This is a genomic window from Tardiphaga robiniae, from assembly GCF_013359755.1.
GTDB classification, from domain to species: domain Bacteria; phylum Pseudomonadota; class Alphaproteobacteria; order Rhizobiales; family Xanthobacteraceae; genus Tardiphaga; species Tardiphaga robiniae.
Genome location: NZ_JABMCJ010000091.1, coordinates 111,355 through 168,292, shown reverse-complemented (window position 1 = coordinate 168,292; position 56,938 = coordinate 111,355). Strand labels below are relative to the sequence as shown.

Here is a 56,938-nt window from a genome sequence, read left to right as displayed (position 1 = left end):
CGGGCTCTATCACGCGGAGGCGTGCCTCTACCTCGCCGTCGCGGGTTTCGCCTGGCAGGCCGTGGTGATCCTGACTTCGCCCGCAGTGACGCTGGAACGGCAGCCGGACATGGTCGGCGATGTGACCGGATGCGTTCCGACGAAAGTCTAACAGGCTTGGTGTAGTTCATCTGTAGTTCGCACTCGCTCATGATCTCCCCGCACCGCAGCACGGATAGTTAGTGTAGTTACGCCGCGTCGAAGCGTCGCAGCAAAGCGAACTTTCTTGCCAAAGCTGCAAGCAAGCCTTTGTCTTGTCACCAATCAACAAGGTCAGTCCGCAAAAGGACGACCATTCGGGGAGAACACAATGGCTTCATCCAAGGACAGGACTCCGTCTCGGCGCCGTTTTCTGAAGGTCGCCACCGCCGGTGCCGCTGCAAGCGTCGTCGCACCGGCAATCGCCCAGGCGCAGGGCCCGATCAGCATGCGCTGGCAGAGCACCTGGCCGGCCAAGGACATCTTCCACGAATACGCGCTCGACTACGCCAAGAAGGTCAACGACATGACCGGTGGCGACCTGAAGATCGAGGTGCTTCCGGCTGGCGCCGTAGTCCCGGCCTTCGGCCTGCTCGATGCGGTCTCCAAAGGCACGCTCGACGGCGGCCACGGCGTGATGGTCTATCACTACGGCAAGCAAACCGCGCTGGCGCTGTGGGGCTCTGGCCCGGCCTATGCGATGGATGCCAACATGCTGCTGGCCTGGCACAAATTTGGCGGCGGCAAGGAGCTTCTGGCAAAGCTCTATGCATCGATCAATGCCAATGTTGTGTCACTTCCCTACGGGCCGATGCCGACCCAGCCACTCGGCTGGTTCAAAAAGCCGGTGACCAAGGCCGATGATCTCAAGGGTGTGAAATTCCGCACCGTCGGCATCTCCATCGACGTGTTTACCGGCCTTGGTGCAGCAGTGAACGCATTGCCCGGCGGCGAAATCGTCTCGGCGATGGATCGCGGCCTGCTCGATGCGGCCGAGTTCAACAACGCTTCGTCGGACCGCATCCTTGGATTCCCCGACGTATCCAAGACCTGCATGCTGCAGAGCTATCACCAGAATGCCGAACAGTTCGAAATCCTGTTCAACAAGACCAAATATGACGCCCTGCCCGAGAAGCTGCGGGCGATCATCGCGGGCGCCGCCGATGCGGCCGGGCAGGAAATGTCCTGGAAGGCCATCGACCGCTATTCGCAGGATTATGCGGAGATGCAGAGCAAGGACAAGGTCAAGTTCTACAAGACGCCGGACTCGATTCTGCAGAAGCAGCTCGAAGTCTATGACGAGGTCGTCGCCAAGAAATCGGCCGAGAATCCCCTGTTCAAGGAAATCTCCGAGTCCCAGCAGGCCTTCGCCAAGCGCGCCACACAGTGGGAGCAGGATACGGTCGTGAATCGCCGCATGGCCTATAACCATTACTTCGGCCCGAACGCGAAGAAGAAGACCTGACGCCATCAGGCGCACGTATCCCGCATCATCCGGGACTTTCTCCCGGATGATGCTTTGTTGTTGCCTGATATCGCCGATCTTCACCTGCCCACATGTCCTGTAGACTGGCCTCCATGAAATGACCGCCGAGCGTTTCCTGCAATCCATCGACGGTATCAGTACATTCGCCGGCAAGGCCGCGGCCTGGCTCATTTTGGGATTGATGGGCCTCGTCTGCGCCGAAGTGTTCAAGCGCTATATGCTGAACATGCCGACGGCATGGATCTTCGACGCGTCGAACATGCTCTATGGCACGCTATTCATGCTGTGCGGCGCCTATACGCTGGCGCAGAATGGCCATGTCCGTGGCGACTTCCTATACAGCTCGATGCGGCCGCGCACGCAGGCCTCGCTCGATCTCGTTCTCTACATCGTGTTCTTCCTGCCCGGCATCGCCGCGCTGGTCTATGCCGGCTGGGACTATGCGGGCGACAGCTGGCGCATCCGCGAGCATTCCAACGTCACGGCGGACGGACCGCCCGTCTATCATTTCAAGGCGATGATCCCGCTCGCCGGCGCGTTGCTTTTGTTGCAGGGCATGGCTGAAATCATCCGCGCCGCGATTTGCCTGAAGACAGGGGTGTGGCCGAGCCGGCTCAAGGACGTGTCCGAAATCGATGTCGTCGAGGAGCAGCTCGCGCATAGCGAACACGTCGATGATGACGTGCGTAGGAATGCCATCGCGCAGGCGCAAGAGATCGAGGAAAGCGCACGCCAGCGCGGCATGGGCGGGGAGACGCAAAAATGAGCGATCCTGCACTCGGCCTCCTGATGCTCGGCCTCATCGTTGTCGTGATCATGCTGGGCTTCCCCACGGCCTTCACGCTGATGGGTCTCGGCATGTTCTTCGGCTTCTTCGCCTATTACCGCGCAGGCGAATCCTGGGCCGACAACCACATCTTCGATCTGATGGTCCAGCGCACCTATGGCGCCATGACCAACGACGTCCTGATCTCCATCCCGCTCTTCGTGTTGATGGGCTATGTGATGGAACGCGGCGCGCTGGTCGACAAGATGTTCTATTCGATCCAGCTCGCGTTCCGCCGCGTCCCGGCCTCGCTGGCGGTGGCGACACTGATCGTCTGCACTTTCTGGGGCATAGCATCCGGTCTGGTCGGCGCCGTCGTCGTACTGATGGGCGTCATCGCCTTCAATCCGATGCTGAAGGCCGGCTATGACGTCAAGCTGGCGTCCGGCGTGATCACGGCCGGCGGCACGCTGGGCATCCTGATCCCGCCCTCGGTGATGATCATCGTCTATGCCGCCGTCGCCGGACAGTCTGTCGTGAAGCTCTATGCCGCTGCGATGTTTCCGGGCTTCTTTCTGGCCTTCCTCTATCTCGTCTACATCATCGGCTGGGCGCTCATTAACCCGAAGATCGCGCCGAAGCTGCCCGAGAGCGAAACACGCGTGCCTGTCCGGCCGTGGATCGCCGATCTGCAGCAAGCATATTCGCACAAGATGCTGCCGGCTTTGCTGACGGCAGCCGTGGCACCGTCGCGCGCGATGGCGCTAACCATGGACGGCGCACGGATCACCTATGCGACGATCCTGAAGAATCTCGGTTTTGCATTGGTGCCACTGATCCTGGCGCTGACCACGCTATGGGCCGCGTGGTGGTATGTCGTCATCCATCCGCAGCCCGACGCCCCCGCACCCGCCGCGATCACCGAGCGGGTTCAGTCCGGCGACGCCAGCACCGCCACACCTGAAGAAGAAAAACTGGAGGAGCTCGGCGCCGCCCAGTCCGGCTCGGCAAAAGAGAGTGAACCGGAAGTACTCCAGCAGATGGGCAATGCCGATCTGCAAAACAGTCCGACGAATGCGCCGGTCGATGCCGGACCGCCGCCGGAATTCTATACCTACTTCGCCTTCACGGCGGCCATCATCGCACTGATGCTGTTCTATTATTACTGGACCATGGGCGCCGCCCAGTTCGAGGTGCTGCGGCTGCTGACATCGTCCGTGATGCCGCTCGGCATCCTGACTGCCATCGTGCTGGCCGTGATCCTGCTCGGCATCACGACGGCAACGGAGTCCGCCGCCGTCGGCGCCGCCGGCGCGTTCCTGCTCGCCTTTCAGGCGCGCACGCTGGACTGGAAGCGCACCAAGGAGGCCGTGTTCCTGACCGCCAAGACCACATCCATGGTGTGCTGGCTGTTCGTCGGCTCGGCGCTCTTTTCCGCGGTGTTCGCCATTCTCGGCGGACAGGCGCTGCTGGAGAGTTGGGTCCTGTCGCTGAACCTGACGCCGGTCCAGTTCATGATCCTGTCACAGGCGATCATCTTCATCCTCGGCTGGCCGCTGGAATGGACCGAGATCATCGTGATCTTCGTGCCGATCTTTCTGCCGATGCTGAAGCATTTCGGCATCGACCCGATCCTGTGGGGCGTGCTCGTCTTCGTAAACCTGCAGGCCGCCTTCCTGTCGCCCCCGGTCGCGATGTCCGCCTTCTATCTGAAAGGCGTCGCGCCATCGCATGTGACGCTGAACCAGATCTTCTCCGGCATGATGCCCTATATGCTCATCGTCATCATCTGCATGGTGCTGATGTATATCTGGCCCGGCCTGACGCTGTGGCTGCCGAATTACCTCTACGGCAACTGATCCATCAGCCTCGACCACCGCCGGGAACGCGACGGTGGCACTCACGTCCTCCCGGAATACCGCATGACTGCCCTGCTCTTTGCAGCTCGCTTTATATGATGTACATCATTTATAAATGAGGATCATCATATGACCGACCGCACGGCAGACGCCATGGCAGACACTCCGCCGCAGGAAGCATCCTCCACCGCACTGCAGATCGCGGTCCTCGCGGGGCTGGCCTCGATGGGTACCCTGGCGACCAACATTCTGCTGCCATCGCTGCCACAGATGGCGGTATCGTTGCAGGTAACGACGCCCGCGGTTACGGCATCGATCACCGTGTTTTTGCTGGTCTTCGCGCTTGGCCAATTGCTGGTCGGGCCGATCTCCGACCGTTACGGGCGTCGCATGCCGGTGCTGGCCGGTTTCGCTGTCTTCATCATCGGCAGTATCTGGTGTGGCGTCTCGACTGATCTTCCTTCGCTACTGGTTGGCCGCGCGATCCAGGCCGCCGGTGCCTGTTCGACCTCGGTTCTCTCGCGCGCCATCGCCCGCGACCTGTTCAGCGGCGCCGCGCTGGCACGCGCACTCACCTTGGTGATGATCGCGCAGGCCGCAGCCCCTGGTTTCTCCCCGCTGCTTGGTGGCGGACTCGATTATTTTTTCGGATGGCGTTCAGAATTTGTTTTCGTCGGCGCCTTCGCTGTGTTGTCGGCTCTCAGCTATGTCCTGGTGCTCGGCGAAACCCACAACACGACGCGCATCCCGCTCAATCCGCTCGCCGTCAGTACAACCTATCTCAAGCTTTCGGTGAACCGCCACTTCCTGATCCCGGCCGCCACGGTGGGCCTGATCATGGGTGGACTGTTCTCGATCTTCTCCGCAACACCTCGCATTCTCATAGAGGGCTACGGCTTCACACCGATTGCGCTCGGGCTGTTCTTTGCGGGCACCGTACTGGTTGTGTTCGGCTCCGGCATGCTGGCCGCGCGCCTCGCCCCCCGCTTCGGACTGGATCGGGCCATTCGCTACGGCTTGCTGATCGCGTTCATCGGCGGCATCGCGGTGTTCGCGACCGCCTACTTCCACGGCAACGTCGTCACCTTCATCGCCGCGACCTGTGTGTTCCTGCTGGGCATGGGCGTGGTCAATCCGCTCGGCACGGCGCAGGCGCTGTCGCCGTTCGGCACCCATGCCGGCGCCGCCTCGGCACTGCTCGGCTTCTGGCAGATGATGGGGGCCGCGATCGGCGTATCCCTGTCGGCCACGATCGTGCCGCAGGCCGCATTGGCGCTCGGCATCGTTCTCGGTGCAGCCTGCCTGATCGCTATCGTACTCTACGCCATGCGCCAGCCAACCACTGCGGTCAGCTAACGCGCCAGATGGCGCTCATAGCCGCCGCGCACGACCTCGTCGCTGTCGATCTCGGGATCCAGCGTGTAGAGATCCTGCGCGCGGCCGATACCGCGCAAGGCGTAGCGGCCCGTGGAGACCAGATATTTGCGGCCAGCTGCGTCAAGCCCGGCCTGGAACGCGGACGAGGTCAGCAGCGGCCGATCGACCGACGAGCACATGGAAGCGATGCGGCTCACCTCATTGACCGAGGGACCAACCACGGTGAAATCGAGCCGCTCGTCGCTGCCGATATTGCCGTAGAATACCTCACCCTCATGCAGACCGACATAGGCCGTCGTGACCGGCCGGTTCGCCGCTAGTCGTTTCGCATTCAGCTTGGCGATATTCTTGCGGAACTGATGTTCGGCGCGCAAGGCGTTGCGCTTCGCCTTCACCATGTCGTCGCCGGTGAACATCGCCAGAATACCGTCGCCGATAAGTTTGAGCACGTCGCCGCCGACATCATGGATCGCGGCGATCGAGGCTTCGGCATAGTCATTCAAGAACGGGATGATCTCGTCCGGTCCGATCGCCTCGCTGATCCCCGTGGAATTGCGCAGGTCAGAAAACCACAGCACCGCATTGATACGCTCAGTGACGCCTCGCGCGATCTTGCCGCGGAGAACCTGTTCGGCGGCATCGCGGCCGAGATAGACGCGGCCAAGCGTGCGCGCGATCTCCATCTGGGCTCCCGACTTGATGGCGAGACCGAGCATCGGCACCAGTTCGCGCAGCGCCGACATCTGGCGTTCGTCGAACCCGTCTTCATGGCGCGTAGCCCAATACGAATAGAGGCAATCCATCTGTCCCATCGAGCCAGCCTCGCCGAATTTGTGCAGGAACACGGCGCCGTGGCGGTGACCACCTTCCTGCAAGCTGCTGACCATCGAGAAGCGGTCGGCGATCCCGGGCGCGTGCAGATCGAGCCGCAATTCGTCGTGCCCCTCTTCCAGCATGTGGAAGAACACCGATCGTCGCCAGTTCGCGGCGGCCTCGCCAATCTCGGTCGAGCCGTATTCGAACACGTCGCTCTCGTTGCTGGCCGTGTCGTTCCAGCGGAAGCCACGGCCCTCGAAGATCGGATGCAGCGTGTCAATGAAGACGAGGCCACGGGATACATCGATGCCGCCCGCACGGCAGCGCTCGCAGAAGCCGCGGATCAGGTCGTTTTCCGGAAGGCCGGTCAGACCCTCGCCGACCAGCCAGCTCATCAGTTCAATGCGTGCGGCAGTTTCCATGAGACACTTGTAGGATGGGTTGAGCCTTTGCGAAACCCATCCTGCGGCGCTTTAACCATGCGCGCCTTGCTTCTTGGCGTGAACCTCGACGGAGCCGGGGAACAGGCGCCGGATCAGGATGTAGAAGACCGGCGTGAAAACGAGGCCGAAGATCGTGACGCCGATCATGCCGAAGAATACCGCGACACCGACGGCCTGACGCATCTCCGAGCCGGAGCCCGACGAGATCACCAGCGGCAGCACGCCGAGAATGAAGGCGAAAGACGTCATCAGGATCGGGCGGATACGCAAACGGCAGGCCTCGATCACGGCTTCGAGCTGGTCGCGGCCTTCCTGCTCGATGTCGCGGGCAAACTCGACGATCAGGATCGCATTCTTTGCCGCCAAGCCGACCAGCACGACGAAACCGATCTGGGTGAGGATGTTGATGTCCTGCCCCATGATGCGTACGCCGATGGTGGCCGCGAGCAGGCACATCGGCACGATCAGGATGATCGTGAACGGCAATGTCCAGCTGCCATATTGCGCGGCCAGCACCAGGAACACGAACAGCACGCAGATCGGGAAAATATAGAGACCCGCATTCGCGCCGGTGGACTGCTGATAGGACAGATCGGTCCATTCGAAGGCAAAGCCGCTCGGCAGCGTGTCGTCCGCGAGCTTCTTCATGGTCGTGAGCGCCGTCGCCGAACTGGTGCCCGGCAGCGTGTCACCTTGCAACTCGGACGACGGATAGAGATTATAGCGCGCGACGCGGTCCGGACCTGCCGTGTCGCTGAAATTCACGACACTGCCCAGCATCACCATGTTGCCCGCGCTGTTGCGGGTCTGCAGCCGCGCCAGATCCGCCGTTTCCTTGCGGAACGGATAATCCGCCTGCGCGGTGACATGATATGTACGGCCGAGAATGTTGAAATCGTTGACATAGGTTGAGCCGAAATAGGTCTCGATCGCCTCGGTCACGTTCTGCATGGGCACGCCGAGCATCTGCGCCTTCTGGCGGTCGATATCGACGAACACCTGCGGCGTATTGGCGGAGAATGGCGAGAACACCGACGTCAGGCCCGGCGCCCGGCGCGCGGCATTGACGAGTTCATCGGTCGCCGCGGCCAGCAGCTGCGGCCCCCTGCCCTGACGATCCTCGATCCGCATGGCGAAACCACCGCCGGTGCCGATACCCGGCACCGCGGGTGGCGGCAGCACGATGATGAAAGCGCCTTCGATCACCGAGAGGCGCTTGCGCAACTCAGCCGTGATGGCTCCCGCGCTCAGCCCCTTCTTGGCGCGCTCCTCGGGATTCTCGAACACGGGGAACATGGCGGCCGCATTGCCGGCCTGAGTGAAGGTCGCGCCGGACAGGCCGGCCAGCGCCGGCATGCGCGCGACACCGGGCGTATCCAGCACGATGCCTTCGATCTGCTTGACGATCGCCGTCGTGCGCGCCAGTGATGAGGCACCGGGCAATTGCGCAACCACGATGACATAGCCACGGTCCTGCGCCGGAATGAAGCCTTGCGGTGTGGCGTAGAGCAGCCAGCCAGCGGAGCCGATCAGGGCGACATACAAGATCAGCATCAGCGCTGAATGCTTGATAACGAAGCCTGCGAGGCCGCCATAGGCATGCGACAGGCGGTCGAAACCGCGATTGAACACGCCGGTGAACGCCGCCCATCCCCGTGCCAGAAAATTCCAGCTCGCCGGCGGTTTCTTCTCGTGATGGGGTTGCAGGATCAGCGACGCCAGTGCCGGCGACAGCGTCAGCGAACAGAAGCATGAGATCGCCGTTGCGACCGCGATCGTGATGGCGAATTGCTGGAAGAACTGCCCGGAGATGCCGCCGAGAAATGCCGTGGGCACGAAGACCGCACACAGCACCAGCGCGATCGAGATCAGCGCGCCGCCGACCTCGTCCATGGTCAGCAGTGCCGCGTCGCGCCGGCTCATGCCGTCGCCGAGATGGCGCTCGACATTCTCCACCACCACGATGGCGTCGTCGACGACAATGCCGACCGCGAGCACAAGCCCGAACAGAGTAAGGTTGTTGATCGAGAAGCCCAGCGCGGCCATCACGGCGAATGTGCCGACCAGCGACACCGGAATGGCGATGATGGGAATGATCGCCGGTCGCCAGCCTTGCAGGAACACCAGCACGACGATGACCACCAGCACCATAGCTTCATAGATAGTCTTGATCAGCTCCGAAACCGACTGGGCGATGAATTCGGTCGGGTTGTAGCCGATATTGTAGTCCAGCCCCTTCGGGAAATCGGCCTTGAGCTTCTTCATCTCCTCTTCGATGTTTTTCGCGGTCGCCAGCGCGTTGGAACCCGGACGCTGATAGACCAGCATGGCCACCGCTTCCTTGCGCAGCAGGAAGCCGTTGGTGGTCGACGACAGCGCGCCTATCTCGACGCGCGCGACATCGCGGAGACGCACCAGACGGCCATCGTCGCCCGCTTTCAGCACGATGTCCTCGAACTGCCTCGGCTCCTTCAGACGACCGGTGAAGGTCAGGTTAGGCTGAAACGCGCGATCTGCAATCGGCGGCTCGGCGACCTGGCCGCCCGCAATCTGCAAATTCTGCGCGCGGATGGCAGTCAGCACGTCGCCTGCGGTCATGCCCAGCGTGGCAATCTTGTCAGGATCCAGCCACAGCCGCATCGAATAATCGCGCGCGCCGAAGATGGTAATGTCGCCGATGCCATCGAGGCGCAGGAGCGGATCGCGGACCTGACGCAGCGCGTAATTCGAAATGTAGAGCTGGTCGTAAGTGTCGTTAGGCGACAGCATGAACACGACCATCATCAGGTCGGGACTGTTCTTGCGGGTGACGACGCCGTTGCGCTGGACCTCCTCCGGCAGCCGCGGCTGCGCGATGGCCACGCGGTTCTGCACCAGCACCTGGGCTTTATCCAGATCGGTGCCGAGCTTGAAAGTCACGGTGATGTTGAGCTGGCCGTTCGAGGTGGCCTGGCTGTAGATATACAGCATGTCCTCGACGCCGTTGATCTCCTGCTCGATCGGCGTCGCGACGGTATCCGACACAGTCTGTGCCGATGCCCCGGGATATTGCGTGGTCACGACCACGGTCGGCGGCGCCACCTGCGGATATTCCGCAACCGGCAAGGTCGTGTAAGCAAGCGCGCCGACGATCAGCAGCACAATGGAGAGCACCATCGCCAGGATGGGCCGGTTGACGGAGAGGCTGCCCAGATTCATGGCTTTGTGCCAGCTGCTGGTGCGGGCGTCGCGGCAGCCATCTTCGGCGCCACCTTGGCGCCCACACGGGCGCGCTGAATCCCGTCGACGATTACCCGATCGTCGGGTTTGAGCCCTTCCCTGATCACCCGCAATCCGCCATCCAGCGGCCCGAGTGTCACGGGCCGCGCCTCCACCGTGTCATCGGCTTTCACCACCATCACGATCTTGCGTGACTGGTCGTTGGCAACCGCAGCATCAGGAATCAACAGCGCTTCATATTCGCCGCTGGCAATGACCCGGACCCGGGCGAACTGGCCAGGCAGGATGGAGAGGTCCTTGTTATCGACAATGGCGCGGCCGCGCAGCGTGCCGGTGCCGACATCGAGCCGATTGTCGAGGAAATCCATCTTGCCTTCATGCGACGGCTTGGTTTCGCCGACCAGCGTGATCTGCACGGGATTGGGCGTATCGCGCGAGCTCGGCCGCTTGCCCTCAAACCACAGCTTGCTGTTGCGGACGTAAGTGGCTTCATCGGTGTCGAAATAGACGTAGATGGGGCTCAGCGACACGATCGAGGTCAGCAGCGTCGCGCCACTCTCGCTGCCTTGCACCAGGTTGCCGACTGTCACGAGATGACGGCTGACGCGGCCGGCGATCGGCGCGACTACCTTGGTATATTCGACATTGAGTTGCGCTTGCTTCAGCGCACCTTCGGCCTGCAGCGTCGCGGCCTGCGCGGCCGCTATTGCCTGGCTGCGTTGATCGACGATATTCTCGGAGATCGCCTGGGTCTTGATCAGCGTGGTGGCCCGCTCCAGCTCCTTCTCCGCCAGCACGACCTTGGCCTTGGCATCGTCGAGCTGGCCCTGGGCCTGCTCCGCTGCAGCCTGATACTGGCGCGGATCGATTTCGTACAGCAGATCGCCGGCCTTGACGACGGCACCATCCGTGAAAGCAACCTTGGTAACGAAGCCGGTTACGCGTGCACGGATCTGCACCTGTTCGATCGCATCGAAGCGACCGGTGAATTCATCCCAGTCGGTCGTGACCTTCTTGGTGGGATTGGCGACTGTGACGGGTGGCGGCGGAGGTGCAGCGGCCTCTTCCTTCTTGCCGCAGCCAGCGAGCAGGAGAAAAGCCACAACAGGCGTCACGACCGACAAACACGACGCAAAGACATTTCCAACGTCATATGATCGCGACAAACTGATTGAATGTTTCAAAACCAGACCCCCGCCACGACACGCGATATGGCGGTCATCATGCGCTATATCAATTCGACATCAAGCGAAATAATTGATGCCCGAATAGGCTGCTATCCTGCGGCCATTGTCTTGCCACATCCACGCGACGCCTCGCGTCATACCGACGTTATAATAACGTCCTGCTGCGGGACGTGCGCCTGCGCAAGGCGTCGGTTCGGGGGAGCGACCTATGGGCGCACCGAGGAATTCAACCCGCCCGGCGGAGTGTCGCAACGCCACTTGCCACCATGGCGCGAGATAAGCGGATCGACTATAATACCTGCCCATCATCCAAAAGGATTGAGCGTGTTATCTCTCGAACTCGGGATCGTTGCGGTCCTGATCGTCGTCAACGGCCTGCTCGCAATGTCTGAGCTGGCGATCGTATCCTCCCGCCCTGCCCGCCTCGCCGCCTTGGTTGAAAAAGGTGTGACAGGCTCTCGCCGCGCTCTGGCGCTGGCCTCCGATCCCGGCAAGTTCCTCTCCACCGTGCAGATCGGCATCACGCTGATCGGCGTATTGTCGGGCGCCTTCTCCGGTGCGACGCTGGGCCAGCGCCTCACGATATTGTTGCTTGACCTTGGCGTATCGAAAGGCCTCGCCGATACGCTCGGCGTCGGCATCGTCGTATCGGTCATTACTTACGCTTCGCTGATCATCGGCGAACTCGTGCCGAAGCAGATCGCGTTGCGCGATCCCGAGGCCGTAGCCGTGCGCGTTGCGCCCGCCATGGTGCTGCTCGCAAAAATCTCGCTGCCGCTGGTGTGGCTGCTCGATCGTTCCGGCAAGGCGATCCTGTTTCTACTTGGGCAGCGCGGTGAAGCCGAGGAGAAGGTCAGCGAAGACGAAATCCGCACGCTCGTGACCGAAGCGGAAACCGCCGGCGTGCTTGAGCCCGGCGAAAAGGAAATGATCGCAGGCGTGATGCGCCTCGGCGACCTGCCCGTCGGCGCCGTGATGACACCGCGCCATGAAGTGGCGATGATCGATCTTGCCGATCCCATCGAGACCATCCAGGCCGAACTCGCGGGCAGCTCGCATTCGCGCTTTGCGGTGTTCGATGGCGACGGCGATTCCGCCATCGGCATCGTTCAGGCCAAGGATCTGCTCGATGTGTATTTGAGCGGCAAGACGCCGGACATCCGCGCGCTGGTGCGCGAGGCTCCGGTCATTCCCGACACGGTCGATGCGCGCGACGTGGTGGCGATCCTGCGTGACTCGCCATTCCATATCGGCCTCGTGCATGATGAATACGGCGTGTTCCAGGGGGTGGTGACATCAGCGGATATTCTGGAGTCGATCGTCGGCGCCTTTCACACCGAGGAAGGCCCGGCCGAGGTCGCCTTCCACAAACGCGAGGACGGCTCCTACCTCATCTCCGGCTGGATGCCCGCGGTGGAGTTCGCCGCCCTGCTCGGCATCGACTTACCCGCGCAGTCGCGCCCCTATCAGACCTTTGCAGGATTTCTGTTGCAGGAGTTCGGCAAGATTCCCGAGGTCGGCGACGAGATCGTCTCGCATGCCTGGCGGTTCGAGGTCATGGACCTCGACGGCCGCCGCATCGACAAGGTGCTGGCGAGCCGCGTCAAGGAAGAAGCGCTGGGGTAAATTGATCGCAGCGCTTCGCGTATCGGGTATCAGCCCGTGAACAGTGGCCGCAGCGAGCGGATATCCTTGACCTTCTCCAGATTGTTGATCTGATCGATCAGCTTCTTCGCCTTTTCGGCCCCGAGAACCGGCGCGATCAAGTCACGGGTCTTCGCACTGACGGCGTCGGTGCTCAGCGGATTTTCCTTCGTCCCGGGCGGGAACTTGGTGAAGTGCTCCACCTTCTTGCCATCCATCATCTCCACCTCGACGATAGCGCCGCGCGGCGCGGCCGGATCCATCAGGGCCTTATCACCGACCACGGTTACCTTGGCGCGCTGCTCAAGGATCTTGGAATCCCTCATCAGCGCCTGGTCATGGCTGTCGACGAACGACACGGCACCCTTGACGAGCGCGACCGCCACCAGATGCGGGCAGTTGACGTCGGGCATCGCGCTGGTGCCGACGATCCCCGTCGCATCGGTCGGAATCTTGACGAGGATGCTCTTCACATTGCCCGGCGTCAGGCCGTTCTGCTTGCGTAGGGTCAGGATGGCGTCGAGCGGCGACTGGATCGGATAGCCGACGGAGAATGTCTTGATCGCCGTTTCAGTGACGTAGAAGCGGCTGCCGAGACCGGCGAGCATCTCTTCCGGCTTCGGATCCGTGGACAGCGCAATGAACAGGTTATGCGTGCCATCGAGGACGTCATGAACGCCGGTCAAATCGGCCTGAACCATGGTCACGGCGGTCAGGCCGTTGCGGGCGCCCATGCCCGCGAAGTCGAAAGCCTTCTCGACGTGATCCTCGTCCTTCACCCAGCTCCACAGACCAGCCACCTGCTGCGAGGAATAGGAGATCGCATAACGCATACCCTTCTCGTCCAGCCGAGCCAGCGACGCCGCTGCACCCAGAGAACCGAAGGTGGAGCTGGTCCCCTCCGCACTGCGGTGCGAACCACGGACGAGATCCGGTCCAAGCGCCATCAGCAGCCGGCAAGTGAGATCATATCCGAGCGTCACGGCCCGAATGAATTCGATGCCCGACCGGCCACCTTCCTTTTCCGCCATCGCCAGCGCGGACGGCACCACAGCGCTTCCCGGATGCGCCTTGGTGACCGGCTCGAAATCATCGGTCTCGTCCGCATGCGCGCACATGGCATTGGCCAGCGCGGCGTTGACGGCGGTAGTGCGGAAACTGGATCCGATCACCGACGCCTGCTGTTCGCCGCCGAGCCCGCGAACATATTTCAGGGCCATCTCGCCCGGATGCATCCGCGCACCGGAGACCATCGCGCCGAACGTATCGAGAATGCGGTGTTTGCATTCCGTCATCACCACATCAGGAAGCGCCTTGTCGCGCGTCGAAACCATGTAGCGCGCAAGACGCCCGGTGACATCCGCATCCGCTGCTGCAGCCTTGCGAATGATGGACGGCGAAAGCGTTAATGCGGCGAGAGCACTGGCAGACTGGAGAACGCGACGGCGTGAAGGCGTACGACGCTGGGACATGTCATCCTTTAAGGAGTGTTGGCCGCAAGGCTCGCTGGAGGGATGCGACGAGGTTTCTGCTCACAATACTGACGGCGTGACGATTGACGTATGTTCAGGCCACCTCGCGAAGGCCTCAATGCTTCATCGCGGGCAACGGCTGTCAGGCAGTGGATCGCGCGCCTGCCCTTGCAATATCTCCGGCGCTCGCCGAGCCCTCCACCTTCCAGCACAGCTCCATGACCTTTGCCGCCTGCTTGTGCGGCAGGATTCCTTCAGCGAGATCCTTGAATTTGCGTTCGAGATCGGCATCGCTCATGGGCTTCTCGAGGCTGCCGATGGCGTGCTCGATCCGCTTCTTGAGCACGCGCCCGTCATTCAACTCGACGGACATCTCGACCTGTTCCGGCTTGATCGATTGATCGACAGTCGGAACGACTTTGCCGCGCAATTCGATCGTCTTCGCGTCGCGCACCGCCCCATCGCTGAACTGCTTCTCGCCGCCGGCGCCTTCGATAAAGGCGATGGCAACCGCATGGTAGACGCTGAATTTTCCTTCGAGCCCCTCCCTGGGGGTCTTCTTGCCGGTCAATTCGAGCACCAGCGGATGAACCCTCACGTCGACCTGCTTGATCATATCCGGCGTCAGCTTGTTCTCATTCCTGAGCTGGATCGCCGCGTCGATCAGCGGATGCAGGACGATGCCGCAGGCAAACGGCTTGTAGGTGTTGAGCGCTGACTCGTAACGCTTGCCGAGCCCCTCGGTGATCTCGGCATAGTCCTGCTTGGTGCTGATGGCATTGGCCCAGCCGCGCTTGGCCTCGATCATGCCATCGGAGCTGGTGTAATTCTTTGACGCAAGGATAGCGGCAAAGATGCCGTTGCTGGCAGCACGGCCAGGATTGAAGCTCTTGTTCATCGAACCAAAGGACTCCCGCAGGCCGACAGGCTGCGAGGCCGCGAGCCCCAGCGCCCAGATCATCTGCTGTTCGTTAAGACCTAGCAGCTTGCCAGCCGCGGCGGCCGAGCCAAATACGCCGGCGGTGCCGGTGATGTGCCAGCCGACGTCATAGTGGTTCGGATAAACGGCATTGCCGATCCGGCATTCGGTCTCGATACCGAGCACCAGCGCATTGAGGAAATCCTTGCCGGACACCGGCTTCATTTCCGCAATCGCCAGAATCGCAGATGCGACTGGACCAGCCGGATGAATGATCGTCTTCAGATGGGTGTCGTCATAATCGAAGATGTGACTCGAGACACCATTGATGAAAGCGGCGTTCATGATGTCGAAGCGTTCGTTGCGCCCGAACAGCGAGGCCTTCGCCGGACCGGAGAATGGCGCCAGCGCCGACGCCGCGATGTCCACCGTCTGATGATGCGAACCGCCTATGGCGACACCGACCCAGTTCAACAGCGTGCGCACGCCTTCCTTACGGACACTTGCCGGAAGGTCATCGTATTTGGCGTTGACGATGTAGTGGGCGAGAATCTGCGTCACATGCGGCGGAGCAACCGATGCGGCTTTCTTCGGCGCTTCACTGGCAGCTGGCTCCGCAGCCAAGGCACCACGCCCCGCTGCAGCCAGAGCCGGGAGCGCAGCAGCTGCCTGCAAGACGGTCCTGCGATTGGTGTACGCCATGGGATTTCCTCCGAACTATCATTCTTCGCGCGATCGACGCGCCGCTTCATCGGGCTGCGGCGATACGCCTGTTACAATTCGATAGCAAGCAGTTCGAACTCAGGCGACCTTACGGATTTGCAATATATGCACGAGATAGCGCTATTATCCCGAATTTCTCATTTGTTTCATAAATTCACCCCCACTAGCTTTAATGCGTTCTGTTTCCGTTGCACGTCATGCGCGCTCTGGATTTCAACAAATAACTTTCAGGGTGAAAACGCTGCAGAGATTCATCGTCCGGCCATGAGCGCCGCTCGCATTCCCGCAGAGACATATATCGTTTCGACAGCCAACAAATTTGCAGGTGCCGCTCTACGGCGACACATGCATCGATGATTCACGTCTGGCGCATGCGCAGCGCATGCAGACGCAAGGAGACTAAATGCACCGACGTGACGTTCTGGCCGCGATGGCATCACTTGGCCTCACAAATGTGATTGGAAGCCGAATAGCGCAGGCTGCCGACGAACCCGCAATCCCCGCCATTGCAGGCCCCGATCTCAATACAATTCCTCCAAAATTCCGCGCGCCCGCCGGAAGCGTCGATACGCATACACACATCTTTGGCCCTGCCGCGGTGTATCCGTTCTCGCCCAAGCGCCCCTACTCGCCGCCTGACGCTCCGCTTGAGATGTTTCGCAAGCTGCATGAAGCGATCGGCGTCGAACGCGCCGTCATCGTCAATGCGACCGTCCATGGGTTTGACAACCGCGTGGTGATCGACGCGATCGCGCAGAGCGGCGGCAAGTACAGGGGCGTCGCCAATGTGAACAACAGCATGTCGGAAGCCGATCTCATGGCGCTCGACACAGGCGGCATCCGCGCCTGCCGCTTCGCCTTCCTCAAACGACTTGGCGGCGTCGGCGACATGAAGGTCTTCCGTACTTTGGTCGACCGCGTCGCCGCCATCGGCTGGCATGTGGACATTTATCTCGAAGCCGGCACAGTCCGTGAGTTCGTGCCGATCCTGAAAGCGCTCCCGGTGACCTACGTGATCGATCACATGGGGACGATCAGCGCCGCCAAGGGCCTCGACGATCCCGAATTCAAGGCACTGCTCGATCTGCAGGCCAGCGACGATAAGTGCTGGATGAAAATTACAGGTCTCGAACGCGCCTCGGCTGGCGCAGCGCCATTCCACGACTCCGTGCCGTTCGCGAAGCAGTTGATCGACAATGCGCCGGACCGCGTGTTGTGGGGCACCGACTGGCCGCATCCGAATGTCAAGATCATGCCCAATGACGGCACGCTCGTGGATCTGATCCCGCTTTACGCGCCGGATCCTGCGGTTCAACGCAAACTGCTGGTGACCAACCCAGAGAAGCTGTTCAAGTTCGCGCCGGTGACGTAATTGCCGCGGCCCGTCTGGCGCCGAGATCTGCAGCCCTCATGGTGAGGGGCGCGCCCTTTGCGCTCGTCTCGAACCATGGACTCGTTGACGCCAACCTTGCCGCCGTCCTTCGAAACGCCGCGCAAGAGCGCGGTTCCTCAGGATGGGGCCGTCGTTTGATCGGCGAGTTGGATCCCTAGAGCAGCTCCAGCACCACATCTGCCGGCCGGCACAATCGCGTGCCCTTCGGCGTCTCGACGATGGGTCGGTTCATCAGGATCGGATGCGCGATGATCGCGTCGATCAGTGCGTCATCGCCGAGCGTGGGATCAACAAGCCCAAGCTCGCCATAGACACTTTCCTTCTCACGTAACAGCGCCCGAACGCCTCCGCCCATGGCGCCGATGAGCGCAACCAGCCGGGCGGGATCCGGCGGCATCTTGAGATAGTCGATCACCACCGGCTCGATCCCACTCTGACGGATCATCGCGAGCGTATTGCGCGATGTCCCGCAGGAGGGATTGTGGAAGATGGTGACCGTCATAACGCGCGAGATTACTCGATCACCCGGCCGAACTTGTTCGACTTCGGCAGACCGGTCGCGAGACGGCCGGCGTCCGCGCGATTGCCGCGCCAGTCGGCCAGTTCCTTCCAGGTCAGGCGATGCTCGCGGTCGGACGAGTCCTTCCAGGTCAGGCCTTCCTTGGCCACGAAAGTGGTGACATCCGACAGGCCTGCGCTGGTGTATTTTTGCAGCCGCACACCGCGGCCACGCGCCATTTCGGGCACCTGGTCGAGCGGGAAGATCACCATCTTGTGGTTGGTGCCGATGACAGCGACCTGATCGCTGCCTTCGCCGACCACCGTCAGCGCCCGCGCCTCGTTCGGCATCTCGACATTCAGCACCTGCTTGCCCTTGCGGGTGGTGCCGACGCAGTCGTCCTCATTGACGAGGAAGCCCTGACCGTCATGGCTGGCAATCAGGAACTTGCGGCCGCCCTTGTGCACGAACATCGAGACGATGGCGGCATCGCCCTCCATGTCGATGAACAGGCGGATCGGCTCGCCATGGCCGCGACCGCCCGGCAGCTTCGAGACGTCGAGCGAGTAGAATCGGCCATTGGTGGCCAGCAGCATCAGCTTTGAAGTCGTCTCGGCAAAGAACGCCTTGTCGAGCTTGTCGTCGGTCTTGAAGGTCAGGTTGGAGAGATCCGCAACCTGGCCCTTCAGCGTGCGGACCCAGCCCTTCTCGGAAATCACGACCGTGACGGGCTCGCGCTCGACCAGCGACTCTTCGAGGGCTGCGAGATCGTGCTCCGGCGCATCGGCGAACACCGTGCGGCGTTTGCCGAGCGGCGTCTTCGGCCCGAAGATGTCGCGCACCTTGCGGACCTGCTCGCCGACCTTGGCCCACTGCTCGGTTTCGGACTTCAGGATCGCGTTGATGCCCTTGAGCTCCGCGCGGAGCTCCTTGTCTTCTTTCCTGATCTCGAATTCTTCGAGCTTGCGCAAAGAGCGCAGCCGCATGTTCAGGATCGACTCGGCCTGCAATTCGGTGAGGCTGAACGCCTTCATCAACGCCGGCTTCGGCTCATCCTCAGTGCGGATGATCCGGATGACTTCATCGATATTGAGATAGGCGATCAGGTAACCGCCGAGCACTTCCAGCCGATGTTCGATCTGGTTCTTGCGGAAGTTGGAGCGACGCAGCAGCACGTCGCGCAGATGGTCGAGCCATTCGCGCAGGCACTCGGCGAGGCCGAGCACCTTGGGGATGCGGCCCTTGACCAGCACGTTGAGATTCAGCGGAATCTTGCTTTCGAGCTCGGTGAGCTTGAACAGCGACTCCATCACCAGGCCGGCATCTACATTGCGTGTCTTCGGTTCGATGACGACGCGGATGTCTTCGGCGGACTCGTCGCGGATGTCACCGATCAGCGGCAGCTTCTTGTCGTTGAGCAGCTCGGCGATCTTCTCGATCAGCCGCGACTTCTGCACCAACCATGGAATCTCGGTGACCACGACATTCCAGGCACCCCGGACGCCCTCTTCTACATGCCACTTGGCGCGGGTGCGGAACGAACCGCGCCCGGTCATATAGGCTTCGGCGATGCTTTCCTTGGAATCGACGATGATGCCGCCGGTCGGGAAGTCCGGACCTTTCACCCAGCGCATCAGCGATTTCGATTTGGCGTCGGGCTTGTCGATCAGATGCAGCGCGGCGTCGCAGAGTTCGGCGACGTTGTGCGGCGGGATCGAGGTGGCCATGCCGACCGCGATGCCCTGCGCGCCATTGGCCAACAGGTTCGGGAAACCGCCCGGCAGCACGGCCGGCTCCTTGGTCTGGCCGTCGTAATTCGGGCGCAGCTCGACCGCGTCTTCGTCGATGCCTTCGAGCAGCAGCCGCGCGACATCGGTCATGCGGGCTTCGGTATAACGATAGGCTGCCGCGCTATCGCCGTCGATATTGCCGAAATTGCCTTGGCCGTCGACCAGCGGGTAGCGCGACGAGAAATCCTGCGCGAGGCGCACCAGCGCGTCATAGATCGACTGGTCGCCATGCGGATGGAACGAGCCCATCACGTCGCCGACGATCTTGGCGGATTTCTTGAACGGCGTACCCGGGTCGAGCCGCAGCAGGCGCATGCCATAGAGGATGCGGCGGTGAACCGGCTTCAAGCCGTCCCGCGCATCCGGCAGCGCCCGATGCATGATCGTTGACAGCGCATAAGCGAGATAGCGCTCCTCGAGCGCGTCCCGCAGTTGCACTTCGTGAATTTCAGCCGGCTCCGGCGGAATCAGTCTTTTTCCCATGGCGAGGGGTTAGCGCCTCCCGGCGAATCGGGCAAGAAATGAATCACGCGCCACCGATCAAGTTCCATCGATATCGGGGCGCCCTCGCCTCAGGAGAGGACGCCCACGTCATTTCGTCAGCCATTAGGCTTGGATAGATGGCGTCCAGGCTCAGCCTGGACGCCATCTTCCGGCGGCTATTTGGATTTCTGGATGGAGGTCACGACGATCTGACCATCGACGCGACCGGCATCGAACTTCACCTTGTCGCCCACCTTGACCGATTTCAGCATCGCCGGGTCTTTCACGCGAAAGACCATGGTCATGCCCTCGTCCATATCGAGGCTCTTGATCGGACCGTGCTTCAGAGTGATCTTGCCTGCCGCTTCATCGATCTTCTTCACTTCTCCGCGCACCGCAGCGTCCTGCGCATAACCCGCGACGCAGAACATTGAGAGCGCAACAAACGCGACAAGCGCGACAAATCCATTGGTCTTCATAGTGCAGTCCTTTGCGTGAGATTGAAGCTGTTTGCATCGGGCTATTTCACGATGACCTTGCCGGTCATCCCCAATTCGCGATGCGTCGGGATCAGGCATGAATATTCGAACGTCCCTGCCTTCGAGAACTTCCACAGGATTTCCCCGGACTTCTTGGCAGCGAGACGCAGGCCGTTGGGCTCGTCATGCTCCATGTCGGGATTTTTCTTCATCGCTTCGCCGTGCTTCAGATTCTCTGCCGTGGTCGCCAGCAGGAATTCATGTGCTTCTGTCCCCGCGTTACGGATGACGAAGCGAATCTGCTCGCCGCGCTTGACCTCAATGACCGCAGGCGAATAATCCATCTCGTTCATGCTGACGACGATCTCCCGCGCCGGCTTCTTGGGATCGCCGGGTTCGCCGGCCGAATATCCTCCGTGCTTGTCGTGGGCCACAGCAGCGGCCGCGTAAGCCATCGCGGCCAGCATGACGCCGCGACCAATGTACTTTCGAGTCTTGTTCATTTCAGTTTTCCATGTTGCTTGTTGTCTGTGATGACGATGTGCAGTCCTGGCCCTACATCCCCTTCATTTTCATGCCCTTCTTCATGTCCATCGGCTTCGATCCCTGGCCTTTGATGGTGTTGCCCTTCACGCCCGTCTGTCGTGGAGCTGCGCTTTGCGGCGCCTCGATCTCATAGGCCACCGTGCCCTTCGGGAAATCGTAAGGACCGGGATCGCGGTAATCGCCGCGCGCGAGCCCTTCCCGCACCTTCATGATGCTGAACATGCCGCCCATCTCGATCGGACCGAACTGTCCTGATCCCGTCATCATCGGCAGCGTGTTGTCGGGCATCGGCATCTCCATCTCGCCCATGGCGCCGCCAGTGGATCCCATCACCATCGCATCCGGCGCGAGCTTGCCGACTGCCTTCGCCAGATCTTTTTTGGAGACGCCGATCAGGTTTCTGACGTCGTGACCCATCGCATTCATGGTGTGATGCGACTTGTGGCAGTGGAATGCCCAATCGCCGGGATTGTCGGCGACAAAATCGAATGCGCGGATCGCCCCCACCGGCACGTCAGTGGTGACTTCCGGCCATTGCGCGCTGTCAGGCACCCATCCGCCATCGGTACAACTAACCGCAAACTTGTGCCCATGCAGATGGATCGGATGGTTGGTCATCGTGAGATTGCCGACCCGTATCCGCACGCGATCGCCGAGACGCACCGGCAACGGATCGATGCCGGGAAAGACGCGACTGTTCCACGCCCACATATTGAAGTCGGTCATCTCGTTGACCTTCGGCAGATAGGTGCCGGGATCGATGAGATAGCTGCTCATGATGAAGACGAAATCGCGATCGACGGGCCGGAAGCTGTTGTCGCGGGGATGCACGACCATCATCCCCATCATGCCCATCGCCATCTGGACCATCTCGTCCGAATGCGGGTGATACATGAACGTGCCGCTGTGCTTCATCTCGAATTCGTAGACGAAGGTCTTGCCGGGCTTGATATGCGGCTGGCTCAGGCCGCCGACGCCGTCCATGCCACTTGGCAGGATCACACCGTGCCAATGCACGGTGGTGTGCTCCGGCAGTTTGTTGGTAACGAAGATGCGAACCTTGTCGCCTTCGACAGTTTCGATCGTCGGCCCCGGCGACTGTCCGTTGTAGCCCCAGAGATACGCTTTCATACCGTCGGCGAATTCGCGCTCGACGGGCTCGGCGACCAGATGGAACTCTTTCCAGTCGCCATTCATGCGCCACGGCAACGTCCAGCCGTTGAGCGTAACCACCGGATTGTAATCGGGTCCACTCGACGGATGCAGCGGCGGCTGCATCGTTACCTCGTCCATCATAGGCGCTTCGGGAATATTCGCCGCCTGCACGCGGCCGGTGACCGCAGCAGCGCTAGCGAGCGCTGTGGCGGTGCCGAGAAAATTTCGTCGGGACAACATGGTTTTCTCCATCTCAGTGCCCTCCTCCGCTCGTCGCCTGAGCGGCCGTCGCAGATTTCGTTTCAGATTGAGAATCGCCGCGACCACCGCCATTGATTGCGGTCTGCAGTTCAGACTGCGCGAGCCAGAAATTGCGCTTGGCTTCAATGGCTGCGCGCAAAGCTGCGATGCGTTGGCGGGCCTCGGTCAACAGCGCGAATACATCGACCTGCATACTGCTGAAGCGCAATTGCATCTCTTCGGAGATGATCTTGCGTAGCGGCAACACCTCACGCTGGTAGTGACCGGCGATATCGTAGGTCGAGCGATAGACCCTGAAAGCATCGCGCGCTTCCGAGCGGATGTTCACGGCCTTCTCGGTCAACAGGTTGAAGGCCTGATTATAGGTCTCCGCCGCCAGTCGAACGCGCACTTCACCACCGTCAAAGATCGGAATCTGAAACTGCACGTCGAAGCCGCGTTCGCGGAACGGTACCCCCTCCGGATCACGCGTCTTGCGGTCGATGCCTGCGACGTCGAGCAATGTCACGAACCGGCTTGCTTCGGTTAGATTGAGCGACCGGGCGAGTGCGGCGAGTTCAATGCGGGCGATCTGCAGGTCAATTCGGTGCGCAACGGCATCGACCTCGATGCGCGGCAACGACAGCGGCTGGCGCGGCAGTATTGGAAGTTTTTGCGGCAGCCCGATGCCGATGTCGGTGTCCCAGAGTCCGAGCAGACGGATCAAACGCTCGCGCGAACTCGTGGCCTCCTGGCGGAGCGTTGCGAGATCGGCGGTCGTCTCCGCGTAGAATACCTGCTCGCGGGCTTGGTCGAGCTTGTTCAGCGATCCGGTCTGGCCCAGCTTCTGCGCGAGTTGCGCCGTAGCTTCCGCCGTCGACTTGGCGTCCGTCAGCAGGCCGACAAGTTCGTTGGCAGCGACGGCGCGGTAGTAGGCGCGTCTGACGTCAGCGGCCAGCCGCAGCGTCTCCTCCGCGGCGCGCAATTGCGCCTTCTGGAATCGTTGACGGGCGATCTCCGAGCGGAACGGCAGTGTCGCCAGCGCGAGAATATCGCCGACGACCTGTCGCTCGATTTCCAACGCGCCATTGCCGGAAATGCGCGAGATCGAGAGTGTCGGATTGGGCGGCAGGCTGTCGCCGACCAGGTCAGTCTCAGCCAGCGCCAGTTCGTTATAGGCGGCCTGCAGCCCGCGATTGCCGAGCAACGCGATCTGGACCCCGCTGTCGACTGTCAGTGGCCGCCGCAGCAGGGCTTTGATGGTCGCATCGGCACGTTGTGCGTCATCCGGCGTCCGGATCGCAATCACGTCCTTGTTGATGGTCTCGCTTGCGACCCCGGCGACGACGCCCATACCGCGATCCGGCGAGAACGATGCACATCCCACCAGCAACAGCGTCGATAGCAGCGCAATGCCGGCTGCAGACCTTGAACCGAACTGGCGCGCATGCGTGCGTGACTTGTGATGCCTGTTGAACATGACGTGCCCCTACCGGCCAGATTTCGGCACAGGAGCGACGCGGTCGTTCTGCTCCCGCCATGACGACGGGGCAACCGGCCGAAGGCTGCTGTAAGGAGCCACCGTGGAACGATAGCCGACACCAGCAACCTTGATGCCGGGATCTGCCGGGTCGGCGCCAACCAACGGTGCGGTCACTGGCATGCAGCCACCGAGCGACATACCGGCAGCGGTCATCGCTGCGAGGATTCCAAATCTGATATCGAATAGCTTCCCGGCCACCGAACAAACGGCGGCGAGCTTCGCCCCAAGCTGCGCAAGCATGTTATTTTCCTGAAATGACGATGGATCACAGGTGCGCGTGCCCTTAGCGGGCACGGCACCGCGTCGATACGATCAGATCAGGAAATGGGAGGGCGGTAGAGCCGGGCAGGCGCACTGTCGGTGACCGCGCGATAGCCTTCGGTGACACGAAGGACCGTCGGCACCGAAGGGGTCACGATGTCAGTCAGCGGTGCCGGCAGTGCGGAAATACACATCAGGCCGCAGCATGGACCGTTCGGTGAATGCGGCACTTTGTGCGAACCGGAGGCATCGTCGATCGCCGTCAATGCGTGGTCGCCATCAGCATGTGCGGCTGCAGAGTGTGCAGCAGATGAGTGCGCGACAGAGTGATCGTGCGCGTGACCATCCCCATGCATGTGCGCCGACGCGCTGCTGTTAACATGAACCATGCCGGTCATATGGCTTTCGCCGGTCAGGCACGGCGCGACCGGGTGCTGTCCCGGCAAGGCAAAGGAGATCGTCGGCGCCAGCACGCACAACAGATAGGCCAGGGCGACAAACCACCCTGCTCTCAGCCGCTGCACTCTGGTCAGACGAACCAGCATCTGGACGCTATATCTTCCTATCAACCCGTCAACACGCGGAACATAGACGCGAATCCGGCATTCGCCAATGTCGAACTTGCCTCAGGACGATGAGATTCGCGCGAGGTGCCGCGTCACCGCGTTGATGAACCCTTCGCGGGCGTCGGAATGGCCCTGCCCGCGCGGCTCCAGCACGTTGCGGAGTAGAAAGCGGCCGGTCAGGTCGAAGCCGTCCTGCAGGTCGCGGTCGGAGATGCTGTTTTGGCCGTCTTCACTCTCGCGCAGGAATGACGGCAGCCGCATCAGCCGGTCGCGATACGGTTCACCCGCGGTCCGGGACACTGCGTTGCCAGATTTGGGTGACACGTAAATCAGGTCAGAGGTCACGCCGGTGGCGGCGCAATTCTCCAGATCGAGGCCGAAGCCGAGTTCGGTCAGCATCGCCAGCTCAAACCGGATCACATGGAGCGCGGCTTCGCCGACATCATCGAAGTCATCCAGGATGCGCTCCAGCGTCTCGTAGATGTCTTCATGCGGATCGCGCTCCGGCAGCAACCGCGCCAGCGAGGCGAGATGGGTGATGCCGTAGACCGCATGGGACGAACCCAGCAGCGTCGCGGCACGCATCAACGTGCCTTCCATCAGGTAATAGCCGAGCTGTTCGTCCAGCCGCGCACGCCATATCGCCTGCACGCTATTGCCGGGTTGCAGCAGCGGTCGCATCTTTGACCCCGCACCACCGCGCACCAGGCCGAGATGACGACCATGGCTACGCGTCAGCAATTCGACGATGGCACTGGATTCGCCATGCCGCCGCACGCCCAGGATGATGCCTTCATCGGTCCATTCCATGGGGGCAGTTTACAGGAATTCGGCAGCCGCCGCAGCAAATGCGATCAGGCCTTGAACCACGTTTTCGCATCGCCGGTGAAAGCGCAATACAGCCCGAGCCCGGTCAGGATGCATGACACGATCTCGATCGCACTGTCGAACTGCAGTCCGTACAGGCCAAGCACCTGAAACAGCGACAATACCGAGAACGCCAGCGACACAGTCAGAACCCAGCGCGGCCAGCCCTTGCGGCGATAGGCGGCGAGCCACACCAGCCAGACGAAGAACAACAGCATGCAAGCGGCGACCAGATTCGCCGCCATGATGGTGCTCTCGGACATCGCAAGGTCAGGCGTGCGGTCCTGGAACGCGATCGACAGCGCGTCGAGGATCAGCGACATGTAGAGCAGGACTTCGAAATAGAAGACGTTCTTCGGAAGGTTGGCGGGAGCGGTCATCGTGTCGGCTGCACTTCCATCATCGCTCCTCGATCACTCGTGAGGAAATTCGAGGCCCATTTCGCGATAACGATTGGGATCGTCGCCCCAGTTTTCCCGCACCTTCACGAACAGGAACAGATGCACGGGCGCGCCCACGATCTCGGTCAGCTCCCTGCGCGAGTCCGCACCGATCTGCTTGATCGTCGCGCCGCCCTTGCCGAGCACGATCTTGCGCTGGCTTTCGCGCTCGACGAAAATCGTCTGCTCGATCCGCACCGACTTGTCCTTGCGCTCAGTCCAACTATCGGTCTCCACCGTCGACTGGTACGGCAGTTCCTGATGCAACTGGCGAAAGATCTTCTCGCGGGTGATTTCCGCCGCGAGATGCCGCATCGGCGCATCCGACATCTGGTCTTCGGGATAATGATACGGGCCGGCGGGAACGTCGGCTGCCAACCTGCGGCGCAGGTCGTCGACGCCGTCACCGGTCATCGCCGAGATCATGAAGGTCTCTTCGAACTTCAGCCGCTCATTGGCCATCTGCGCCAGCTTCAGCAGCTTTTCCTTGGAGACGATATCGACCTTGTTGATGACGAGGATCTTCGGGTGATTGACGCTCGCAAGCTGCGCGAAGATCGCCTCGGCCTCTTCGTTGATGCCCGCTTTGGCATCGAGCAGCACGCAAACGACGTCGGCATCATGCGCACCGCTCCATGCCGTCTTGACCATCGCCCGGTCGAGGCGCCGCTTCGGCAGGAAGATGCCGGGCGTATCGACCAGAATGATCTGGGCGTGGTTCTCGATCACGATGCCGCGGATCAGTGCGCGGGTGGTCTGCACCTTGCGCGAGACGATGGTGACTTTGGAGCCGACCAGCGCATTGACCAGCGTCGACTTGCCGACATTGGGCGCACCGATCAGCGCGACAAAGCCGCAGCGGGTCTCGGTAGGTGTCCCTGCGGACTCATGGTCTGGTTCAGCATCGTTCACGACATCATCCTTCATTGCCGCCACTGCTGACGCCTTCACGCGCAATCATCGCCTGCGCCGCGGCCTTCTCGGCGGCGCGCTTGCTGCCGCCCTCGCCTTCGGCCGGCGCAAACCCCTTCACATCCACCTCGATCTTGAAATGTGGATCGTGGTGCGGACCGGAGCGTTCGACCTCCCGATAGGCCGGTGTCGGCAGACCGCGGCCCTGGGCCCATTCCTGCAGCACCGTCTTCGGATCGCGCAGCGGGCGCACTGGCTTGCGCATGCGCTCGGTCCAGTTGCGCTGCACGAAGCTTTCCGCAGCCGGATAGCCGCCATCGAGGAAGATCGCGCCGATCACGGCTTCGCAGATATCGCCGAGGACCGACTTGCGCAACCGCTGACCGGCGCCGGCGCCGACCGTGCCGAGCTTAATACCCTCGAGGAGACCCAACAGCCGTGCGACGTCGGCGCATGCTTCCTTGCGGACGAGGTCGGCGAGCCGCTTCGACAACTCGCCTTCATCCGCATTCGGGAAAGCGCGAAACAACATGTCGGAGACCACGAGGCCGAGTACGTGGTCGCCGAGAAACTCGAGACGCTGGTAGCTCTCGGTCCGGCTGCGCTGCGACTTCAGGGCCGACACATGGGTGAAGGCTGTCGCCAGCAGCAGAGGATCCTTGAAGCTGTGGCCGATGCGCGTTTCGATCTCGGCTGCGGCGACCTTCGCCGCTGCGCGTGCCTTCTTCTTGCGGGCAGCAGCCGTCTCCGGCGTAGCCTCGGTCGTCGAGCTGACTTCGTCGGTTTTCGGCGCGGTCTCGATGGGATTGTTGGAGTCGTCGGTCATCGCACGATAGAGAAAATTCGATTCCAGCGTACGGCGGTCGGCCAGCGCCAGATCTGCCAAGCATGTTCGCCTTCGGCGATCGAGAAGAAGATCATTTGCGCGCGACCGACGAGATTCTCGAACGGCACATAGCCGACGGCCGACAGCACCCGGCTGTCCGTCGAATTGTCGCGGTTGTCGCCCATCATGAAGAAGTTGCCGGGCGGCACGGTGTAGACATTGGTGTTGTCGTAGAAGCCGTTGTCGACGCAATCGAGCGTCTCATAGGTGACGTTATTGGGCAGCGTTTCCTTCCAGCGCTTGACGCGCGCCGTGGCGTCGGAACCGCACGGATCTTCGCCGACGAAGTCGCTCATACGCTCGCGCTGCACGGGCTTCTCGTTGATGTAGAGCAGCCCCTCTTTCATCTGGACGCGGTCACCGGGCAGACCAATCACGCGCTTGATATAGTCGGTAGAGTCGTCCTTCGGCAGACGGAACACCACGACGTCACCACGCGACGGCTCGGAGCCGAAGACGCGGCCGGAGAAGATATTCGGCGACAGCGGGATCGAATAGTGGCTGTAGCCGTAGGAATATTTCGAGACGAAGAGGTAATCGCCGACCAGAAGCGTGGCCTTCATCGAGCCCGACGGGATATTGAAGGGCTGGAACAGGAAGGTCCGGATCACCAGCGCGATCAGCAGTGCGTTGATGACAACACGGATGGTCTCGCCGACGCCGCTTTCAGTCTTGGTCCCGGATGTCACACTCATCGCTTTCCCGATTCCCGCAGCGTCGCCGCGCGGCTGGCAGCGCATTTTGGGGCAAGGCGGCGTCGCGCCTCGCACGAAAAATGCATTAGATTCATATAATTACGGCAAAGTCCTGCAAATGCCATGAGCGGCGTCAGCGAGAATTGGCGTCGGTTCGGTGTCCTCGCAGGTTTAAACGGTTGTTGGTAACGGTGCAATGAACCGCCCCGAAAAGCCGCTATTTCCCGCCAGTTTGACGTGCCGGCTTGTGATCGCACCGCTTCAGGTGCGGCTCCCGGCCAGCCCTCAGGGCTTGGGCGACGGGACGGCCGAAATTATGACGAAAGCCTGCGCCAGCGGCCAATCGTCCGTGATCGACAGATCGATCTGGGCATCATGCCCCGGCGGTATCAGGGCCTGCAGCCGCACCAGCGCACCGCCGGTGAGCTTCATGGAGGGTTTCCCCCCGGGTAGGTTGACGACGCCCATATCCCGCCACCAGACCCCCTGGCGGATGCCGGTGCCCAGCGCCTTGGACATGGCCTCCTTGGCAGCGAAACGCTTGGCATATGTCGCCACCACCATCCTCTCGCTCTTCACGCGGCGCTGTGCCCGCGCCCGTTCGGCCTCGGTGAAGATGCGATCGAGAAAGCGGTCGCCATGGCGTTCGATCACCTTGGCGACGCGCGTAATGTCGATCAGATCGGAACCGATGCCGATGATCATGAGGCGCTCTTGAACTGTATCCGCCCGCGATCCATCGCCGCGCGCATCAGACGCACCGTATCGGACAGACCGATGAACAGTGCCTCGCCTATCATATAGTAGCCGATGTTCAGCTCCATGATTTCGGGCAGCGCCGAGATCGTCTCGGCGGTGGCATAGTCGAGACCATGGCCGGCATGCACTTCCAGGCCTGCGGATTTCGCCAGCCTGGCGCCGGCGGCAATGCGCTGCCACTCGTTGGCGGCCTTCGCGGTATCGCCATCGGTGATCGCGTCGCACCAGGCGCCCGTGTGGAGTTCGATCACGGGGGCCTTTAGTTTAGCGGCCATTTCGATCTGCTTGGGATCAGCCGCGATGAACAGCGACACCCGCACGCCGGCTTCGGTGAAGCGCGCGATTGATGGCTCCAACGATTCACGCTGGCCGACCACGTCGAGGCCGCCCTCGGTGGTCAATTCTTCGCGCCGCTCCGGCACCAGGCAGACAGCATGCGGCTTCACCGCCAGCGCGATCCGCACCATGTCCGGCGTCGCCGCCATTTCGAAATTCAGCGGCTTGGAGATCTCCGCCTTCAGTCGCTCCATATCGGCATCGCGGATATGGCGACGATCCTCGCGCAAATGCGCGGTGATGCCGTCGGCCCCTGCCGAAATGGCTTCCAGCGCAGCGCGGACCGGATCCGGGTGCTTGCCGCCCCGCGCGTTGCGCAGGGTCGCGACGTGATCGATGTTGACGCCGAGGCGTAGCGAGGATGAGGACATGACGGAATTCCAGAAAACCTTAAGGGAAGACGCTACCCATTGACCCGCTCGACCTTGGCGACAACAGCCTTGGCGCGCAACTGATTGATGATCGCGCTGAGATGCTTGAGGTCGTAGACCCCGAGATCGATGGTCTGTTCGGTGAAATCGGGCGAGCGTCGATGCATGCTGATATTGTCGATATTGCCGTCATGGTCGGCAATCACCTGGGCGATCTGCGCCAGACTGCCGGGCTCGTTGACATTCTGCAAAAAGAGTCTGGCCGGGAAACGCTGCGGCGAGGATTCATCGATATCCCAGCGCACGTCGACCCAGCGCTCCGGCTCTTCCTCGAAATCCTTCAGCGCCGGTGACTGGATCGGATAGATCGTGATGCCCTCGCCCGGCGTGACGATGCCGACGATACGGTCGCCCGGCACGGCGCCACCGTTCGGAGCGAATTTAATTGGCAGATCGGAATCGACGCCACCGATCGAGATGATCGAGGTGAAGCGTGCCGCGCCATCCGGCGTTCTGACCTTGTCCGCCGTCGACTTCTTGTTGTTGGCCGAAAAGCGGCCGATGCGCTCTTCCTTGTAGTCGGGATACATCGCACGCGCGACGTCGGCGGCGCGCAATTCGCCGCGGCCGACCGAGGCCATCACATCGTCGATAGACGTGCGCGCCAGACGCGGCAGCGCGCCCTTCAACTGGTCGTCCGAATATTCCATCTTGGCGCGCACGAACAGGCGCTCGACGATCCGGCGGCCAAGGCTGGCATATTGATCACGGACCGCTGTTCGCGTCGCACGGCGAATGGCGGCGCGCGCTTTGCCAGTGACCGCCAGGCCTTCCCATGCGGATGGCGGCGCCTGCTGTGCGGCCGAGGTCAGCACTTCGACTTCGTCGCCGTTCTGCAGTTCGGACGACAGCGGCGCGAATTTTCCGTTGATCTTGCAGCCAACTGCACTGTTACCGACGTCGGTATGCACGGCATAGGCGAAGTCGACCACATTGGCATTGCGCGGCAGCGCGATGAGCTTGCCCTTTGGCGTGAAGCAGAACACCTGGTCGTGGAACAGTTCGAGCTTGGTATGCTCCAGGAATTCTTCCGGATTGGTGCTCTCCGAGAGAATGCCGATGGTATGGCGCAGCCACGAGAACGCGTTGGATTCGCGCTTGAGCATTTCGGTCGGCGAGCCGATGCCATCCTTGTAGAACGCATGCGCGGCGATGCCGTATTCGGCGATGCTGTTCATGTCCTCGGTGCGGATCTGCAGTTCGACGCGCTGGTTGCCGGGGCCGATCACCGTGGTGTGGATCGAGCGATAGTCGTTCTGCTTCGGCGTCGAGATGTAGTCCTTGAAGCGGCCGGGCACCACTGGCCAGGTCGTGTGCACCACGCCGAGCGCCCGGTAGCACGCCTCCATGTCCTGCAGCACGACGCGGAAGCCGTAAATGTCCGACAGCTGTTCGAAGCCCACCGACTTGCGCTTCATCTTGGTCCAGATCGAAAACGGCTTCTTGCGTCGGCCGGTGACCCGCGCCGTGATGCCGTTCTTCTCCAGCTTCGTGGAGAGATGACTCTCGATCATGTCGATGAGGTTGCGATTGCGTTCGGTCAGTGAGTCCAGACGCTGCATCACCACCAGATAGGCGTCGGGATCGAGCACCTTGAACGACAGTTCCTCAAGCTCCTCGCGCATCGCCTGCATACCCATGCGTCCAGCGAGCGGCGCATAGATGTCAAGGGTCTCCTCGGCGATGCGACGGCGCGAGGCCGGCGGCATGAACTCCATCGTCCGCATATTGTGCAGACGGTCGGCGAGCTTGATCAGCAGGACCCGGACGTCGTCGGCGATCGCCAGCAGCAGCTTGCGCAGGTTCTCGGCCTGTTTGGCTTCGCGCGACACCAGTTCGAGCCGCTTCAGCTTGGTCAGGCCCTCGACCAGCGCGCCGATTTCGGCGCCGAACAGCTTGTCGATTTCGGTCCGGGTGGCCTCGGTGTCCTCGATGGTGTCATGCAGCAGCGCCGCCACGATGGTGGCGTCGTCGAGCTTGAGGTCGGTGAGGATCGCTGCCACTTCCAGCGGGTGGGAGAAATACGGGTCGCCCGAGGCCCGCGTCTGCTCGCCATGGGCGACCATGGCATAGACATAGGCGCGGTTGAGCAGATCCTCATCGGTGTTCGAGTTATAGGCCCGGACGCGGTCCACCAGATCGTATTGCCGCATCATCCGGACACGGGACGTCCGCGGCACCTTGGCCGGAATTGGCGTCTCTGCAGACAGCGCTTCAGGCGAAACTGGCGAGACCGCGGCGACCGTGTCGTTCGCAGCCTGCATCTGCCGTTTATTACGGCGCGAAGTCGCCATCCTAGCCTCGTTCGATCCGGTCAGCAGCGACCTGGATTCTTCGTCTCAAGTTTGCCCCGAAACGGACTGCAAAAGCAAAGGCCCGGACGCATGTCCGGGCCTTTGTGATGACTGATAATCAAAACGGTTAAGCAAAAGACCGTGTGTATCGCTTTACTCGTCTTCTTCGGGCTGCTCTTCCGGCGGAGCGAGGCCTTCGAGACCCTTGAGGAGCTCTTCTTCGGTCATGCGCTCGACAGCCACTTCGGTATCGTCGGCATCGACGCTGGCGCCGGCGGAGCCGATCAGCGGAATCGTATCCGGTTCTGGCTCGTCCACTTCCACGAACTTCTGCAGCGAATGGACCAGTTCCTCACGGAGATCTTCCGGGGAAATGGTCTGATCAGCGATTTCGCGCAGCGAAACAACGGGATTCTTGTCGTTGTCGCGATCAATCGTAAGTTGTGAACCGGACGAGATCATTCGTGCCCGGTGTGCTGCCAGCAACACCAGGTCGAACCGGTTGTCGACCTTATCGATGCAATCTTCGACGGTTACGCGCGCCATAAAATGTCGCTCCGTTTGTTGTGGGACCGAATATGATGATTAAGTCCCGTAGGTATAGGGGCTTTGCGGCATTCGCAAGGACCAATTTGGAATTGCGTCCTTCTTGGCTTGGTTTTCTGCCGCACTATGGTACCCTCAAAAAGACCGCAGAAGCGGTGACACCATCTGGCCAGAAGCGGATATCTCGACACCAAAAGGCTTCATTGCAAGGGAAGATGGATCGGCATATTCGGGCAGTTCCAGACCAGCTGATTGCGTGGCGTCAATAAGGCCGATCCGACGAAGAGCGGACGACAAATGTGATTCAAATGCGCAACGACGAAGTCGCGCCAAAAACGCTAACAACAACAAACCACATGAGAAAACTTGATGTCCCTCACATCTAACAAGATCGCACTCTTCATCGACGGCGCCAATCTGTACGCCACCGCCAAGACCCTCGGTTTCGATATCGACTACAAGCGCCTCCTCAAGGAATTTCAGAGCCGCGGGACCCTCGTCCGGGCCTTTTATTACACCGCCATCATCGAGGATCAGGAATACTCGTCGATTCGGCCGCTGATCGATTGGCTCGATTACAACGGCTATACGGTGGTAACCAAGGCCACCAAGGAATTCATCGATGCGTCCGGCCGACGCAAGGTGAAGGGCAATATGGACATCGAGCTCGCCGTCGATGCCATGGAACTGGCCGAACATGTCGACCAGATCGTGCTGTTCTCGGGCGATGGCGACTTCCGCTCCCTGGTCGAAGCCGTGCAGCGTCGCGGTGTCCGCGTCACCGTGGTGTCCACCATCTCGAGCCAGCCCCCCATGATCGCCGACGAGTTGCGCCGGCAGGCAGACGTGTTTACCGATCTCATGGAGCTGCAGAGCAAGCTCGGCCGCGATCCGGCAGAGCGCCCTGCTCCGCGCGAACCGCGTCACCAGACGCCGCAATTCCTGCAGCGCGCGACCACGATGGCGCCACGAGGCGATGAAGATTTCGAAGACTAAGACGCAACTCAGCAGACAACAGCCGGCGGTGGTCGCAACCGCGATTTCCGCTGGCACTTCCACCGATCCCGGGCGCGATTGCCCCCTGTGCCCCCGCCTCGTCGAGTACCGGCTGGAGGTGCGCGAGCGTGACCCCGACGGCTACAACGGCCCCGTGCCGTCCTTCGGCACCTCGGATGCAGCACTGCTGATCGTGGGCCTCGCCCCCGGCGTGCGGGGCGCTAATCGTACCGGGCGTCCCTTTACCGGCGATTATGCCGGCGACCTGCTCTACGAGACTTTGCTGGATTTCGGCTTTGCCTCCGGCACCTATGAAGCACGTCCTGATGACGGGCTGACGCTGCAGGATTGCCGGATCACCAATGCCGTGCGCTGCGTACCGCCGCAGAACAAGCCGCTGCCCATCGAGATCACCACCTGCCGGCCGTTTCTGATTGCCACGATGGACACCATGCCGCGATTGCGCGCCATCGTGCTGCTGGGCCGCGTCGCCCACGACACGATGCTGAGGACGCTCGGCATTCGCGCCGTGACAGCGCCCTTTGCGCACGGCGCCGTCCACGATGTCGGCCGCTTCAAGCTCTACGACAGCTATCACTGCTCGCGCTACAACACGAACACGCGCGTGCTGACGCCCGAGATGTTTCGTGCGGTGTTTGCGCGGGTGAAAGCGGATCTGAGTGATGCCTAACCTGTAGCCCGGACGAGCGAAGCGCTATCCGGGCTACGACCGCGACAACGCGATCAAACCGGGTTCGCCTTCATCCATTCCAGCACATCGCCCGCGTTCCGGTCCGGTGGAAACACCGGATAGAACACATGGGTGATCTTGCCGTCGTCGATGATCATGGCCAGGCGCTTGATCATCGTTTGATCGGCAACATCCATAGTCGGCAGGCTGAGCGCATCGCTCAGCTCAAGGTGCTCATCCGACAGTACTGGAAACGGCAGATGCAGCCGCCCGGCCATTTCGGTCTGATATTCGTTGCTCTGCGTCGACAGGCCAAACACATGTTTAGCGCCAGCGGCCTTCAGCTCCGCGAACAGATCGCGGAAGGAACAGGTCTGCGGTGTGCAGCCACGCGCGCCGGGGATCATGTCCCAGTCATCGACCAGCCCGATCTTGCCGGGCTCTCCGGTGCGCGGATAGCCGAACACCACGGTGCGGCCCGTGAGTTCGGACAGCGTAACTGCGGTATCGTTGGTGGCGCGCAGGCTAACCGGTGGGAAGGTCATGCCGGTCAGATGATTGGCGGCACCGTCGTCTTCCGGTGCCGGAATCTTGCTCCAGTCGACTTCGAGCAGGTTGCCTTGCGTCATCTCATCCTCTTGTTTGCGGGGATGGGCGACGCCCAGCCTCAGCCTCTCGCGCGGAGCAAACGCCCCTTCTCGCGACCCCAGTCGCGGTCCTTCTCGCTCGCGCGTTTGTCGTGGAGCTGCTTGCCCTTGGCCAGCGCAAGCTGCAGCTTAACCCGGCCGCGTTCGTTGAAGTACATCTTCAACGGCACAAGGGTCATGCCCTGGCGTTCTACCGCACCCATCAGCTTGTTGATCTGCTTGCGATGCAGCAGCAGCTTGCGCGGCCGCTTCGGCTCGTGGTTGAAACGGTTGGCCTGCAGATATTCAGGGATGTTGCAGTTGATCAGCCAGATCTCGCCGTCCTTCGGATCGGCGTAGGATTCCGCAATGGTGCTCTTGCCGTTACGGATCGACTTCACCTCGGTCCCGGTCAAGGCGATACCCGCCTCGACCGTGTCCTCGACGGCGTAGTTGAACCGCGCCTTGCGGTTCTCGGCGATCACCTTGATCGGGCGTTCGTTCTTTTCGGCCATCGTCCAATACTTTCAGCGTGCTGACCGAATATAGGTGCCGCGAATGCCCGACCCAAGCCTTGGGCTCAGGCCTTCTTGAGCAGATCGCGGATCTCGGTCAGCAGTTCTTCTTCACGGGTCGGCTTCGGCGGTTCAGCCGGCTTGGCGGCATCGTTGCGCTTCAGCTGGTTCATGAAGCGGATGACCAAGAACAGGACAAAGGCGACAATGATGAAGTTCAGCGTCAAGGTCAGGAAGCTGCCCCAGGCCAGCACGGCGCCCTGCTTCTTGGCGTCGGCCAGATTGGTTGCCGTAACGGATTTCGAGAGACCCGTGAAGTAATTCGAGAAATCGAGACCGCCGGTGATGGCACCGATGATCGGCATGATGACGTCGGCCACCATCGACGAGACGATGGCACCGAAGGCCGCGCCGATGATCACGCCGACCGCGAGATCGACCACATTGCCCTTCATCGCGAAATCGCGAAATTCCTTCAGCATCTGCAATTCCTTTTTGTTTTCAACGAACGATAAGTACGCGCTTACAAATAGGGAGAGATGACGCAGCCAAAATCACTCAACATCCGGTTGATGCAGATGCCTAGTTGATGAGGCCGGCGAAGACCATGGCGTCGCGGATCACCTTGCCGGTCGGCGGCGTCACCGTCATCAGCGGCAGACGTACCTCTTCCTTGAGGCGGCCCAGCAAAGCGAGGCCGTGCTTGGCGCCGGCAAGGCCCGGCTCCTTGAAGATCGTGTCATGCAGCGGCGTCAGGCGATCCTGGACCTTGAGCGCCCCGGCATAGTCGCCCTTGAGTACCAGCGACATCAGTTCGGCACACAGCTTCGGCGCAACATTCGCCGTCACCGAAATGCAGCCATGGCCACCCGCCGCCATATAGGCCAGCGCGGTCATGTCTTCGCCGGACATCTGGATGAAATCCGGTCCCATCGCGTGACGCTGCTTGGACACACGCGCGAGATCGGCAGTGGCATCCTTCACGCCGGCGATGTTCTTCAGCTCATACAGGCGCGCCATGGTGTCCACGGACATATCGACCACCGAACGGGGCGGAATATTGTAGATGATGATCGGAATGCCGATCGCGTCATTCACCGCCTTGAAGTGCTGATACATGCCCTCTTGCGTGGGCTTGTTGTAATACGGCGTCACCACCAGCACTGCATCGGCGCCGGCCTTCTCGGCGTGCTTCGCCAGTGCCACCGCTTCCTTGGTGGAATTGGACCCGGCGCCAGCGATCACCGGCACGCGGCCCTTGGCTTCGTCGATGCACCATTCGACGACCTTGTAATGCTCTTCGTGGCTCAGCGTCGGGCTCTCGCCCGTGGTGCCAACCGGAACGAGGCCGTTACTGCCCTCGGCGATCTGCCAGCTGACGAGCGCACGAAAGCCTGCCTCGTCCAGCGCGCCATCTTTGAACGGCGTGACCAGCGCGGTGTAAGACCCCCGGAAATTCGTCTTGGTGGCTGCCATGGTCTGCTCCGAACGCGATGCGGCTTTAGCCGTCTGCTTGAACCGATTGATTGAACAGCAAGTCTTATCGAGTCTGTGGCTGCGGCGAAAGACCGCCCGAAGCGGTTTCAGAGCGGTTTACCGGCTGTTTGGCCGTGATTTCGCCGCCGTGGCCGGGCAGAGAGGAGCAAGCGGTTACAGAAATTGACGATTTGGTCACCGTTTCAATCAAATACATCATGGGAATGCGTGCGATTGTCTGATTCGCCGCGAGGGAACGCCGTGAAGCACCTGCTCCTCACCACGACTGCGCGGCGGACGGCCTTGAGCTCCGGTCTGGCGCTGGCGGTCGGAGTATCGGTGCTGGCCGTCGAGGCTTGGGCGGCCACCAAGGTTCCATTGCCGAAGGCGCGCCCCATTGCGCGTAGCGCTGCACAGGCCCCCACGGCCGTAGCGGCCCCGGCGAAGCCGCTCGCGCCAGATGCTGCGAGCCCGGCTCCCGTAATCCAGCCCGCCACACGCCAGCATGCGGCGATTCCTCCTGCTGCCAAGAAGCCGATCGCCCGCGCCGCGGTGGCGGCAACAACATCCACCCCACAGGCGGATGCCGAAACGCTCGAAAACGTCATCGAGCTGATCCGCAAGCGCAAGGGTTCGGAAGCCGCGCAGGTCGTGCAAACGATTGGCGATCCAGTCGCGCGCAAGCTCGGTGAATGGATCTATCTGCGCAGCGATGACAATGGCGCTTCGGTCGAGCGCTACCGCGCTTTCGTCGCCGCCAATCCGAGCTGGCCATCGCAGACCTTCCTGCGACGCCGCATCGAAGCGGCGCTGTGGGACGACAAGCGCGACGACTCCGCGATCCAGTCTTATTTCGAGAGCGAGAAGCCGATTTCCGCCAAGGGCAAATTCGCGCTCGCCAAGTCGCTGCTCGCGCACGGCGACCGTGCCGGCGCGGAGCGGCTGATCCGTGATGCATGGCGCAGCGATCCGTTATCGGGCGATACCGAGAACATGGCCATCGACATGTTCGGTCCGCTGATCACACCCGGCGATCACAAGGCGCGCATGGACATGCTGCTCTATGGCAGCGATTCAGATGCCGCGCTGCGCTCTGCCAAGCGCCTCGGCGGCGCGCAGATGGCGCTCGCGCGGGCCCGCATCGGCGTCACTAAGAAGGCATCGAACGCCAACGCGCTGCTCGCTGCAGTGCCGTCCGAGCTGCATAGCGACCCCGGCTACATCTTCAGCCACATTCAGCAGCTGCGCCGCGAGGAGAAATTCGGCGAAGCAGCGCGGCTGATGATTGCAGCGCCGCGCGAACCGCAGCGCCTGCACAATCTCGACGAATGGTGGATCGAGCGACGTCTCACGGCGCGCAAGTTACTCGACGTCGGCGAACATCGCTCGGCCTATCTTGTGGCACGCGATGCTGCCCTGCCGGCGCGCGACATCTACAAGACCGAGCAGGAGTTCACTGCCGGCTGGATCGCGCTGCGCTTCCTGAAAGATCCCGCAACCGCCGCACAGCACTTCGCACGGATCGGCATCGGCAGCGTCAATCCGACAGCGCTCGCCCGCGCCGGATACTGGCAGGGCCGTGCCGCGGAAGCCGCCGGCCGCAGCCAGGAAGCCCGGGCCGCCTATACGCGCGCAGCAGAGCAATCCACTAGCTATTACGGCCAGCTCGCGCGCGCGAAGCTTGGCCTGCAGCAGCTCGACATCAGCGGTGCATTGACCGCCCGCGCGCGTGGACTCGATCGACTGGAAATCGTCCGCGCGGTGCAACTGCTCTACGCCCTGGACGAGCGCGAAGTCGCCATCCCGATCTTCGCCGACGTCGGCGAGAACGGCGATCCGGAAGCTGTGCTCGGCCTTGCCGAGCTCGCGCAACAGAACAAGGATGCCCGCGGTACGTTGCTGGTCGGCAAGGCGGCCCTCAATCGCGGCCTGCCCTTCGATCATTATGCCTATCCGACGACGGGCATTCCGAGCTATCGCCCGATCGGGCCCGAGGTCGAGTCTGCCGTGGTCTATGCGATCGCACGGCAGGAAAGCGCCTTCAATCCGGCCGTCGTGTCGCCGGCCCAGGCCTATGGCCTGATGCAGGTGACGCCGAGCGCGGCGCAATACGTCACCAAGCGACACGGCGGCACCTATGACCTCGCGCGCCTCAAGGGCGATTCGGTTTACAACGCCACGCTGGGCGCCGCCGAACTCGGTGGCCTGCTCGAGGACTATCGCGGCTCCTACATCATGACCTTCGCCGGTTACAACGCGGGCCGCGGTAGCGTGCGCAAATGGATCGAACGCTACGGCGATCCACGTGACCCCAAGGTCGATCCGGTCGACTGGGTCGAGTCGATTCCATTCTCGGAAACGCGCAACTACGTCCAGCGCATCATGGAGAACCTGCAGGTCTACCGCGCCCGCTTCGGCGGTGGCTCACGGCTGCAGATCGAGGCCGACCTGCATCGCGGTGCCAGCAGCAGCGTCGAATAGCGTCAATCAGGACAGCGCAAATACGTCGGATGAGGTAGACCGCAGACGCGTAAGCGTCGAAGCGAAACCCATCCGACACCTCGGCATAGCGATCAATCACGCAAGCAAAAACCCCCGGCAGTCTCCTGCCGGGGGTCTTTGTTTCAGATAGCGATTGCCGTGAGGCAGTCGATATTAGAACGAGCGCAGGATCTGCACCGAACCGTTGTAGAGGTTCTGGTTGCTCGTGTTCAGGAGCGTGCCGGCCGGCTTGCCGGACATGCTCGTCACGGCGTAGGTGCCGTTCAGGTTCTGCTCGAGGCGGCTGTAGGTGAATTCAGCCGACAGGGTCAGGTTCTTGACGGGGGTCCAGGCAGTACGGGTACCGATCTGGGCCACGGCGAAGTCGAAGTTGCCGGTGCCGGTGAAGGTGCCAGCGCGAGACGCTGCAGCCGACGAGCTGCTGGTGCCTGGGCCACCGGTGGACAGGCCCTGGAATGCGGCGAGCATCAGAGCATTGCCGTCACCATACGAGATGCTGCTGTAGCTGCCGAACAGCGACGTGCGCCATGCCGGGTTCCAGTAGTGCTCGTAGAAGCCAGCGACCGACCAAGCTTCGCTCTGGATGATCTGACCGCCGTTGCTGTAAACGCCGTCCAGAACATAGCCGAAGCCGATGGTGTTGCCGTCGACCTTCGCGAAACGACCGCCGCCCGAGGTGTCGGTGGTGCCGCCGGCGATCGCGTACTTCGCTGCGCCCTTGGCGTAGGTTGCTTCGAGCTTCAGAGTGTCGCCAGCGCCGGTAGGCAGGTTCTTGAATTCAACCGCACCGTTGACTGCGAAACCGTACTTGTCATCCGGATGACCGAGCGCCTCGGTGCCTCCACCGCCAGCCGCAGTGGCGTAGAAGCCCGGGGTTGCAGCGTGCATCGCAGCGCCGAAGTGCAGCGTGCCCCAAGCCTGGTCGAGGCGGATGTTGCCGACGACGTCAGGAATGTGGTTGCCGCCATAGGCGTTACCCAGGAAGGTGTTCGAGTTCGTACCGTAGAACGTACCCGTGAACGTGCTCGCGCCCGGTCCGGTGATGAAGGTGTTGGTGTTCCAGAGACCTGCGTTGCGGTAGGCCGAAGCATTTTCGAGCGAGATCGTCGCCGACACGCCGTTACCGAACGAAGCGGTGTAGGCGATCTGCGGGATACCGGTCGTGTTGTTCGAACCGGCCATGAAGCCCGACGAGATGTAAGGCTTGTTGAGGGCCCACTGCGGATCGAACTGCGAGACGGCCTTACCGAAGGTGAAGCCGGCGAACTGAATGAAGGCGTAGTCGACTTCGGTGAAGCCACCAGCGATCGATTCACGGTTCTGCGAGAAGTCGAACTGCATGTTCGCGTAGGTACGAACGACACCGTATTCGGTGGCAGTGCGGGTATCGGTGGTCAGATTGATACGTTCGCGGGTGATGAAATAATCCTTGGTCCAAAGATTATTGCCACCAGCGCCACCCTGCCAGAACGGGGTGTCGTAAGCTGCGGCGTTGAACGAGGTGTCCAAACGGATCGCGCCGCCGATCTTGATGCAGGTGTCGGTGCCCGGGATGTAGTAGAAACCCGCGCCGTAGAGGGAGCAGATCTTCACGTATTCGACCGCTTTGGCCTTGACGGGAAGATCGGCTGCCTGAGCTCCGCCAACGGCGAGCAGAGCTGCCGTCGAGCCGAGAATAAGGCCCTTAATCGTCTTCATGTAAACCTCCAAGTTGCTTTAGGGAAGGTTCTGCAACGGGGTGGAGGCCACCCTGAAGACAAGTCCCCTTAATCCCTGACAACCCGCAAACGCTCCGAATCGCAAAACCCGTCGCACGAGCGTGCCGACGAGATTCAGGACGAACCACCTTACGGGACGACCTCGGGATGCCCCCCTCCGTCGCACCGAGACCATCTCCTAAGGCTTCTCGCTCCGCAACAATGGAACGCCTCAAAGCGGCCTCCATTCGGCCGTTTCCTAGGCTGTGTTGCTTAAATCACACGGACTCGTGAATGCGAATTCTCGGCAAGCAATTGTTTCAAAATCAGAATTTCCAGCGCCGCATTTCAGGGCACCGATCCATCCCGTAACGAGCAGAAACACATTTCCACTCGCATTCGAAGGTATCTGGCCGACTTTGCTGGCCCATCGGCCGAATCGCCTAGCATTTGCCGGAGCGATAAATTCCGGGCGGATGGCAATCGATAAACGGCCTTGGGGCCCATTTCCCAGCGGCAAATGCACCACAGGCGGGCGCGGCATCTGAATGTTATAAAGACACATCCACATCGGACGTGTCCGATTTCTGCGAACATGCGCTGAAGACTGCGATCTGGCGCTTGCGGCTCGCGACGGTGTCGGGCATATGCAGCAATGATGGAGCTGTGGCCGAGTGGCTGAAGGCACCGCTTTGCTAAAGCGGCATACCTCTCAAGGGTATCGAGGGTTCGAATCCCTCCGGCTCCGCCATCGCCCTTGAATTTCCTTCACTTTTTCGACTTTTCCTATCCTACGCACGTTTCAGCGCACAACAACGACGCCTGCAAAAGCTGGCGCATACATTGCAGAACTCGGGGGAATACTGTGAACGTTGAACGTCTGCATCTTATAGTCGATGCCGCACTCAAGGCCGTGGAACGGGCCGCGATCTTGGCAGACCTTCAACGCCTGTCGGGTTTTTTGTTGAATCAAGTCAACGATCCGGCCACCCCCTCATATCAGCAACAGGTGAGCACCGTCCTTGAGCGACTTCGCGAATCTCTTGAAAAAGTGGAGACGAACGATTTTCCGCCCGCTTGGAAACAGGCTCTAGAAGAACTCCATCTATCCCACTTCATCGGTAGCAAATTACTAGAAGTCATTGACGAGATCTTTTCGCGGAACGCCATAACGCCCTCTATCGCGCTCAAGGAAATCCAGGAAGAGCAAAACGAGTTCGAGGCAGATGTGAGTGCGGCAACCGAAATCATAAAGGGATTAGGTCGGCTCGAAATCGCAAAAGATGACTTGAAACCGGGCGAAGCTGAGATAGGCCTTCTCGTCCCGCGTGAGAGCATTGATAGCAAATTGGACCGTTTCGCCAAGGAGCTTGCTGATACGGCAAAAATTGTTCGCGTCTTCGAAGAATTGACGACAGGGCAACGCCGTGACCCGACGATCAAAACGATATCAAGCTCAGATCTCACGGTGTTGCTGGATATCTGGCCGGTATCCGGCGTGGCGCTCGCGACCGCAATTGAGCGCATTGCAGCCTTCTATAAACAAACCCTCGAAATCAAAAAACTCAAGGGCGAAATAAAGAAGCTGTCACTGCCTCAGAAGATGGGCGAGCAGCTCGACGCGCAAGCGAACGAAAAGATGGAAAGCAACCTTCGAGATCTTCGCGATGAATTAATTCAAAAGTACGAAGGCGATGCGGCGAGAAAAAACGAATTGGAGAACGAGCTGCTAATTTCTCTTCACCGGATCGCGAACAAACTGGATCAAGGCATACACTATGAATTTCGTGCGGCGGAGCCAACGGCGGCTGCTGACGAAGAACCCGACGAGCATACCCTTCTACGAACTCACGTGCGTACGATCAATGAAATCGGTTCGCGCTTAGTTTTTTTGCCAACAGTCGAAGGCAGAATATTGCAGCTGAATACTGACGATGGCGAGTTGTCTAACGGCAGTGACGCGTCTGTCCCCGCACGCGGCGAGGAAACCAAGAAAAAGAAGTGAAAACCCGTCGGGGACGAATCCGGCGGGTCTCTAGTCGCGGTGCGAATACGAAGGCCGCTTGAATTCAGCCTTCTCTCCAATGCTTAAAGAGTGTGCGGGTCGCCCTCTCCGCCAACCTGATGCTGGCTCTCAGGATCAGCCAGGTCGAGGGCTGTCGCGGACTCAGCTTCGTGGGCTGAGTGCTGGCCAATCGTCGCCGCGATCCATTCGGGCGCATCCCTCTCGACGATCTTCCGCTCCCAAACAGTCACGCGCGACTTGCTCGTTGAGCTCGTCGGTCCGCACGAGGCCGCCTACTGTTCGGTCGCCCGCGCCCGAGCTTTTCTCGGGGAGACAGATTAGGCGCCTCGCCCGTTGCGACAGATGCGTCAAAACGCAACTAGACGTTTTTCAAATACTTAATGTAATCTTATCGACCCTGGGGGCTTCTCATAGGAGTCTGCAATGCGTCGTAGCTACATTCTTGAGACTAACCGTGCGAAGGGCGACAACATTAAGGTGGTCGCCCGCCGGCTTGAGAAGGCCGGTATCGATGTTACGATACTTCCGCATAAGACCTCGATGGCCATTATCCGGCCAGCGTGGATGACGTGGTCTCGGTTTACCGAGCTCCTGCGTTCGATGATCCAGTCGATCGGCTCCCTGATGCTTTTCAGCCAGTCGACGGGTAATGTCTTCATCTGCTCCAACCGCGGCAACCGCCCCGGCGAGTTTGTTCGATACGGTGCTTAATCAACGGTGCGGACCTGCATTCTCGTCGGACGCAATACGCGATAATGCAGGTCCAGCCGCCCGTAAACCTCGCCGCATAATTTGAAGATTTGGGGGCTATCGTGCCGGCAGAGATTTTCGCAGGAATTGGGGCATTCAAGTCGGCTTTCGATATCGCCCGTGCGCTTAAGGACATGGACGACACCGCAAAGCGCAATGCCGCAATCATCGACCTCCAGCAGTTGATATTGGAGGCTCAGTCCGCCCAGCAAGATACGATCAAGCGCTCCGAAGAACTTGAGGGGCGCGTCAAAGAACTCGAAAGCTGGGAAGTCGAGCGAGAACGCTACATCCGATTCCAGCCCGGACCAGGCATTTTCACTTATGCCGACAAAGAGGAATCAAACGGCGAGGAGCACTCGTTTCCGCAGCTTTGCCCAAGCTGCTTCCACAGTCGGCACAAGTCATTCCTCAATACCGAGACTTGGAACCCAGGACGCTGCGAAGTGCTGGTTTGCAGGGACTGCGGCTGGCAAGCATATGTTCATGGCTCTGCCGAGCCAGAGCACCAAAAACTCGCCCCCAAGCCGTATCGAGGCAAGTGAATCCCACCATTTCCCACTTTCTTTCCCACTTTTGGCAATCGCTTGGCCCCCTTAAACCATAGGGTTTGCGCGCGTGAGTGCCAAATAGGTGAATAATTACAACGAGGGCGAACGTGTGCGGACACCTGCGAACGAGAATGCTCCCGTCTCCGGCTCCGCCATCTTTTTCTGGACAGTACTGGCGAACGGCCCGGAGACGACCGAAATGGTCGTCGCCAAATCATCGGGGCGTGGACGCTGGCTTACCAGGTCTGGTTCCGCGAATTATCTCCAACGCCGTAGCCGTAGCCGGGATAGGACTGCGATACACCGCCTGCCCCACCAACATAGCTGTCTCCGCCGACATAGCTGCCATAGGCAGCACGCGGAGATGCGCGCCTCACCTGCCGGGTCTTGCGTGCCGCACTGATATCGGTGGAGGTGACAGCAGCGGGTGCGCTGATCCATCGCGGATATGCGGGCGCCGATGCAGCAACTGCAGGCTGGGCTGCGCCAACGGCAATAACCACCAGACTCGCAAGGCCGCTGGCGCGGATGATGGATGGGAGCGTGAGTTTCTTCGTCGACATGGCATTGTCCTTTTTGTTGCGCGGCCTCCCGGCCTCGCTGTGCAAGCGACGAGACAGACATTGGGGCGCACATGCCGGTTACAACCGCGACGCTCGTAACAAGGCCGTGACGTGGCTACGGTACATTTGAACGTATGCGAGGGAGTGCGCGATATGAAATGGGCTGCCGTGATGGCCGCCGCGATGGCGATCGCATCTGCCGCATCGGGGCAAACCCTCAAGCTAATGGATCTCAAGGAGGTCGATCCGGCGATGCTCAAGGATATTTACGGAGCCTGGGAGCTCCAGGACGTCAAGGGCAGGAAACGCTGCCGCGTCATTTTGAAGAGCGACAGCACCATCGGCGGTTCACAGATCGACGTGGCCAAGGACTGCGCCAGGACTTTCCCCGTCATGGACGAGATCGCAGCGTGGCGGCTCTATGAGGGGTGGACGATCGGCTTTGCCGATGCGACCCGTAAATTGCGTATTCGTTTCTCGACGCCGGACAACCGCTATGTGGCGGAGCCGGAGACCGACGGCATCTTCACCATCGTCAAGAAGTAGCGGCTCGTCACGCTGCCCCGGCGGGCATCGCGCCTGCCGAACCACCGCGAAAACGCGCAGTCGGATTAGTGAACCGTCGACAGCCAGGCGCGGGCATCGCGCTGCGCGGCGGCGATCTCGACATCCGACATCATCTCGGCGACTTCGCGGCGCATCGGGATGGCATCGACCCGGCCCTTGAGGGCAGCGAGGTTGAACCACTTGTGCGCGGCGACGAGGTCAACGATCCCCGAGCGACCCGACGCCCAATACAGACCGCGCTCGAACAGCACATCCTGGATGGCGGTTTCCGCGATCGGCATCGCAGCTTCAAAATCGATCTGCCCCTGAAACATGGGTCATTCCTTTTTTTAGTTTTGCCGCCCCCAACCGAGCGCGGCTCCTGTCCGTTATTTGATGCAATCCCAACCGCCGTTTGCCGGCTTGTTGGGATCAATATGACCGATCAAATTTGAAGAGCAGTTTAAGTATCGGGATGAACGAAATCTGAAGAGCCGAAGCCGAAACCGGCTCATACGCCGCCAAAAACCCAGCATTTATGCGGGTTTTCTGCATTTTCGCGGAATTCGGTTTACCCTGCTGTTTGGGGATGCCGTAACCATCTCGGCAGCGTCGGCGACCAGGGATATTAAAAGGCCTGCTCCGCGCATGCGACGACGCCAATGCGAGATACGTCACAGCGAGCAGATCAAAAGCTATTCGGGATCGGGACATTCAAAGCGCCGGGGATGAACCGCACCGGCAAAAACGAGGGCGTCGGCAACACGTCAGGATCATATCTCATGTGGCCGGAGCCACCGATGAAACTGCGGACCAATGATCCGCACCGAATAAAGAACGCCAATCACGGAATGACCGGCTTCTTTGCCGGACCGGTTCTCGGGGAGAGCAAGCCCTGCCCCGGTGTGACGGTCCAGCCGTTTGACCTGATGTCTCGCCGACACCCTCTTTCGTCGACCAGAGCTGCGATCAATATCCGCTTCGAGAAGCAAATTGTCGTCGAGGCTCTCGTGACGTCGCCGGCGTTGCCACCGGCGTCGATCGTGGCAGAAGAAGTTACTTCTTCTTGGCGACCTTCTTGGTCTTCTTCGCGGTCTTCTTCACAGCGCTCTTCGCTGCCTTCTTGACGGTCTTCTTGACTGCCTTCTTCGTAGCTTTCTTGGCCATGTTGCCCTCCAATAAAGAGATGACTTGATCGCTGCGTGCACTCGGGAATCGAAATGCACTTCATCCCGAATACACCAACGATTTCAAAAGAACAGTCTCCCGCTTAAGGAAGTGTTGATGAGCGCAACGCGCCACTTCCCCCACGGGCTCAGTCACAACTTGAAATCCGGCACGCGAGGCGATGCGAGAAACGCCCGAAAACGTTGCGTCCACAAATGTCAAGATTGCAGAAAGTGCTTATTTTTTCCGTACGCCCGCAATTCGTACTATCAAACAACTACACAAACTTCTGCCGCCCCCAGGCCTGAGTCGGGGCACTGAAAACAGGTGCTGCGGACTCTGAGTCGAGATTTTTGGCAATGAAAATATTTTTCGGGAAAACGCGTTCGCGACTTATCGGTGCTGGCCACAACCGCACTTTTTGTCGGCTGACGGCACGCCGATTCGCGATCTGATCCCGCGCTCGTGACCGCTTATCGCGTAGGTTACGACGCGCCAACGAGGTCTGCCAAAACGAAAACGGCGCCGCTCGAGGCGGCGCCGCGGTCATCGCAAGGCCGTCGTCAGATACCGAGCTTGCTCTTGAGGAGGTCGTTGACGACCTGCGGATTGGCCTTGCCGCCCGAGGACTTCATCACCTGGCCGACAAACCAGCCCATCAGAGCCGGCTTGGCCTGCGCCTGCGCGACCTTGTCGGGATTGGCTGCGATGATGTCGTCGACCACCTTCTCGATGGCGCCGGTGTCCGTCACCTGCTTCATGCCGCGCTCTTCGACGAGCGCGCGCGGGTCACCGCCCTCGGTCCAGACGATCTCGAACAGGTCCTTGGCAATCTTGCCGGAGATCACGCCTGCCCCAATCAGGTCGATGATAGCGGCCATCTGCGCCGCTGACACCGGTGACGATGCGATGTCCTGGCCTTCCTTGTTGAGGCGGCCGAACAGCTCATTGATCACCCAGTTGGCGGCGAGCTTGCCGTCGCGCGCCTTGTCGGCAAGCCCGGCGAGCGTCGTCTCGAAGAACTCCGCGCTCTCGCGCTCGACCACCAGCACGGCAGCGTCATAGGCCGACAGGCCGAACGCGCTGATGAACCGCGCCTTCTTTTCGTCGGGCAGTTCCGGCAGCTCGGCCTTCAGCGCTGCGACATAGTCCTCGCTGAATTCCAGTGGCAGCAGGTCGGGATCCGGGAAGTAGCGGTAGTCATGCGCCTCTTCCTTGGAGCGCATCGACCGGGTCTCGCCCTTGTTGGGGTCGTAGAGCCGCGTCTCCTGATCGATCGAACCGCCGTCCTCGAGAATGCCGATCTGGCGGCGCGCCTCGTAGTCGATGGCCTGGCCGATGAAGCGGATCGAATTGACGTTCTTGATCTCGCAGCGGGTTCCCAGGGGATCGCCCGGCTTGCGGACCGAGACGTTGCAATCGGCGCGCAGGTTGCCCTTCTCCATGTCGCCGTCGCAGGTGCCGAGATAGCGCAGGATGGTGCGCAGCTTCGACACATAGGCCTGGGCCTGCTCGCTGGAGCGCATGTCTGGCTTGGAGACGATCTCCATCAGCGCGACGCCCGAGCGGTTGAGATCGACCGAGGTACTGGACGGATTGCGGTCGTGCACCAGCTTGCCGGCATCCTGTTCGAGATGCAGGCGCTCGATGCCGACGGTGGCGGTCTCGCCATCGGCCAATTCGATCGTGACCTCGCCCTCGCCGACGATCGGCGACTTGTACTGGCTGATCTGATAGCCCTGCGGCAGGTCCGGATAAAAATAATTCTTGCGGTCGAAGGTCGAGCGCCGGTTGATCTGTGCGTTCAGGCCAAGCCCGGTGCGCACCGCCTGCTTGACGCATTCCTCGTTGATGACCGGCAGCATGCCCGGCATGGCCGCATCGACCAGCGACACATGGCTGTTCGGCGCGCCGCCGAACTCCGTGGACGAGCCGGAGAACAGTTTGGCGTGAGAATTGACCTGGGCGTGGATCTCCAGACCGATGACCATTTCCCAGTCGCCGGTGGCGCCCTTGATGAGCTTCGAAGGTTTGACAGGTGCGTTCATGGAGCGGTTTCTACCGCGACCGCGGGCGCGGGAAAACCCCCAGCGAGGCTTTCCAGCGTCGCTTCTAGGGCATTTGCCCCTATCCGATCAGATGCCCGAAGCGAAAGCCCTGAACACGGAGCTGGCACGCAACGTCTCGCGACCGGCCAGGATCAAGTCATCGACCTGTCCCTGCGGCAGCTGGAAGCGCGTCGGAACGGCTTCGAGCACTGCGGCCCGCGCCGGATCTAGCTGATCGAAGCCGAGCCGGCCGACGAAGAACTGCAAATCGGTACAACGCCAGCCGGGCCGCGCGCCATAGCGGGCTCGCTCTGCCGCCGACAAGCCGCAGCGCCACTTGATCAGCGACGATTGCCAGTCCTTCATGGTTCGGTCGAATGCGGTGTAGCTGGAGCCGATACTGGCATCCATGGTGGTGTCCACCGCAGCCTTGATCAGATCGACGCCTTCAGGCCCTTCCACCGTATTGATCCAGTTGCCGGAGAGACCGACTTTGGAATCCACCACCATGAAGATCCCGCGGCGCAGCCGGACCGCCTGCTGCGGTGTCATCGGGCCATAGGGTGTCTCGGAGGATTCGCGCACGATGGTCAGCGCAGAGACGCCGTAGTTGTCGACCAGCCCGCCATCCATCAGCTTGATGTAGGGCACCGCGCCGTCGCGGTAACGCATCACTGCCTTGGAGTAGGCACTCAACATCGGCGACGCATTGCGGTTCGCGGCTGCGCGCGCGACCCAAGGCGGCAGCGGCTCGTTGCATGTGCCGGGGAAGGCCTGCACCACGGCCGGCGCAAAGGCGAGCGGCACCGCGGCCGACGCAGCCACGGCGCCCGACAGCGGATACTTGCTGAGATCGCTGCAGATCGCGGCGAAGGCCGTGTTGTCGAACACGAACGGCACGCGGTTATAGATGTCCGAGGCGTTGATCCAGACCCGTGGCGAACCGCTATTTCGCAGGCTGCCAAAAGTCGCATTGTGGAACAGGTTGGCGTCGAGCCAACTGGTGAAGCCCTTGGAGTCATTGATGCCGCCGCCCAAGGCACGGCCGATAGTACCTAGCGACAACTGCGTCGTCAGTCCGGCCTCGGCATTCTGCAGCAGGAAGCGCTCGCGGAAATCAGACAGCGCCGCGCGCTTCTTCAATCCGTAATAGGCCGCCGTGACCGAACCGCCAGAAACGCCGGACAGAAAATCGATGCGCTCCAGCATGGTGTCGGATGCACCGCGCATGCGGATGCTGCCCAGTTCTTCCAGGACACCGAACGAAAACGCCGCAGCGCGCGTGCCACCGCCTGAGAACGAAAAACCGATCAGCAGGTCGTCCTGCTCGGCAGCATCCTTGAAAACGGCGTCGAGATTGGGATCGAGGGAGGCGCCGGCCAGCGGCACGTTGGCGGGAAGGTTGTAGACCGACGTACAGCCCAGCAGCAGCGCACAGGTCGTGACCACGACACCGATGGAACGCAACGCACTCATCACTTCTCTACCGATCCCACAAGACGGCCGCACCAAACGGCACGGACCGTGTCCGGACGGTCCCCAATCCGGAATCTCAATCAGATATTACCGTAAAGCATTGCAATTCGATGCAAACTGACGATCCGGCACCAATCGCGCCAGTAACGTGGCTAATGAATGGTGAAACAAGGTGCGCGCCAAATGGCGCGGCGCCAATCCTCAGTTCAGCTGCGTGCCCGGCGCGGCATCGAATACCAGCGTGAACCAGCTGCCCTGCCCGCGAATGCTCTCGGCGTTGAACTTCACGTTCGGCGCATTCTCTTTGAGCGTCTGCAGGATCAGCGCCCCAAGCTTGCGCGGCGACGGCCAGTCCTGTCCTTCGCCAAGGCCGATGCCGTCATCGGCGACAACCACCGTGACGAGGCCGCCTTCCAGCTTGCAGATCAGTTTGATCTGACCGCCGGCACGGCCGACGAAGGCGTATTTCAGCGCATTGGTCAGCATCTCGTTGATCAGCAGTCCCGCCGGCATCGCGATATTGATCGACATCGGGCAATAGCCAACCTGCAGATCGAGCGTGATATCCGCCGTCGCGCTGGCAGCCATCACCGCATTGGCGATGTCCGATAGATACTGTCCGAGATCGATCTCGGGCGTCGCATTCTCGTCGGACAGCGTCCGGTACAGCACCGTCAGCGCATCGATCCGGCTCGCCAGCCGGCCGAGCGCAACAGCCTCGCCTTCCACGGCCGAGCGGGCTTCGAGCCGCACCAGCGCGGTGATGAGCTGCAGATTATTCTTCACCCGATGCTGCAGCTCGCGCATCAGCATGTCGCGGTCGCGTATCTGGTTCTCGAATTGCTCGATCTGCGCACGCTCGCGGCCGCCGACATCGACCAGCGCGGCGATCCGGAAATTTTCGACGCCGTCGTCGCTTTCGATCACCGAGGCATAGGCTTGCACGATCACCAGCCGTTCCAGCGGTAGCGACGGCCGGAACACGCCGATGAAATCCTCGCCGTCGCGGATCGCTTCGCCGAGTGTCTGGCTCTGATTATCTTCGTTGAGAAAGCCGTCGAGGCAGGTCCAGCTCTGGCCTTCGACATCGGCCGGCGCCATTGCCATCAGTTGCTCGAAGGCCCTGTTGATATAGACAACCTGCTGATCGCTGCCCAATCCGCGCGAGATGGCGAGCGCAACGGGAACATGATCCAGCAGATGCTTGTAGCGATCATTCTCGATCGCCTGCGCAAGCTTCGGGGAACCCAGAATCTGATCGACCTGTTGGGAAGGCGGAAGCCCGTCGTCGGTGCTCATGCACGGTCCATGCTCATGGGCAAACCATGGCCAAGTGCACCGCAAAACGCAATGTCAAACGCGCAACACTTCACGCGGATGATGATGTCAGGCCCACCACTTCGTTGGCGTGAAACGCCCCGATGCCTGCTCGATGGTTTCGCCGATCGAGAACAGCGTTTCCTCGTCGAATGGACGCCCGATCAGCTGCAGCCCGAGCGGCAATCCCTGCGCGTCCTTGCCGGCGGGAACCGCGATGCCCGGCAGGCCGGCCATGTTCACCGTCACCGTGAAGATGTCGTTGAGATACATCTCGATCGGATCGGCGCCGCCCTTCTCACCAATGCCGAAGGCGGCCGACGGTGTCGCCGGCGTCAGGATCGCATGGATGCCCTTGGCGAAGCATTCTTCGAAGTCGCGCTTGATCAGCGTGCGGACTTTTTGCGCGCGGAGATAGTAAGCGTCGTAATAGCCGGCCGAGAGGACATAGGTTCCGATCATGACGCGGCGGCGCACTTCAGCGCCAAAACCTTCGGCGCGGGTATTTTCATACATGTCGCTGATGCTGCGGCCGGGTACGCGCAGGCCATAACGCACGCCGTCATAGCGCGCGAGGTTCGACGAGGCTTCGGCGGGCGCCACGATGTAATAGGCCGGCAGCGCGTATTTGGTGTGCGGCAACGACACGTCGACGAGTTCGGCACCGGCGGCCTTGAGCTGCGCAGCGCCTTCCGACCAGAGCTTCTCGATCTCGCCCGGCATGCCGTCGATGCGATATTCCTTGGGAATGCCGATCTTCATGCCCTTGACGGACTTGCCGATCGCGGCCTCGTAATCCGGCACTTCGCGATCGACCGAGGTGGAATCCTTGGGATCGTAGCCGGCCATCGAACGCATCAGGATCGCGGTGTCGCGCACGGTGCGCGCAATCGGCCCGGCCTGATCGAGTGACGACGCGAAAGCGACCGTGCCCCAGCGCGAGCAGCGGCCATAGGTCGGCTTCATACCGACGATGCCGGCGAAGGCCGCGGGCTGGCGGATCGAACCGCCGGTGTCCGTCGCGGTGGCGCCAAGGCAGAGACCCGCGGCAACGGCCGAAGCCGAACCGCCGGACGAGCCGCCAGGCACCAGATTGACGTCGGAGCCGTCGCGCCGCCACGGATTGATCACCGGACCGAAGAACGAAGTCTCGTTCGCCGAGCCCATGGCGAATTCATCATTGTTCAGCTTGCCGAGCATCACCGCCCCGTCACGCCACAGCTGTGCGGTCACGGTCGACTCGTAAGGCGGCACGAAATTGCCGAGGATCTTCGAACATGCGGTTGTGCGCACGCCCTTGGTCGCGAACAGATCCTTGATCCCGAGCGGGACGCCGCCAAGCCAGCCGCCCTCGCCTTTGGCGAGTCTCGCGTCGGCCGCCTGCGCCATGGCGCGCGCCTGATCCGGCGTCTCCAGCACATAGGCGTTCAGCACGCGTGCGGCTTCCATCGCCTTGAGATGCGCATCGGTCAGTTCGACTGACGTGAAGGATTTGGTCGCAAGGCCGTCACGCGCCTCGGCGAGTGTCAGCGACGTCAGATCTGTCATCTATTTATTGACCGGGCTGCAAAAGAAGGGAGAGAGCGTCTTGTCGTTTTCAGGTGCATCTTTTTTGAAAGAGCTGCGGCGGAGCTTGTCGTCAGCCTCCTGTGCGGCCTGAACCTTGTCGAGGATGGCATCCATGGCCGCGTCGACGTCCTTGACCTTCCCCTGACGCTCCATCTCGTCGAGGTAGTCCATATAGAGCTGATAGGACTTTTCATCGTCGCAAAGCAGGCACATGGCGGTTTCCGTTCGAACGGTTCTTGCTCGATTACTCGACGACTTTCGGCACCAGGAAGAAATGATCTTCGGACTCCGGCGCATTCGCCGTCACCGCGTCGACGATCTCGCCGTCATTGACGACATCGGCGCGCTTCTTCATTTCCATGGGCATCACCGAGGTCATCGGCTCAACGCCGTCGACATTCACTTCCTGCAACTGCTCGACAAAGGCCAGCATCGCGTTCAGCTCGCCCTGCAGATGGGGAACTTCAGCGTCAGTAACCGCGATCCGCGCGAGATGCGCGATACGGCGAACGGTGGCAGCATCGACGGACATTATATAGGGCCTCAGGCGAAATCTGCCCGCCGTATAGCAGACGGAGGTTTCGCGCCGCAACCGGCGGACGCCTCCGCCCTGTTTGGCGCCCTAGCCCCGCAATTCAGCCATCCGCGCCAATGCGGCGGCCGCCAGCGACCGCGTCAGCTCTGCCGCAGGCCGTTCGCTGCCCATTCCGACCGACTGCCCGGCCCAGAGATTGGTAAAATCAGTCCGTCCGAGCTTCTCGGCAGCGGCTTTCAGCGGCCCCAGCGCGGTCGCCGAATGCGGGAATGCCGGCGCATCGGGCGAGACCGGCCCGACCTCGCGCATCACGCGGTTGATGACGCCCCGGGCAGGACGGCCGGTCATGACATTGGTGATGACGGTGGAGGCATCCGACGCCCCGGCCAGGGCCGCGCGACCCGGCCCGCTCACCTTGGATTCCGGCGTCCGCAGATAGGCGGTACCGATCTGCACACCCGCCGCGCCGAGCGCAAAGGCTGCCGCAATGCCACGCCCATCGGCGATACCGCCGGCCGCGATCACCGGCACCTTCACCGCATCCACCACCTGTGGCAACAGCGCGAACAGGCCGGGCTGCGTGGCGATATCCTCGGTCAGGAACATGCCGCGATGACCGCCGGCCTCCGCCCCCTGCGCAATGACCGCGTCGACGCCACGCTCTTCGAGCCAGACGGCTTCCTTGACGATGGTCGCAGAGGCGATGACCCGACAGCCGGCTGCCTTGATGCGCTTCAAGAGCGCCGGATCCGGCAGGCCGAAGTGAAAGCTGACCACTTCGGGCTTCAGCTCTTCCACCAGCGCGCACATCGCCTCATCGAACGGCGCGCGGTTGGCCGCATTGATGTCTGCATTCGGATCGAGCCCGAGTTCGGCGTAATAGGACGACAGCCGCTTGCGCCAGTTGGCCTCGCGTGCCGGATCGGCGTCCACCGCCGTATGGCAGAAGTAATTCATGTTGACCGGCGCGGAGACGCGCTGGCGCACGATATTGATCTGCTCACGGGCTTTCTCCGGCGAGATCATAGCGCACGGCAACGAGGCCAGTGCGCCGCCCTCCGCTGCGCCGATCATGATGTCGGCATCCTGCACACCTGCCATTGGCGCCTGCACGATGGGAAATTCGGTGCCGAATAAGTCGATCAGTCGGCGGTCGGGCCACATGGGGGATCTCCGGATTCTTGCGACAATCTTGCGGCAATGCCTCTGAATCCAGCGGCAAAGCAGTGACGATCTTGAGACAAACGTGAGGAAATGGCACGCGCATCATTGCCGAGCCTTGCTCAGGCTAACACGGCCGCACCCGCGTGAGCTATGCGGTTGCGCGGGGGATGAGCATCCACTTGCGCAGCGCCACGCCGGCCCAGATCGCCTCCACCAGCCCGAACGGCCAGGCGCCCTGCAGGAAGCCATAGAGCGATCCGAGCCCGCAGGCGCCGGCAAAGGCCAACGTGAACCACGGACTGCGTGCCTCCAGCGCGTAGCAGACCAGCATGGCGCTGACGGCGAACAGTCCAAACAGGCTGAGAGCGTCCATAGATCGAGCTCGTGACATAAGACGCAGAAACGCGGGAACGATGCTACCTTGCCGCAAATCACCACCGATGTGAAACGCGACCGATGACCGCTGCCATTCCCGAACTCACCACGCCCAGGCTGATCCTGCGCCCACTCGTGCTGGCTGACTCCGATGCCGTGCAAAGGCTTTTCCCGCGAATAGAGGTGGTGCGTTTCCTGGCCAGCCGCGTGCCATGGCCCTACCCGGCTGATGGCGCCTTCACTTTCCTGCGCGATGTCGTGCTGCCAGGCATGGAGCGTGGCACCGAATGGCACTGGTCAATCCGTCTGAAGAGCGCACCGGACCAGTTGATCGGCATGATCAATGTCAGGGACGGCGTCGACGACAACCGCGGCTTCTGGCTCGATCCCGCCTGGCACGGGCAAGGGCTGATGACCGAGGCCAGCGATGCCGTGACCGATTACTGGTTCGACACCCTGCAGCGGCCCGTCCTGCGCGTCATCAAGGCCATCGCCAACACGGCTTCACGCCGGATTTCGGAAACCTCCGGCATGCGCGTGATCGCCACCGAGGATCGCGACTACGTCTCCGGCCGTTGGCCCTCGGAAATCTGGGAAATGACCGCCGAGGAATGGCGCAGCCGCCGTCCGCCCCGATAATTGCGGCGCAGCGTTTGATCTGATGGCTCCGCATGTTATGCGGGACCATGCCTGCAGTCATCCTTCCCCTCGTCGAAGCCGCCGCACATCTTCCGGCCCGCGGTGCGCTGATCGGTCTCGATCTCGGCACCAAGACCATTGGTGTCGCGGTGTCCGATCCCGATCGCCGTCTCGCCACCGGCATTGAGACTGTCGAGCGAACTGCCTTCAAGGCGGATGCCGCACGCCTCATCAAGCTTGCCGCTGAGCGAAATATCTGCGGCTTCGTCCTTGGTCTTCCCATCAATATGGACGGCAGCGAGGGACCGCGCGCGCAATCGACACGCGCCTTCGCCCGCAACTTCTCGAAACTGACCGAACTGCCGATCGCCTTCTGGGACGAGCGGCTCTCCACATCTGCGGTCGAGCGCGAACTGATTGCCAATGATGTCAGCCGCGCCAAACGCGCCAAAGTCATCGACGAACATGCCGCGATCTTCATTCTTCAGGGTGCGCTAGATCGCCTCGCCGCCTTGCTGCGCACGCCGGATATTCGCTGACCCCATGCTGACGGTATTTGCCGCTCTCGTCCCGGTCTTCCTGCTCATCGTGCTCGGCTACGCGCTGCGGCGCCTGCTACTGAAACAGAACATCGAATGGGTCGGGCTGGAACAGCTCGT

Annotated in this window: 54 protein-coding genes and 1 tRNA gene (2 of these 55 running past the window's edge); 18 read left to right on the top strand and 37 right to left on the bottom strand. The window is 61.3% G+C overall.

Features of this window, described 5'->3' with window-relative positions:
* The 5 genes from HP556_RS21870 to HP556_RS21850 form a co-directional block, all read left to right on the top strand.
* A protein-coding gene (locus HP556_RS21870) for an MFS transporter (protein WP_175368509.1) crosses the window boundary here: on the top strand, positions 1-151 show its end. Its footprint begins 1,109 nt before the window's first position; only the last 151 of its 1,260 coding nucleotides appear in the window; its start codon lies beyond the left edge, outside the window; it ends in the stop codon at positions 149-151.
* A 198-nt stretch (positions 152-349) separates the two neighbouring features.
* Entirely contained in the window at positions 350-1,483 is a 1,134-nt protein-coding gene (locus tag HP556_RS21865; protein WP_089263837.1) for a TRAP transporter substrate-binding protein, read from the top strand.
* A gap of 118 nt (positions 1,484-1,601) precedes the next feature.
* Positions 1,602-2,270 carry a TRAP transporter small permease subunit gene (locus HP556_RS21860; protein ID WP_175368508.1) on the top strand — a complete coding sequence of 223 codons (669 nt, stop codon included), beginning with the start codon at positions 1,602-1,604 and terminating at the stop codon, positions 2,268-2,270.
* Positions 2,267-4,129, top strand: coding sequence for a TRAP transporter large permease (locus HP556_RS21855; protein ID WP_175368507.1), 1,863 nt, complete (start codon positions 2,267-2,269; stop codon positions 4,127-4,129). Before HP556_RS21860 ends, HP556_RS21855 begins: the two co-directional genes overlap by 4 nt.
* Before the next feature lie 129 nt (positions 4,130-4,258).
* Positions 4,259-5,485, top strand: a complete 1,227-nt coding sequence (locus HP556_RS21850) for a multidrug effflux MFS transporter (protein WP_246297846.1) — start codon at positions 4,259-4,261, stop codon at positions 5,483-5,485.
* Here HP556_RS21850 and HP556_RS21845 read toward each other — a convergent pair.
* The 3 genes from HP556_RS21845 to HP556_RS21835 are packed head-to-tail and all read right to left on the bottom strand — an operon-like array spanning position 5,482 to position 11,108.
* Positions 5,482-6,744: an adenylate/guanylate cyclase domain-containing protein gene (locus HP556_RS21845; RefSeq protein WP_175368506.1), complete on the bottom strand. Its 1,263-nt coding sequence runs from the start codon at positions 6,742-6,744 to the stop codon at positions 5,482-5,484. The genes HP556_RS21850 and HP556_RS21845 overlap by 4 nt on opposite strands.
* A gap of 51 nt (positions 6,745-6,795) precedes the next feature.
* Positions 6,796-9,963 (bottom strand): efflux RND transporter permease subunit, encoded by a 3,168-nt coding sequence (locus tag HP556_RS21840; RefSeq protein WP_093761422.1) that lies wholly within the window; start codon positions 9,961-9,963, stop codon positions 6,796-6,798.
* Complete coding sequence (locus HP556_RS21835) at positions 9,960-11,108, bottom strand: efflux RND transporter periplasmic adaptor subunit (protein WP_420878688.1); 1,149 nt, start codon at positions 11,106-11,108, stop codon at positions 9,960-9,962. Before HP556_RS21835 ends, HP556_RS21840 begins: the two co-directional genes overlap by 4 nt.
* A gap of 387 nt (positions 11,109-11,495) precedes the next feature.
* Here HP556_RS21835 and HP556_RS21830 point away from each other — a divergent pair, with 387 nt between their 5' ends.
* Entirely contained in the window at positions 11,496-12,797 is a 1,302-nt protein-coding gene (locus tag HP556_RS21830) for a hemolysin family protein (RefSeq protein WP_120292132.1), read from the top strand.
* Between the two features lie 29 nt (positions 12,798-12,826).
* Here HP556_RS21830 and HP556_RS21825 read toward each other — a convergent pair whose 3' ends face one another.
* Positions 12,827-14,287, bottom strand: coding sequence for an MmgE/PrpD family protein (locus HP556_RS21825; protein ID WP_175368505.1), 1,461 nt, complete (start codon positions 14,285-14,287; stop codon positions 12,827-12,829).
* A gap of 142 nt (positions 14,288-14,429) precedes the next feature.
* Positions 14,430-15,908, bottom strand: a complete 1,479-nt coding sequence (locus HP556_RS21820) for an MmgE/PrpD family protein (RefSeq protein ID WP_175368504.1) — start codon at positions 15,906-15,908, stop codon at positions 14,430-14,432.
* 424 nt (positions 15,909-16,332) lie between these two features.
* On the opposite strand from HP556_RS21820, the gene HP556_RS21815 reads away from it, so the two are divergent.
* The gene (locus HP556_RS21815) at positions 16,333-17,301 is read left to right on the top strand and encodes an amidohydrolase family protein (protein ID WP_175368503.1); all 969 of its coding nucleotides are present in this window, start codon (positions 16,333-16,335) and stop codon (positions 17,299-17,301) included.
* Positions 17,302-17,476: 175 nt separating this feature from the next.
* Here the strand turns inward: HP556_RS21815 and arsC are convergent, their stop codons facing one another.
* From arsC to rpoZ, 17 genes are all read right to left on the bottom strand, one after another.
* Entirely contained in the window at positions 17,477-17,824 is a 348-nt protein-coding gene (gene arsC / locus HP556_RS21810; RefSeq protein WP_120292124.1) for an arsenate reductase (glutaredoxin), read from the bottom strand.
* 11 nt (positions 17,825-17,835) lie between these two features.
* Entirely contained in the window at positions 17,836-20,094 is a 2,259-nt protein-coding gene (gene parC / locus HP556_RS21805; RefSeq protein WP_175368502.1) for a DNA topoisomerase IV subunit A, read from the bottom strand.
* 176 nt (positions 20,095-20,270) lie between these two features.
* The gene (locus HP556_RS21800) at positions 20,271-20,573 is read right to left on the bottom strand and encodes a copper-binding protein (protein WP_093761412.1); all 303 of its coding nucleotides are present in this window, start codon (positions 20,571-20,573) and stop codon (positions 20,271-20,273) included.
* A 41-nt stretch (positions 20,574-20,614) separates the two neighbouring features.
* Positions 20,615-21,076 carry a cupredoxin domain-containing protein gene (locus HP556_RS21795; RefSeq protein ID WP_175368501.1) on the bottom strand — a complete coding sequence of 154 codons (462 nt, stop codon included), beginning with the start codon at positions 21,074-21,076 and terminating at the stop codon, positions 20,615-20,617.
* 52 nt (positions 21,077-21,128) lie between these two features.
* Positions 21,129-22,514 (bottom strand): multicopper oxidase family protein, encoded by a 1,386-nt coding sequence (locus HP556_RS21790; protein WP_175368500.1) that lies wholly within the window; start codon positions 22,512-22,514, stop codon positions 21,129-21,131.
* Between the two features lie 13 nt (positions 22,515-22,527).
* Entirely contained in the window at positions 22,528-23,994 is a 1,467-nt protein-coding gene (locus tag HP556_RS21785) for a TolC family protein (RefSeq protein ID WP_175368499.1), read from the bottom strand.
* Positions 23,995-24,003: 9 nt separating this feature from the next.
* Entirely contained in the window at positions 24,004-24,297 is a 294-nt protein-coding gene (locus HP556_RS21780; protein WP_175368498.1) for a hypothetical protein, read from the bottom strand.
* Positions 24,298-24,374: 77 nt separating this feature from the next.
* A complete protein-coding gene (locus tag HP556_RS21775; RefSeq protein ID WP_175368497.1) occupies positions 24,375-24,863 on the bottom strand; it encodes a hypothetical protein in 489 nt (162 codons plus the stop codon).
* Positions 24,864-24,944: 81 nt separating this feature from the next.
* Entirely contained in the window at positions 24,945-25,694 is a 750-nt protein-coding gene (recO, locus tag HP556_RS21770; RefSeq protein WP_089263820.1) for a DNA repair protein RecO, read from the bottom strand.
* A 44-nt stretch (positions 25,695-25,738) separates the two neighbouring features.
* On the bottom strand, positions 25,739-26,131 hold the full coding sequence (locus tag HP556_RS21765) for a hypothetical protein (RefSeq protein ID WP_175368496.1): 393 nt from the start codon (positions 26,129-26,131) through the stop codon (positions 25,739-25,741).
* Positions 26,132-26,164: 33 nt separating this feature from the next.
* Positions 26,165-27,118 carry a GTPase Era gene (gene era, locus HP556_RS21760; RefSeq protein WP_175368495.1) on the bottom strand — a complete coding sequence of 318 codons (954 nt, stop codon included), beginning with the start codon at positions 27,116-27,118 and terminating at the stop codon, positions 26,165-26,167.
* Positions 27,108-27,929, bottom strand: a complete 822-nt coding sequence (gene rnc, locus HP556_RS21755; RefSeq protein WP_089263817.1) for a ribonuclease III — start codon at positions 27,927-27,929, stop codon at positions 27,108-27,110. Before rnc ends, era begins: the two co-directional genes overlap by 11 nt.
* A complete protein-coding gene (lepB, locus tag HP556_RS21750; protein ID WP_089264616.1) occupies positions 27,926-28,684 on the bottom strand; it encodes a signal peptidase I in 759 nt (252 codons plus the stop codon). Before lepB ends, rnc begins: the two co-directional genes overlap by 4 nt.
* Positions 28,685-28,969: 285 nt before the next feature.
* Positions 28,970-29,389, bottom strand: coding sequence for a holo-ACP synthase (gene acpS / locus HP556_RS21745; protein ID WP_175368494.1), 420 nt, complete (start codon positions 29,387-29,389; stop codon positions 28,970-28,972).
* Complete coding sequence (locus HP556_RS21740; protein WP_175368493.1) at positions 29,386-30,150, bottom strand: pyridoxine 5'-phosphate synthase; 765 nt, start codon at positions 30,148-30,150, stop codon at positions 29,386-29,388. The genes acpS and HP556_RS21740 overlap by 4 nt, the downstream gene beginning before the upstream one ends.
* A gap of 32 nt (positions 30,151-30,182) precedes the next feature.
* Positions 30,183-32,504 carry a RelA/SpoT family protein gene (locus HP556_RS21735; protein WP_175368492.1) on the bottom strand — a complete coding sequence of 774 codons (2,322 nt, stop codon included), beginning with the start codon at positions 32,502-32,504 and terminating at the stop codon, positions 30,183-30,185.
* Positions 32,505-32,657: 153 nt separating this feature from the next.
* Positions 32,658-33,050, bottom strand: a complete 393-nt coding sequence (gene rpoZ / locus HP556_RS21730) for a DNA-directed RNA polymerase subunit omega (protein ID WP_068732476.1) — start codon at positions 33,048-33,050, stop codon at positions 32,658-32,660.
* A gap of 369 nt (positions 33,051-33,419) precedes the next feature.
* On the opposite strand from rpoZ, the gene HP556_RS21725 reads away from it, so the two are divergent.
* Together HP556_RS21725 and HP556_RS21720 are read left to right on the top strand one after the other, a co-directional pair.
* On the top strand, positions 33,420-34,046 hold the full coding sequence (locus HP556_RS21725) for a LabA-like NYN domain-containing protein (protein WP_068732474.1): 627 nt from the start codon (positions 33,420-33,422) through the stop codon (positions 34,044-34,046).
* Complete coding sequence (locus tag HP556_RS21720; protein ID WP_175368491.1) at positions 34,027-34,737, top strand: uracil-DNA glycosylase; 711 nt, start codon at positions 34,027-34,029, stop codon at positions 34,735-34,737. The genes HP556_RS21725 and HP556_RS21720 overlap by 20 nt, the downstream gene beginning before the upstream one ends.
* Before the next feature lie 53 nt (positions 34,738-34,790).
* Here HP556_RS21720 and HP556_RS21715 read toward each other — a convergent pair whose 3' ends face one another.
* The 4 genes from HP556_RS21715 to dapA all read right to left on the bottom strand — a co-directional run bounded on the left by HP556_RS21715 (position 34,791) and on the right by dapA (position 37,354).
* Positions 34,791-35,366: a peroxiredoxin gene (locus HP556_RS21715; RefSeq protein WP_175368490.1), complete on the bottom strand. Its 576-nt coding sequence runs from the start codon at positions 35,364-35,366 to the stop codon at positions 34,791-34,793.
* Positions 35,367-35,404: 38 nt separating this feature from the next.
* On the bottom strand, positions 35,405-35,878 hold the full coding sequence (smpB, locus tag HP556_RS21710) for an SsrA-binding protein SmpB (RefSeq protein ID WP_068732465.1): 474 nt from the start codon (positions 35,876-35,878) through the stop codon (positions 35,405-35,407).
* 65 nt (positions 35,879-35,943) lie between these two features.
* Positions 35,944-36,360, bottom strand: a complete 417-nt coding sequence (gene mscL / locus HP556_RS21705) for a large conductance mechanosensitive channel protein MscL (RefSeq protein WP_175368489.1) — start codon at positions 36,358-36,360, stop codon at positions 35,944-35,946.
* Between the two features lie 100 nt (positions 36,361-36,460).
* A complete protein-coding gene (gene dapA, locus HP556_RS21700) occupies positions 36,461-37,354 on the bottom strand; it encodes a 4-hydroxy-tetrahydrodipicolinate synthase (RefSeq protein WP_175368488.1) in 894 nt (297 codons plus the stop codon).
* 261 nt (positions 37,355-37,615) lie between these two features.
* On the opposite strand from dapA, the gene HP556_RS21695 reads away from it, so the two are divergent.
* On the top strand, positions 37,616-39,835 hold the full coding sequence (locus tag HP556_RS21695) for a transglycosylase SLT domain-containing protein (protein ID WP_175368487.1): 2,220 nt from the start codon (positions 37,616-37,618) through the stop codon (positions 39,833-39,835).
* 174 nt (positions 39,836-40,009) lie between these two features.
* Here HP556_RS21695 and HP556_RS21690 read toward each other — a convergent pair whose 3' ends face one another.
* Entirely contained in the window at positions 40,010-41,554 is a 1,545-nt protein-coding gene (locus tag HP556_RS21690; RefSeq protein ID WP_120292097.1) for a porin, read from the bottom strand.
* Positions 41,555-42,213: 659 nt separating this feature from the next.
* Between HP556_RS21690 and HP556_RS21685 the strand changes: the two genes are divergently transcribed.
* From HP556_RS21685 to HP556_RS21670, 4 genes are all read left to right on the top strand, one after another.
* Positions 42,214-42,304, top strand: a tRNA-Ser gene (locus tag HP556_RS21685).
* Between the two features lie 114 nt (positions 42,305-42,418).
* Positions 42,419-43,558, top strand: coding sequence for a hypothetical protein (locus HP556_RS21680; protein ID WP_175368486.1), 1,140 nt, complete (start codon positions 42,419-42,421; stop codon positions 43,556-43,558).
* A 444-nt stretch (positions 43,559-44,002) separates the two neighbouring features.
* Positions 44,003-44,290, top strand: coding sequence for a hypothetical protein (locus HP556_RS21675; RefSeq protein ID WP_175368485.1), 288 nt, complete (start codon positions 44,003-44,005; stop codon positions 44,288-44,290).
* A gap of 101 nt (positions 44,291-44,391) precedes the next feature.
* Positions 44,392-44,874 carry a hypothetical protein gene (locus HP556_RS21670; protein ID WP_175368484.1) on the top strand — a complete coding sequence of 161 codons (483 nt, stop codon included), beginning with the start codon at positions 44,392-44,394 and terminating at the stop codon, positions 44,872-44,874.
* Positions 44,875-45,116: 242 nt separating this feature from the next.
* Here the strand turns inward: HP556_RS21670 and HP556_RS21665 are convergent, their stop codons facing one another.
* Positions 45,117-45,443, bottom strand: a complete 327-nt coding sequence (locus HP556_RS21665) for a hypothetical protein (protein WP_175368483.1) — start codon at positions 45,441-45,443, stop codon at positions 45,117-45,119.
* 153 nt (positions 45,444-45,596) lie between these two features.
* Between HP556_RS21665 and HP556_RS21660 the strand changes: the two genes are divergently transcribed.
* Positions 45,597-45,989, top strand: coding sequence for an AprI/Inh family metalloprotease inhibitor (locus HP556_RS21660; protein WP_175368482.1), 393 nt, complete (start codon positions 45,597-45,599; stop codon positions 45,987-45,989).
* 65 nt (positions 45,990-46,054) lie between these two features.
* Here HP556_RS21660 and HP556_RS21655 read toward each other — a convergent pair whose 3' ends face one another.
* From HP556_RS21655 to HP556_RS21615, 9 genes are all read right to left on the bottom strand, one after another.
* Complete coding sequence (locus tag HP556_RS21655) at positions 46,055-46,324, bottom strand: hypothetical protein (RefSeq protein ID WP_068732448.1); 270 nt, start codon at positions 46,322-46,324, stop codon at positions 46,055-46,057.
* Positions 46,325-47,719: 1,395 nt separating this feature from the next.
* Positions 47,720-49,204 (bottom strand): Asp-tRNA(Asn)/Glu-tRNA(Gln) amidotransferase subunit GatB, encoded by a 1,485-nt coding sequence (gatB, locus tag HP556_RS21650; RefSeq protein WP_175368481.1) that lies wholly within the window; start codon positions 49,202-49,204, stop codon positions 47,720-47,722.
* Positions 49,205-49,291: 87 nt separating this feature from the next.
* Positions 49,292-50,680 carry a patatin-like phospholipase family protein gene (locus HP556_RS21645; RefSeq protein WP_175368480.1) on the bottom strand — a complete coding sequence of 463 codons (1,389 nt, stop codon included), beginning with the start codon at positions 50,678-50,680 and terminating at the stop codon, positions 49,292-49,294.
* Between the two features lie 201 nt (positions 50,681-50,881).
* Positions 50,882-51,979, bottom strand: coding sequence for a sensor histidine kinase (locus HP556_RS21640; protein WP_175368479.1), 1,098 nt, complete (start codon positions 51,977-51,979; stop codon positions 50,882-50,884).
* An 87-nt stretch (positions 51,980-52,066) separates the two neighbouring features.
* Positions 52,067-53,545: an Asp-tRNA(Asn)/Glu-tRNA(Gln) amidotransferase subunit GatA gene (gene gatA / locus HP556_RS21635; protein ID WP_175368478.1), complete on the bottom strand. Its 1,479-nt coding sequence runs from the start codon at positions 53,543-53,545 to the stop codon at positions 52,067-52,069.
* Positions 53,546-53,779: a hypothetical protein gene (locus HP556_RS21630; RefSeq protein ID WP_068732436.1), complete on the bottom strand. Its 234-nt coding sequence runs from the start codon at positions 53,777-53,779 to the stop codon at positions 53,546-53,548.
* A 31-nt stretch (positions 53,780-53,810) separates the two neighbouring features.
* Entirely contained in the window at positions 53,811-54,098 is a 288-nt protein-coding gene (gene gatC / locus HP556_RS21625; RefSeq protein ID WP_093761362.1) for an Asp-tRNA(Asn)/Glu-tRNA(Gln) amidotransferase subunit GatC, read from the bottom strand.
* A 90-nt stretch (positions 54,099-54,188) separates the two neighbouring features.
* Complete coding sequence (locus HP556_RS21620; protein WP_120292081.1) at positions 54,189-55,265, bottom strand: NAD(P)H-dependent flavin oxidoreductase; 1,077 nt, start codon at positions 55,263-55,265, stop codon at positions 54,189-54,191.
* Positions 55,266-55,413: 148 nt separating this feature from the next.
* Positions 55,414-55,638: a hypothetical protein gene (locus tag HP556_RS21615; RefSeq protein WP_068732430.1), complete on the bottom strand. Its 225-nt coding sequence runs from the start codon at positions 55,636-55,638 to the stop codon at positions 55,414-55,416.
* An 83-nt stretch (positions 55,639-55,721) separates the two neighbouring features.
* Between HP556_RS21615 and HP556_RS21610 the strand changes: the two genes are divergently transcribed.
* The 3 genes in view from HP556_RS21610 to HP556_RS21600 are tightly spaced (at most 47 nt apart) and all read left to right on the top strand, a layout consistent with a single transcriptional unit that may run on beyond the window.
* Complete coding sequence (locus HP556_RS21610) at positions 55,722-56,279, top strand: GNAT family N-acetyltransferase (RefSeq protein ID WP_175368477.1); 558 nt, start codon at positions 55,722-55,724, stop codon at positions 56,277-56,279.
* Between the two features lie 47 nt (positions 56,280-56,326).
* Positions 56,327-56,818, top strand: coding sequence for a Holliday junction resolvase RuvX (ruvX, locus tag HP556_RS21605; RefSeq protein ID WP_089263773.1), 492 nt, complete (start codon positions 56,327-56,329; stop codon positions 56,816-56,818).
* A 4-nt stretch (positions 56,819-56,822) separates the two neighbouring features.
* Positions 56,823-56,938: the beginning of an AEC family transporter gene (locus tag HP556_RS21600; protein ID WP_120292075.1), read on the top strand. Its footprint extends 811 nt past the window's final position; the window shows 116 of its 927 coding nt (coding positions 1-116); the start codon lies at positions 56,823-56,825; its stop codon lies beyond the right edge, outside the window.

What these genes read in the sequence shown, in the direction of transcription:
- HP556_RS21795 (WP_175368501.1), bottom strand. Translation starts at nt 21,076, where the DNA reads ATGAACAAGACTCGAAAGTACATTGGTCGCGGCGTCATGCTGGCCGCG.
- smpB (WP_068732465.1), bottom strand. Translation starts at nt 35,878, where the DNA reads ATGGCCGAAAAGAACGAACGCCCGATCAAGGTGATCGCCGAGAACCGC.
- era (WP_175368495.1), bottom strand. Translation starts at nt 27,118, where the DNA reads ATGAAGGATGATGTCGTGAACGATGCTGAACCAGACCATGAGTCCGCA.
- parC (WP_175368502.1), bottom strand. Translation starts at nt 20,094, where the DNA reads ATGGGAAAAAGACTGATTCCGCCGGAGCCGGCTGAAATTCACGAAGTG.
- HP556_RS21665 (WP_175368483.1), bottom strand. Translation starts at nt 45,443, where the DNA reads ATGTCGACGAAGAAACTCACGCTCCCATCCATCATCCGCGCCAGCGGC.
- HP556_RS21790 (WP_175368500.1), bottom strand. Translation starts at nt 22,514, where the DNA reads ATGTTGTCCCGACGAAATTTTCTCGGCACCGCCACAGCGCTCGCTAGC.
- HP556_RS21630 (WP_068732436.1), bottom strand. Translation starts at nt 53,779, where the DNA reads ATGTGCCTGCTTTGCGACGATGAAAAGTCCTATCAGCTCTATATGGAC.
- HP556_RS21640 (WP_175368479.1), bottom strand. Translation starts at nt 51,979, where the DNA reads ATGAGCACCGACGACGGGCTTCCGCCTTCCCAACAGGTCGATCAGATT.
- HP556_RS21610 (WP_175368477.1), top strand. Translation starts at nt 55,722, where the DNA reads ATGACCGCTGCCATTCCCGAACTCACCACGCCCAGGCTGATCCTGCGC.
- gatA (WP_175368478.1), bottom strand. Translation starts at nt 53,545, where the DNA reads ATGACAGATCTGACGTCGCTGACACTCGCCGAGGCGCGTGACGGCCTT.
- HP556_RS21860 (WP_175368508.1), top strand. Translation starts at nt 1,602, where the DNA reads ATGACCGCCGAGCGTTTCCTGCAATCCATCGACGGTATCAGTACATTC.
- HP556_RS21855 (WP_175368507.1), top strand. Translation starts at nt 2,267, where the DNA reads ATGAGCGATCCTGCACTCGGCCTCCTGATGCTCGGCCTCATCGTTGTC.
- dapA (WP_175368488.1), bottom strand. Translation starts at nt 37,354, where the DNA reads ATGGCAGCCACCAAGACGAATTTCCGGGGGTCTTACACCGCGCTGGTC.
- HP556_RS21620 (WP_120292081.1), bottom strand. Translation starts at nt 55,265, where the DNA reads ATGTGGCCCGACCGCCGACTGATCGACTTATTCGGCACCGAATTTCCC.
- gatC (WP_093761362.1), bottom strand. Translation starts at nt 54,098, where the DNA reads ATGTCCGTCGATGCTGCCACCGTTCGCCGTATCGCGCATCTCGCGCGG.
- recO (WP_089263820.1), bottom strand. Translation starts at nt 25,694, where the DNA reads ATGGAATGGACCGATGAAGGCATCATCCTGGGCGTGCGGCGGCATGGC.
- HP556_RS21655 (WP_068732448.1), bottom strand. Translation starts at nt 46,324, where the DNA reads ATGTTTCAGGGGCAGATCGATTTTGAAGCTGCGATGCCGATCGCGGAA.
- HP556_RS21675 (WP_175368485.1), top strand. Translation starts at nt 44,003, where the DNA reads ATGCGTCGTAGCTACATTCTTGAGACTAACCGTGCGAAGGGCGACAAC.
- HP556_RS21865 (WP_089263837.1), top strand. Translation starts at nt 350, where the DNA reads ATGGCTTCATCCAAGGACAGGACTCCGTCTCGGCGCCGTTTTCTGAAG.
- HP556_RS21725 (WP_068732474.1), top strand. Translation starts at nt 33,420, where the DNA reads ATGTCCCTCACATCTAACAAGATCGCACTCTTCATCGACGGCGCCAAT.
- HP556_RS21815 (WP_175368503.1), top strand. Translation starts at nt 16,333, where the DNA reads ATGCACCGACGTGACGTTCTGGCCGCGATGGCATCACTTGGCCTCACA.
- HP556_RS21740 (WP_175368493.1), bottom strand. Translation starts at nt 30,150, where the DNA reads ATGTCCTCATCCTCGCTACGCCTCGGCGTCAACATCGATCACGTCGCG.
- HP556_RS21660 (WP_175368482.1), top strand. Translation starts at nt 45,597, where the DNA reads ATGAAATGGGCTGCCGTGATGGCCGCCGCGATGGCGATCGCATCTGCC.
- HP556_RS21720 (WP_175368491.1), top strand. Translation starts at nt 34,027, where the DNA reads ATGAAGATTTCGAAGACTAAGACGCAACTCAGCAGACAACAGCCGGCG.
- HP556_RS21615 (WP_068732430.1), bottom strand. Translation starts at nt 55,638, where the DNA reads ATGGACGCTCTCAGCCTGTTTGGACTGTTCGCCGTCAGCGCCATGCTG.
- gatB (WP_175368481.1), bottom strand. Translation starts at nt 49,204, where the DNA reads ATGAACGCACCTGTCAAACCTTCGAAGCTCATCAAGGGCGCCACCGGC.
- rpoZ (WP_068732476.1), bottom strand. Translation starts at nt 33,050, where the DNA reads ATGGCGCGCGTAACCGTCGAAGATTGCATCGATAAGGTCGACAACCGG.
- HP556_RS21820 (WP_175368504.1), bottom strand. Translation starts at nt 15,908, where the DNA reads ATGGCGTACACCAATCGCAGGACCGTCTTGCAGGCAGCTGCTGCGCTC.
- HP556_RS21825 (WP_175368505.1), bottom strand. Translation starts at nt 14,287, where the DNA reads ATGTCCCAGCGTCGTACGCCTTCACGCCGTCGCGTTCTCCAGTCTGCC.
- HP556_RS21735 (WP_175368492.1), bottom strand. Translation starts at nt 32,504, where the DNA reads ATGGCGACTTCGCGCCGTAATAAACGGCAGATGCAGGCTGCGAACGAC.
- lepB (WP_089264616.1), bottom strand. Translation starts at nt 28,684, where the DNA reads ATGAGTGTGACATCCGGGACCAAGACTGAAAGCGGCGTCGGCGAGACC.
- HP556_RS21690 (WP_120292097.1), bottom strand. Translation starts at nt 41,554, where the DNA reads ATGAAGACGATTAAGGGCCTTATTCTCGGCTCGACGGCAGCTCTGCTC.
- HP556_RS21715 (WP_175368490.1), bottom strand. Translation starts at nt 35,366, where the DNA reads ATGACGCAAGGCAACCTGCTCGAAGTCGACTGGAGCAAGATTCCGGCA.
- HP556_RS21850 (WP_246297846.1), top strand. Translation starts at nt 4,259, where the DNA reads ATGACCGACCGCACGGCAGACGCCATGGCAGACACTCCGCCGCAGGAA.
- rnc (WP_089263817.1), bottom strand. Translation starts at nt 27,929, where the DNA reads ATGACCGACGACTCCAACAATCCCATCGAGACCGCGCCGAAAACCGAC.
- HP556_RS21785 (WP_175368499.1), bottom strand. Translation starts at nt 23,994, where the DNA reads ATGTTCAACAGGCATCACAAGTCACGCACGCATGCGCGCCAGTTCGGT.
- mscL (WP_175368489.1), bottom strand. Translation starts at nt 36,360, where the DNA reads ATGCTGAAGGAATTTCGCGATTTCGCGATGAAGGGCAATGTGGTCGAT.
- HP556_RS21775 (WP_175368497.1), bottom strand. Translation starts at nt 24,863, where the DNA reads ATGCTGGTTCGTCTGACCAGAGTGCAGCGGCTGAGAGCAGGGTGGTTT.
- ruvX (WP_089263773.1), top strand. Translation starts at nt 56,327, where the DNA reads ATGCCTGCAGTCATCCTTCCCCTCGTCGAAGCCGCCGCACATCTTCCG.
- HP556_RS21800 (WP_093761412.1), bottom strand. Translation starts at nt 20,573, where the DNA reads ATGAAGACCAATGGATTTGTCGCGCTTGTCGCGTTTGTTGCGCTCTCA.
- acpS (WP_175368494.1), bottom strand. Translation starts at nt 29,389, where the DNA reads ATGATCATCGGCATCGGTTCCGATCTGATCGACATTACGCGCGTCGCC.
- HP556_RS21765 (WP_175368496.1), bottom strand. Translation starts at nt 26,131, where the DNA reads ATGACCGCTCCCGCCAACCTTCCGAAGAACGTCTTCTATTTCGAAGTC.
- HP556_RS21780 (WP_175368498.1), bottom strand. Translation starts at nt 24,297, where the DNA reads ATGCTTGCGCAGCTTGGGGCGAAGCTCGCCGCCGTTTGTTCGGTGGCC.
- HP556_RS21845 (WP_175368506.1), bottom strand. Translation starts at nt 6,744, where the DNA reads ATGGAAACTGCCGCACGCATTGAACTGATGAGCTGGCTGGTCGGCGAG.
- HP556_RS21645 (WP_175368480.1), bottom strand. Translation starts at nt 50,680, where the DNA reads ATGAGTGCGTTGCGTTCCATCGGTGTCGTGGTCACGACCTGTGCGCTG.
- arsC (WP_120292124.1), bottom strand. Translation starts at nt 17,824, where the DNA reads ATGACGGTCACCATCTTCCACAATCCCTCCTGCGGGACATCGCGCAAT.
- HP556_RS21840 (WP_093761422.1), bottom strand. Translation starts at nt 9,963, where the DNA reads ATGAATCTGGGCAGCCTCTCCGTCAACCGGCCCATCCTGGCGATGGTG.